This is a genomic window from Pseudomonas fluorescens, from assembly GCF_902497625.1.
Lineage (GTDB): Bacteria > Pseudomonadota > Gammaproteobacteria > Pseudomonadales > Pseudomonadaceae > Aquipseudomonas > Aquipseudomonas fluorescens_BQ.
The window spans coordinates 1-56,506 of record NZ_CABVGX010000026.1; the positions used below are offsets into that span (position 1 = coordinate 1).

The 56,506-nt window shown below is 59.5% G+C and carries 52 protein-coding genes and 1 pseudogene (1 of these 53 cut by a window edge); 25 read left to right on the top strand and 28 right to left on the bottom strand.

From position 1 onward, the window contains the following. Positions 1–248 (bottom strand): hypothetical protein (locus F8N12_RS16625; RefSeq protein ID WP_150581418.1); only part of this gene is annotated, 248 nt, incomplete at its 3' end. A 243-nt stretch (positions 249–491) separates the two neighbouring features. Between F8N12_RS16625 and F8N12_RS16630 the strand changes: the two genes are divergently transcribed. Genes F8N12_RS16630 through F8N12_RS16640 form a run of 3 tightly spaced genes read left to right on the top strand, consistent with a single transcriptional unit; the run spans position 492 to position 2,538 of the window. After that, a complete protein-coding gene (locus F8N12_RS16630) occupies positions 492–1,208 on the top strand; it encodes a hypothetical protein (protein ID WP_224787715.1) in 717 nt (238 codons plus the stop codon). After that, positions 1,208–1,639: a phage holin family protein gene (locus F8N12_RS16635; RefSeq protein ID WP_150581419.1), complete on the top strand. Its 432-nt coding sequence runs from the start codon at positions 1,208–1,210 to the stop codon at positions 1,637–1,639. Before F8N12_RS16630 ends, F8N12_RS16635 begins: the two co-directional genes overlap by 1 nt. Then, complete coding sequence (locus F8N12_RS16640) at positions 1,636–2,538, top strand: DUF3618 domain-containing protein (RefSeq protein ID WP_150581420.1); 903 nt, start codon at positions 1,636–1,638, stop codon at positions 2,536–2,538. Before F8N12_RS16635 ends, F8N12_RS16640 begins: the two co-directional genes overlap by 4 nt. 60 nt (positions 2,539–2,598) lie before the next feature. On the opposite strand, the gene F8N12_RS16645 is transcribed toward F8N12_RS16640, so the two are convergent. After that, positions 2,599–2,829, bottom strand: coding sequence for a hypothetical protein (locus F8N12_RS16645; protein WP_150581421.1), 231 nt, complete (start codon positions 2,827–2,829; stop codon positions 2,599–2,601). Positions 2,830–3,023: 194 nt separating this feature from the next. Between F8N12_RS16645 and F8N12_RS16650 the strand changes: the two genes are divergently transcribed. Genes F8N12_RS16650 through F8N12_RS16660 form a run of 3 tightly spaced genes read left to right on the top strand, consistent with a single transcriptional unit; the run spans position 3,024 to position 4,719 of the window. Continuing rightward, positions 3,024–3,272: a hypothetical protein gene (locus F8N12_RS16650; protein WP_150581422.1), complete on the top strand. Its 249-nt coding sequence runs from the start codon at positions 3,024–3,026 to the stop codon at positions 3,270–3,272. Between the two features lie 9 nt (positions 3,273–3,281). Next, positions 3,282–4,448 (top strand): carboxylate-amine ligase, encoded by a 1,167-nt coding sequence (locus F8N12_RS16655; protein ID WP_150581423.1) that lies wholly within the window; start codon positions 3,282–3,284, stop codon positions 4,446–4,448. 43 nt (positions 4,449–4,491) lie between these two features. Then, complete coding sequence (locus F8N12_RS16660; protein ID WP_150581496.1) at positions 4,492–4,719, top strand: PLD nuclease N-terminal domain-containing protein; 228 nt, start codon at positions 4,492–4,494, stop codon at positions 4,717–4,719. Positions 4,720–4,918: 199 nt separating this feature from the next. Here F8N12_RS16660 and aceE read toward each other — a convergent pair whose 3' ends face one another. Beyond that, positions 4,919–7,588, bottom strand: coding sequence for a pyruvate dehydrogenase (acetyl-transferring), homodimeric type (gene aceE, locus F8N12_RS16665; RefSeq protein ID WP_150581424.1), 2,670 nt, complete (start codon positions 7,586–7,588; stop codon positions 4,919–4,921). Between the two features lie 172 nt (positions 7,589–7,760). On the opposite strand from aceE, the gene F8N12_RS16670 reads away from it, so the two are divergent. Beyond that, positions 7,761–8,213, top strand: a complete 453-nt coding sequence (locus F8N12_RS16670) for a MarR family winged helix-turn-helix transcriptional regulator (RefSeq protein ID WP_150581425.1) — start codon at positions 7,761–7,763, stop codon at positions 8,211–8,213. A 13-nt stretch (positions 8,214–8,226) separates the two neighbouring features. Here the strand turns inward: F8N12_RS16670 and F8N12_RS16675 are convergent, their stop codons facing one another. The 6 genes from F8N12_RS16675 to F8N12_RS16710 all read right to left on the bottom strand — a co-directional run bounded on the left by F8N12_RS16675 (position 8,227) and on the right by F8N12_RS16710 (position 14,939). Further along, complete coding sequence (locus F8N12_RS16675) at positions 8,227–9,330, bottom strand: transketolase-like TK C-terminal-containing protein (protein WP_150581426.1); 1,104 nt, start codon at positions 9,328–9,330, stop codon at positions 8,227–8,229. Between the two features lie 149 nt (positions 9,331–9,479). Further along, positions 9,480–10,235 carry a DUF4239 domain-containing protein gene (locus tag F8N12_RS16680; protein WP_150581427.1) on the bottom strand — a complete coding sequence of 252 codons (756 nt, stop codon included), beginning with the start codon at positions 10,233–10,235 and terminating at the stop codon, positions 9,480–9,482. A gap of 56 nt (positions 10,236–10,291) precedes the next feature. Continuing rightward, positions 10,292–11,107, bottom strand: a complete 816-nt coding sequence (locus F8N12_RS16685) for a DUF1206 domain-containing protein (RefSeq protein WP_150581428.1) — start codon at positions 11,105–11,107, stop codon at positions 10,292–10,294. A gap of 612 nt (positions 11,108–11,719) precedes the next feature. Then, positions 11,720–12,991, bottom strand: a complete 1,272-nt coding sequence (locus F8N12_RS16700; protein WP_150581431.1) for an NAD(P)/FAD-dependent oxidoreductase — start codon at positions 12,989–12,991, stop codon at positions 11,720–11,722. A gap of 28 nt (positions 12,992–13,019) precedes the next feature. Continuing rightward, entirely contained in the window at positions 13,020–13,961 is a 942-nt protein-coding gene (locus F8N12_RS16705) for a dihydrodipicolinate synthase family protein (RefSeq protein WP_150581432.1), read from the bottom strand. Positions 13,962–14,012: 51 nt separating this feature from the next. After that, positions 14,013–14,939, bottom strand: coding sequence for a 4-hydroxyproline epimerase (locus F8N12_RS16710; RefSeq protein WP_150581433.1), 927 nt, complete (start codon positions 14,937–14,939; stop codon positions 14,013–14,015). A gap of 305 nt (positions 14,940–15,244) precedes the next feature. Between F8N12_RS16710 and F8N12_RS16715 the strand changes: the two genes are divergently transcribed. Continuing rightward, positions 15,245–16,018 carry an AraC family transcriptional regulator gene (locus F8N12_RS16715; RefSeq protein ID WP_150581434.1) on the top strand — a complete coding sequence of 258 codons (774 nt, stop codon included), beginning with the start codon at positions 15,245–15,247 and terminating at the stop codon, positions 16,016–16,018. Positions 16,019–16,294: 276 nt separating this feature from the next. Here the strand turns inward: F8N12_RS16715 and F8N12_RS16725 are convergent, their stop codons facing one another. The 10 genes from F8N12_RS16725 to gloB form a co-directional block, all read right to left on the bottom strand. Then, on the bottom strand, positions 16,295–17,587 hold the full coding sequence (locus tag F8N12_RS16725; protein WP_150581436.1) for a PQQ-dependent sugar dehydrogenase: 1,293 nt from the start codon (positions 17,585–17,587) through the stop codon (positions 16,295–16,297). Next, positions 17,584–18,012, bottom strand: coding sequence for a DUF2231 domain-containing protein (locus F8N12_RS16730; protein WP_150581437.1), 429 nt, complete (start codon positions 18,010–18,012; stop codon positions 17,584–17,586). Before F8N12_RS16730 ends, F8N12_RS16725 begins: the two co-directional genes overlap by 4 nt. Positions 18,013–18,365: 353 nt before the next feature. Next, positions 18,366–19,160 (bottom strand): enoyl-ACP reductase FabI, encoded by a 795-nt coding sequence (fabI, locus tag F8N12_RS16735; protein WP_150581438.1) that lies wholly within the window; start codon positions 19,158–19,160, stop codon positions 18,366–18,368. 21 nt (positions 19,161–19,181) lie between these two features. Continuing rightward, complete coding sequence (locus F8N12_RS16740; protein ID WP_150581439.1) at positions 19,182–20,792, bottom strand: ABC transporter ATP-binding protein; 1,611 nt, start codon at positions 20,790–20,792, stop codon at positions 19,182–19,184. Between the two features lies 1 nt (position 20,793). Beyond that, entirely contained in the window at positions 20,794–21,813 is a 1,020-nt protein-coding gene (locus F8N12_RS16745; RefSeq protein ID WP_150581440.1) for an ABC transporter permease, read from the bottom strand. A gap of 1 nt (position 21,814) precedes the next feature. After that, complete coding sequence (locus tag F8N12_RS16750) at positions 21,815–22,888, bottom strand: microcin C ABC transporter permease YejB (RefSeq protein WP_150581441.1); 1,074 nt, start codon at positions 22,886–22,888, stop codon at positions 21,815–21,817. A 4-nt stretch (positions 22,889–22,892) separates the two neighbouring features. After that, complete coding sequence (locus tag F8N12_RS16755) at positions 22,893–24,734, bottom strand: extracellular solute-binding protein (RefSeq protein ID WP_150581442.1); 1,842 nt, start codon at positions 24,732–24,734, stop codon at positions 22,893–22,895. Then, positions 24,731–26,539, bottom strand: coding sequence for an extracellular solute-binding protein (locus F8N12_RS16760; protein ID WP_412072153.1), 1,809 nt, complete (start codon positions 26,537–26,539; stop codon positions 24,731–24,733). The genes F8N12_RS16755 and F8N12_RS16760 overlap by 4 nt, the downstream gene beginning before the upstream one ends. 212 nt (positions 26,540–26,751) lie before the next feature. Then, a complete protein-coding gene (locus F8N12_RS16765) occupies positions 26,752–28,206 on the bottom strand; it encodes a transglycosylase SLT domain-containing protein (RefSeq protein WP_150581444.1) in 1,455 nt (484 codons plus the stop codon). A gap of 99 nt (positions 28,207–28,305) precedes the next feature. Further along, the gene (gloB, locus tag F8N12_RS16770; protein ID WP_150581445.1) at positions 28,306–29,073 is read right to left on the bottom strand and encodes a hydroxyacylglutathione hydrolase; all 768 of its coding nucleotides are present in this window, start codon (positions 29,071–29,073) and stop codon (positions 28,306–28,308) included. 65 nt (positions 29,074–29,138) lie between these two features. On the opposite strand from gloB, the gene F8N12_RS16775 reads away from it, so the two are divergent. From F8N12_RS16775 to F8N12_RS16795, 5 genes are all read left to right on the top strand, one after another. Continuing rightward, on the top strand, positions 29,139–29,897 hold the full coding sequence (locus tag F8N12_RS16775) for a class I SAM-dependent methyltransferase (RefSeq protein ID WP_150581446.1): 759 nt from the start codon (positions 29,139–29,141) through the stop codon (positions 29,895–29,897). A gap of 96 nt (positions 29,898–29,993) precedes the next feature. After that, positions 29,994–30,446 carry a ribonuclease HI gene (gene rnhA, locus F8N12_RS16780; RefSeq protein ID WP_008028618.1) on the top strand — a complete coding sequence of 151 codons (453 nt, stop codon included), beginning with the start codon at positions 29,994–29,996 and terminating at the stop codon, positions 30,444–30,446. A 190-nt stretch (positions 30,447–30,636) separates the two neighbouring features. Next, complete coding sequence (dnaQ, locus tag F8N12_RS16785) at positions 30,637–31,395, top strand: DNA polymerase III subunit epsilon (protein WP_150581447.1); 759 nt, start codon at positions 30,637–30,639, stop codon at positions 31,393–31,395. A gap of 239 nt (positions 31,396–31,634) precedes the next feature. Then, positions 31,635–33,890: an Orn/Lys/Arg decarboxylase N-terminal domain-containing protein gene (locus F8N12_RS16790; RefSeq protein ID WP_150581448.1), complete on the top strand. Its 2,256-nt coding sequence runs from the start codon at positions 31,635–31,637 to the stop codon at positions 33,888–33,890. Positions 33,891–33,904: 14 nt separating this feature from the next. Then, positions 33,905–34,519, top strand: a complete 615-nt coding sequence (locus tag F8N12_RS16795) for a GNAT family N-acetyltransferase (protein WP_150581449.1) — start codon at positions 33,905–33,907, stop codon at positions 34,517–34,519. Here the strand turns inward: F8N12_RS16795 and F8N12_RS16800 are convergent. Next, positions 34,485–35,378 (bottom strand): LysR family transcriptional regulator, encoded by an 894-nt coding sequence (locus F8N12_RS16800; RefSeq protein WP_150581450.1) that lies wholly within the window; start codon positions 35,376–35,378, stop codon positions 34,485–34,487. The two genes, F8N12_RS16795 and F8N12_RS16800, sit on opposite strands and share 35 nt — an antisense overlap. A gap of 88 nt (positions 35,379–35,466) precedes the next feature. Then, entirely contained in the window at positions 35,467–35,727 is a 261-nt protein-coding gene (locus F8N12_RS16805; RefSeq protein ID WP_150581451.1) for a hypothetical protein, read from the bottom strand. Positions 35,728–35,903: 176 nt separating this feature from the next. Here F8N12_RS16805 and F8N12_RS16810 point away from each other — a divergent pair, with 176 nt between their 5' ends. Continuing rightward, positions 35,904–36,464 (top strand): NADPH-dependent FMN reductase, encoded by a 561-nt coding sequence (locus F8N12_RS16810; RefSeq protein ID WP_150581452.1) that lies wholly within the window; start codon positions 35,904–35,906, stop codon positions 36,462–36,464. 328 nt (positions 36,465–36,792) lie between these two features. Beyond that, complete coding sequence (locus F8N12_RS16815) at positions 36,793–38,076, top strand: arsenic transporter (protein ID WP_150581453.1); 1,284 nt, start codon at positions 36,793–36,795, stop codon at positions 38,074–38,076. Positions 38,077–38,191: 115 nt separating this feature from the next. On the opposite strand, the gene F8N12_RS16820 is transcribed toward F8N12_RS16815, so the two are convergent. Then, positions 38,192–39,142 carry a DUF1853 family protein gene (locus F8N12_RS16820; protein WP_150581454.1) on the bottom strand — a complete coding sequence of 317 codons (951 nt, stop codon included), beginning with the start codon at positions 39,140–39,142 and terminating at the stop codon, positions 38,192–38,194. Positions 39,143–39,260: 118 nt separating this feature from the next. Between F8N12_RS16820 and F8N12_RS16825 the strand changes: the two genes are divergently transcribed. The 7 genes from F8N12_RS16825 to uvsE all read left to right on the top strand — a co-directional run bounded on the left by F8N12_RS16825 (position 39,261) and on the right by uvsE (position 47,735). Next, positions 39,261–40,151: an NAD(+) kinase gene (locus F8N12_RS16825; protein WP_047528343.1), complete on the top strand. Its 891-nt coding sequence runs from the start codon at positions 39,261–39,263 to the stop codon at positions 40,149–40,151. Beyond that, positions 40,151–41,122, top strand: coding sequence for a metallophosphoesterase (locus tag F8N12_RS16830; RefSeq protein WP_150581455.1), 972 nt, complete (start codon positions 40,151–40,153; stop codon positions 41,120–41,122). The genes F8N12_RS16825 and F8N12_RS16830 overlap by 1 nt, the downstream gene beginning before the upstream one ends. Then, positions 41,119–41,988, top strand: coding sequence for a rhomboid family intramembrane serine protease (locus tag F8N12_RS16835; RefSeq protein ID WP_150581456.1), 870 nt, complete (start codon positions 41,119–41,121; stop codon positions 41,986–41,988). The genes F8N12_RS16830 and F8N12_RS16835 overlap by 4 nt, the downstream gene beginning before the upstream one ends. A gap of 37 nt (positions 41,989–42,025) precedes the next feature. Next, entirely contained in the window at positions 42,026–42,286 is a 261-nt protein-coding gene (locus F8N12_RS16840) for a YeaC family protein (protein ID WP_150581457.1), read from the top strand. Further along, complete coding sequence (locus F8N12_RS16845; RefSeq protein ID WP_150581458.1) at positions 42,283–43,113, top strand: DUF2797 domain-containing protein; 831 nt, start codon at positions 42,283–42,285, stop codon at positions 43,111–43,113. The genes F8N12_RS16840 and F8N12_RS16845 overlap by 4 nt, the downstream gene beginning before the upstream one ends. 10 nt (positions 43,114–43,123) lie before the next feature. Beyond that, on the top strand, positions 43,124–45,781 hold the full coding sequence (gene pepN, locus F8N12_RS16850; RefSeq protein ID WP_150581459.1) for an aminopeptidase N: 2,658 nt from the start codon (positions 43,124–43,126) through the stop codon (positions 45,779–45,781). A gap of 928 nt (positions 45,782–46,709) precedes the next feature. Then, entirely contained in the window at positions 46,710–47,735 is a 1,026-nt protein-coding gene (gene uvsE / locus F8N12_RS16855; RefSeq protein ID WP_150581460.1) for a UV DNA damage repair endonuclease UvsE, read from the top strand. Positions 47,736–47,795: 60 nt separating this feature from the next. Here uvsE and F8N12_RS16860 read toward each other — a convergent pair. From F8N12_RS16860 to F8N12_RS16885, 6 genes and pseudogenes are all read right to left on the bottom strand, one after another. Next, positions 47,796–48,862: pseudogene (locus F8N12_RS16860) on the bottom strand (alpha/beta fold hydrolase). 396 nt (positions 48,863–49,258) lie between these two features. Further along, positions 49,259–50,272, bottom strand: a complete 1,014-nt coding sequence (locus F8N12_RS16865; protein WP_150581462.1) for a proline racemase family protein — start codon at positions 50,270–50,272, stop codon at positions 49,259–49,261. 58 nt (positions 50,273–50,330) lie between these two features. Beyond that, the gene (locus F8N12_RS16870; protein WP_150581463.1) at positions 50,331–51,119 is read right to left on the bottom strand and encodes an ABC transporter permease; all 789 of its coding nucleotides are present in this window, start codon (positions 51,117–51,119) and stop codon (positions 50,331–50,333) included. After that, the gene (locus F8N12_RS16875) at positions 51,116–51,958 is read right to left on the bottom strand and encodes an ABC transporter permease (RefSeq protein WP_150581464.1); all 843 of its coding nucleotides are present in this window, start codon (positions 51,956–51,958) and stop codon (positions 51,116–51,118) included. The genes F8N12_RS16870 and F8N12_RS16875 overlap by 4 nt, the downstream gene beginning before the upstream one ends. Then, positions 51,955–53,013 (bottom strand): ABC transporter ATP-binding protein, encoded by a 1,059-nt coding sequence (locus tag F8N12_RS16880; RefSeq protein WP_150581465.1) that lies wholly within the window; start codon positions 53,011–53,013, stop codon positions 51,955–51,957. The genes F8N12_RS16875 and F8N12_RS16880 overlap by 4 nt, the downstream gene beginning before the upstream one ends. 15 nt (positions 53,014–53,028) lie before the next feature. Next, positions 53,029–54,081 (bottom strand): ABC transporter substrate-binding protein, encoded by a 1,053-nt coding sequence (locus F8N12_RS16885; protein WP_150581466.1) that lies wholly within the window; start codon positions 54,079–54,081, stop codon positions 53,029–53,031. 107 nt (positions 54,082–54,188) lie between these two features. On the opposite strand from F8N12_RS16885, the gene F8N12_RS16890 reads away from it, so the two are divergent. From F8N12_RS16890 to F8N12_RS16900, 3 genes are all read left to right on the top strand, one after another. After that, entirely contained in the window at positions 54,189–55,244 is a 1,056-nt protein-coding gene (locus F8N12_RS16890) for a GlxA family transcriptional regulator (protein WP_150581467.1), read from the top strand. Between the two features lie 195 nt (positions 55,245–55,439). Then, on the top strand, positions 55,440–56,054 hold the full coding sequence (locus F8N12_RS16895) for a biliverdin-producing heme oxygenase (RefSeq protein WP_150581468.1): 615 nt from the start codon (positions 55,440–55,442) through the stop codon (positions 56,052–56,054). Beyond that, positions 56,051–56,506 carry the start of an ATP-binding protein gene (locus F8N12_RS16900; RefSeq protein ID WP_150581469.1) on the top strand. It continues 1,794 nt past the right edge of the window, so only the first 456 of its 2,250 coding nucleotides appear in the window; the start codon lies at positions 56,051–56,053; the stop codon falls past the right edge of the window. The genes F8N12_RS16895 and F8N12_RS16900 overlap by 4 nt, the downstream gene beginning before the upstream one ends.

The following is a 56,506-nucleotide window of genomic DNA, read 5'->3' on the forward strand; positions in this document are numbered from 1 at the left end:
CCGCTACTCCCACCGTTGCCGCTACTGCTGCTGCCTCCCTGCTTGTCAACACCACCTGCCTTCGCACCACCCGGAGTCGGGCCACCGTCGGTGGTGGCTTCATCGGCGCGGGTAGCCGCATCTGGCTGCACAGTGGTGCCCGACGGTGACATCTCGGTGCCAGTCGTCGTATCGGCTGCCATTACTTGAATCGAGCAGGCCGATAGCAGGCCAGCCAGCGTGAGCACCGCAATTCTGTTCTTGGTCATGTTGAATGTTCCTTGCGAGTGGTTGACACAGCATTTGAAGGAGCACCGTGTGGAAGGTGCACAGCAGCGGACGAACGGCGGTTACTGAATGTAAATTCGCCACCGGCGCGGAACAAATCGTATCGCTCATCAATTCATTGGAACTCCCGAACGCAGTCTTTCGTCATCTGAATGGATGGGCTTCATGCAGACGATGCTGCAGCCTCGACACGCTTGTTTTTCATTTTGAAGGTGAGGGACGACATGAATACTTCAGACAACAGGACTGATAATCAGCCTGGGAATCAGCAGTCCGGGGGACCGGAGAAGGGCTTTGATCAACTCAAGGACAATGTGACGGAAGCGCTCGGTGGAGCGCGGCAGCAGGCGGATGCGCAATTTGGCCAATACCGCGACACGGCGGCAGACCAGATTGAAGCGCTGGCCCAGGGCGCCAAGTCTGTCGTTTCCGAAATGGAAAGCAAGGACACCCTCGGCATGTCCGACTACCTAGCCGATGTCGCCGATTCGATGACCGGGCTGGCCAGCAACCTGCGCGGTAAAAGCGCCGAGGAACTGTTACATGACGGCGCCGATCTGGCCCGTAAAAATCCTACGTTGTTTATTGCCGGCAGCATTGCGTTGGGGTTTGCGCTGTCGCGGTTTCTCAAGGCGGGCACTGCGCCGGCCGCGTCGTTCAACAATGATCGTGATCCGGCAGACAGCCACTCCATGCCGCCTTCGGGTGGCTTTGGCGCTCAGCGACCTTATGAAAGCTCCGTGCCTTCGCGCAGCGGTTCCGAATCCGGGCTGGCAACTGGAATCACTCCGACCTCGCCAAATGAATATGACCATCCCTCGGACTTCGCCTCGTCTGCAACCGCTGGTTCCACGACATCGACCTCGAGCCCGAACTCCACACCGGGCTCCGCGAGCTTCAATTCGACGCCAGGTTCCTCGAACTACAAAGGAGAGCTGTGATGAACAGAGAAGATACTGATTTGCCGGGCAGCCGTCCTGCTGCGGCACCTGAGAATGATGCCTCGGTCGTCGGCCTGTTACGCCAGCTCTCCCGCGAAGTGCCGGCGCTGTTCACCAAAGAACTGGCGCTGGCCAAAGCCGAGCTGCAAGCCAGCCTCACCACCCTCAAGGCCGGGATTGCCGGTGTAGCTGGCGGCGCGATCGTGTTGCTCGCCGGTTTCATCATTTTGTTGATGGCGGTGGTTTACGGCCTGAGCATGGTCATGGCGCCCTGGCTGGCGGCACTGATCGTTGGCGTGGTGGTGATGATCATCGGCTTCACCATGCTGCAGTCGGGCAAGAAGCAATTCGAACCGTCCCATTTCAAGCCTGATCGTACATTGGACGCGTTGAACAAAGACCAGGAAGCGCTGCGGAGGAAAGTCTCATGAACCGTGAATTCGACATCGAGTCAGAAAAGAGCCCAGAGGACATCGAGCGCGAAATCGATGCTCAGCGCGAAAGCATTGGCAATATTGTCGATGCCCTGGAAAGCAAATTCACCCCAGGGCAAATGTTCGATCAGGCCATGGGCATGATGCAAAACAACGGCACCACGTTCCTGACCAATCTGGGTACGAGCGTACGCAACAATCCTGTGCCGGCAGTGATCACTTCGGTGGGGCTGCTCTGGCTGATGATGAGCCAGAACCGTCCACCTGCAACCCGCCATGTGTACCGCACCGGACCGGATCAGGACAGGATGGGTCAGTGGGCCGATGGCCTGTCGGAGGGCGTCGACACGGCTCGCGACCGCATGCACCAGACCGCCGATTCGCTCAAGGGTGGTTATCAGTCGGTCAAAGGCAAGGCGTCGCACCTGGCGGATAGTCTTTCCACTGCCACCGACAGCCTCAGCCACACCGCGCACGATGTCAGTGATCGGATCAGCCACACCGCTCATGACGTCAGTGACCGTGTAGCGCGCAGCACCCAGCAAATGGGCAACCAGTTCAGTCAATTGCTCAGAGATCAGCCGCTGGTGGTTGCCGCTGCGGGGATTGCTTTGGGTGCACTGTTGGGCGCTGCATTGCCGTCAACTCGCACTGAGCAGCGGTACATGGGCAAGACCAGTGCGGATATTGCTGACAAGGTCAAGCAGCAGGCGCGAGAAGGGATGGAAGCGGTGCGCGATACGGTCACCAAAACGACCGAGCATCCCGAGCCGAGCGCGAGCGCCGACCTCAACGCCAACACTGACAATGCCAGTACAGGCGCTCAGTCTGCTACGCAAACGCCTAAGCCTGGCGGCACGTCAGCGGATTTGTCGGGAGGGTTGGGTACCCGTTGAGGAAATAACGCGGGAGGCCTGGGTGGCCTCCCGACGTTTGGTCATTGAACAACAAACGGGTCAGTTGCCGTCCGCCACTTTTCGCTCAATCTCTGCGGTCTTGCGTTGCAGTTCCTCCACTTCCTGCTCTTTGACGCGAGTCGAGGAAGGCGTGATCGTTTTGTCGACGCCTTCGGTATCGCTGTCACGGTCCTGTAAGTCGCGTTCAACCACATTCACCGGTTTTCCCGCCGCGTCGGTAGGTGGCGCATTAGATGGTTGGCGAGTGTTTACACGGTCGTCATCTTTCATTTTCACATTCCTCCGTTGGCTTATAGCAATGGAGCATCACGGCAGCATGAAAGTTTGACTGGATCGAGGCAGCTCGACGATTGGCACCGTCGGAAGTCTGAAATCGCCCAGCTAAAAACGCCTCTGGTCGGCATTGCTGAACCTATGCCGACACTCATCGATCCATCCAGAAATACTTCAGGATTCCCACCACCATGAACTCCTTCAGAAACCTGCTGACGCCGGCCCATGAGCGACGACTGCGTGCTCTGGATCACTGGCACCAAACGCTGGACAACGCCGCCCTGCGCAAGGAATCTCCAGATGCCTATCATGAGGAACTGCTGCGCCAGTCAGACGAGATGGACCGCCAGTGCATCGTCAGTTGGGAAGAGTGGCGAGACTTGCGTCGCGAAGCAGATCAAGCGTATCTGCGCGCGGTTGCGGGTGATGATTATCACTGAGGACTGCCGATGAACACTGACCTGAGATTCGGCATCGAAGAGGAATACTTCATTACCGAACTGGGCAGCCGGAAAATGACTGCGAGGCCGTCGCCCTTGGCAATCCAGGCTTGCGAAGCGGCGCTGGGACCGTTCTTTGCCCTGGAGATGTTCCAAGGCCAGATCGAAGTGGCCTCGCCGATTTTCAGCACTGTCGTCGAGGCCGCTCATTACCTCGATGAAGCCCGCGCCAGCCTGCGCCACGCCCTCGAGCCGCATGGACTGGGTTTGTTGAGCGTGGGCAGTCATCCATTAGCTGACTGGCGCGCTCAATGTGCTACGGAGCAGCCGCATTTTGCCCAATTGTTCGAAGATTATCGCCTCGTCGCGCAGCGTAGTGTCCTGTCCGGATTGCATGTGCATGTTGAAGTGCCGAGCCAGCTGGATCGGGTTCAGGTGATGAACGAAGTCTTGCCTTGGACACCTTTGTTGCTCGCGCTGAGTTGCTCTTCACCATTCTGGGACTCAGCTGAAAGCGGCTACATGAGTTATCGGCAGACGGCCTGTGACGAATGGCCAAGGATGGGTATTCCTGAGTATTTCTCTGACCAGCAAGCCTATGATTCTTACGTGGGGTTGCTGATGCAGACTGGCGCGATCAAGCAGGCCGGTGATTGCTGGTGGGGCGTTCGACCCGCGGCCAGATACCCGACGCTTGAGTTGCGCATGACGGATGCCTGCCCTCGCGTGGATGACGCGCTGTGCATCGCTTCGTTTTTCCGCTTGCTGGTCGCCTACGCCATCGAACACGTGCAACCCGGCGCGGAGTACTCGCAAAATTCCCGCTGGATACTCATGGAAAATCGCTGGCGGGCCAAACGCTACGGCGTGGAGGCTACCTTTATCATAGAGGGTTACGACCGCGCCTTCACTACCGAGCAGTGGATGTTCCGGGCACAACAGATACTGGGTAGAACAGCACACGAAATGGGCGTGGGAGACGTCTTCCGACAGCTGCGCCGAATGCTTGCAGAAGGCAGCAGCGCGCATCGTCAGTTAGAAGTTTTCCAGCGCACCCTGAATGCTGGCGACGATAACCAGGCGGCGTTGACGGCGGTGGTCGATCATTTACTGAAAGAAACCGCGAAGCCATCACGCTTCGTCGAGCGCACGCTGGAAACATTGAACGCTGGCTGAAGGATTCGGCCTGATGGTTATCAACTTTCTGGAGAGCACGGCCATGTCGGAAGCAGTCAGCTATTTCATGATCGCAGTTGCGGTGATCATTTTGCTCGTGGACCTGTGGGCAATCGTCAGCGTGTTCAGAAGCGATAAGACGGTCGGCGTCAAGGCGGCCTGGGCCATCGGCCTGATCGTTTTTCCGGTGATCGGGCTGATTGCCTGGGGCATTGCCGGCCCGCGCGGGGTCAAGGAAGGACCGACGTCGCCCGAGCACAGCAAGGGTTGAAGGTGGCATCGTCAAACAACAATCAAGGCGCGAGTTAACCAAATCCATGCCGCACCAAAAACCCTGTGGAGACGTGGCTGTCCGCAAAGACGGCCGATCGGCCAGCAAAGATGCCAACTGTTCGGAATCCTCCGCAGGCAAGCCCGGCTCCCACAGTTTTTGGGCCCCACCGCAGATCTGCGTCTGCCACGGCTGAAGGTCAGACTTTCGCCGGGTTCTGCTTCTCCGGATCGATGCCGTAAAGCACCATCGCCTCGGTGACTTTTTCCCTCGCTATCACCCCGTCATCAGCCAGTGCTTTTAATGCCGCCAGTGCGATGAAGTGACGATCGACTTCGAAAAACTTTCGCAGTGACTCGCGGGTATCCGATTGTCCAAAGCCATCCGTACCCAAGGCCACGAAACGTCGCTTGGACACGAACGGGCGGATCTGGTCAGCGAAGATCTTCATGTAGTCCGTCGCGACCACCACCGGGCCTTGCTTGTCCTGGAGGCTAATTTCCACGTGACCGATGCGCGGTTCCTGATCCGGATGCAGCAGGTTCCAGCGTTCCGCGTCCTGGCCGTCACGGCGCAGTTCGGTCAGGCTGGTGACGCTCCACACCTCACTGCTGACGCCGAAGTCATGCTGCAGCAGCTCAGCGGCAGCAATCACTTCCTGCAGGATCGACCCGCAACCCATCAGCTGAACATGCTTGCCTTCGACAGGCTGTGCCGGAGCCGAGAGCCGGTACATGCCTTTGAGAATGTCCTGTTCCACACCTTCCGGCATCGGCGGGTGGGCGTAGTTTTCGTTGAGCAGGGTGATGTAGTAGTAGACGTCTTCGTTTTCGACATACATGCGCCGCATGCCGTCCTGGATGATCACCGCCAGTTCATAGGCGAAGGTCGGGTCGTAAGACACGCAGCACGGCACGGTGGAGGACAGCACGTGGCTGTGTCCGTCGTCATGTTGCAGGCCTTCGCCCATCAGGGTGGTTCTGCCGGACGTGGCGCCCAACAGGAAACCCCGGGCGCGGGCATCGCCGGCCGCCCAGGCCAGATCGCCAACGCGCTGAAAGCCGAACATCGAGTAGAAGATGTAGAAGGGCACCGTCATCACGCCGTGCGTGCTGTACGACGTACTGGCGGCGATCCACGAGGAAATGCCGCCGGATTCGTTCAGCCCTTCCTGCATGATCTGGCCGTCCCGCGCCTCTTTGTAGTAACTCAGCTGGCCGGCGTCCTGCGGGGTGTACAACTGGCCAACGTGGGAATGAATGCCAATCTGACGGAACAGGCTTTCCATACCGAAAGTGCGTGATTCGTCCGGCACAATCGGCACGATCAGCTTGCCGATGTTCGGGTCCTTGAGCAGCGTGCCGAGGATCCGCACAAACGCCATGGTGGTGGAAATCCCGCGCTCGCCGGTGCCTTTGAGCTGGGTGTCCAGAGCTGATAATGGCGGGATCTGCAAGGGCTCGACGGCACTGAAACGTTCAGGAATGTAACCGCCCAGTTGCGCGCGCCGGGCTTGCAGATAAATGGCTTCGGCACTCTCTGCGGCCGGTTTCAGGTAGGGTATGTCGCCCAGTTGATCGTCGCTGAGGTCCAGCCCGAAACGATCCCGGAATGCCTTGACGGCGTCGTCGCCCATCTTCTTCAGCTGATGGTTGATGTTCTGGCCTTCGCCGGCTTCGCCCATGCCGAAACCCTTGACGGTCTTTGCCAGGATGACGGTGGGGCCGCCGCTATGGCGCATGGCGGCGGCGTAGGCGTTGTAGACTTTTTCCGGGTCGTGGCCGCCGCGCGACAACTTCCAGATATCGTCATCGCTGAGGTCGCTGACCAGTTTGAGCAACTCGGGGTACTTTCCGAAAAAGTGCTCACGAACGTAAGCGCCGTTTTGCGATTTGTAATTTTGATAATCGCCGTCCACGCACTCCATCATGCGCTGGCGCAGCAAGCCGCTTTTGTCCTTTTCCAGCAGGGCATCCCAGCCACTGCCCCAGATGACTTTGATGACATTCCAGCCGGCCGCCCGGTACAGGCTTTCAAATTCCTGGATGACTTTGCTGTTGCCGCGCACCGGTCCGTCAAGGCGCTGGAGGTTGCAATTGACGACAAAAATGATGTTATCGAGCTTCTCCCGACCGGCCAGGGAGATCGCGGCCAGGGATTCCGGCTGATCCATTTCGCCGTCACCGAGAAACGCCCAGACTTTGCGACCCTGATGTTCTTTCAAGCCACGGTCTTCGAGGTAACGCATGAACCGCGCCTGATACGCTGCGGTGATCGGCCCGAGCCCCATGGATACCGTCGGAAATTGCCAGAAGTCCGGCATGAGTCTTGGGTGTGGGTAGGAAGAAACACCGTCGCGGTCGGTCTCGCGACGGAAATTATCCAGCTGGTCTTCACTGAGGCGACCTTCCAGATAAGCACGGCCATAGATTCCCGGCGAAGAGTGGCCCTGGATGTACACCATGTCGCCGGCAAATTGCTCGGTACGACCGCGAAAAAAATGCTCGAAGCCGACGTCGTACAAAACGGCCGCCGAAGCATAGGATGCAATGTGCCCCCCGACGTTCGAATGCTTGCCGGCGCGCAGCACCATGGCCAATGCGTTCCAGCGAATGTAGGCGTTGATCCGGCGCTCGATGGCCAGGTCACCGGGGTAGGGCTGCTGACGGTCGACCGGGATGGAGTTGACGTAAGGCGTGGTAACGCGCCCATAGAAATCACCGTGACGGTTGGCATCGAAATCAAGCATCTGATCGATCAGGTAATGAGCGCGAGAACGCCCTTCGACGCTTGCCACCGATTCGATCGAGTCGAGCCATTCGCGAGTTTCTTGTGGATCCTTGTCGAGAAACAGGGGTTGTTGAGCCATCGTCGTCTCCTGGACAGTGCAGCAGCACCGAATCGTTTGGTGCCTGATGAAGGGGCGTGGGTTGAGGCCAGCCTTGAGGCATTTTTGTAGTTGCAGATGCAACTACAAGTGAGAACTTAGCCTGCACCACGTTACAATTGCAACTAATTCGAATACATCGGAAGGGTGAAGCATGTCGTCAAGTGATCCGGATACCTGGTTCAGATTCGTCCGGGCGCACCGTTGCCTGATCCGCGAAATCGAGCGTCGACTGGCGGCGGCCAAGCTCCCGGCTTACGCCTGGTACGACGCGTTATGGGGCCTGGAAAGCGGCCCGGACGGCGGCCGGCGCATGAGCGAGCTGGCTGATGTCATGGCGATCGAGCGCTACAACCTGACTCGCCTGGTGGACCGTCTGGAGGCCGAAGGCCTGGTCACCCGCAGCCGTGCCAGCGACGACGGTCGTGGTGCGTACGCCGTCATCACCGAGAGCGGCAAGGTACTGCGCAAAAAAATGTGGCAAGTCTACGAAGGGGCGGTCGACGAACTGTTTCTGGCGCAGTTCGATGGCGAGCAACAGCAGGCTTTCAGCGTTGCGCTCGAGCGTGCGGCAACGGCCGCGCGCAACAGTGGGCGCGCGGGTTGAGCAACATGCGCGGTCATTGCAACGAATAAAGGCTCATGGCCTCACTGACGCACGTTTGTGCGATCCGCCCGTCGTCAGCCAGAGCCCGCAACGCCAGCACGACGATCCAGTGTTTATCAAGCCTTGTGTCCAGGGCCGTCTCAGTCGAGTCGGCACCCAGCGTCACGAAGCGTGAGGTGATATGGGCACCGATCTGATCGGCGACATGCCGGCCATATCCAGTCACTGCCACCACCGGACAATCATTGAGGCTCATGCAGTCGAGCAAATGCGCTGATCGCCGTGGCATGGCCGGGTGCATGCGGTTCCAGCGTTGCGCCTTGTCTGCATCCCGCGCCAGCCGGGTGTAACTGGGGCAACTCCAGAGCTCGCTGTCGACGTTCCAGTCCTCACGCAACAATTGCGCCGCGGCCACCACTGACTGCAACGCCCGGCCAGCGCCCAACAAGCGAACCCGTGGACCGGCAGCGTCAGCATCGATTTCGTTAAGCCTGTACATCCCTTTGAGCGCGTGGCTTGCGCTGACCTGGCTGATGGGCGCAACGAACTCATAAGGCTCGTCATGCAGCGCCATGTAGTAAAAACCGTCGTTGTCTTCCACGTACAAGCTGTGCAAGGCGGCGAGCGTAATGGCGTGCGCTTCGGCACCACTGGCAGGGTCAAAAGGCAGGCATTGCGGGTTGGCGGCCAGCCAGATCGAAACCCAGGGGTGGGCGCCTTTGGGCCAACGCGAAGGCAGCGTTTCTATGTCATTGCACAGAATCCCGCGATGGGCTGATTCGCTTGAAAGGGCGCACAGTTCGGCCGACGTCGCCGAACTGGCCAGGTACAACAGCGGTTTTTCGCTGGCGCACGCGGCAGGAACCAAGCGCAGTGGCCACGCATTGATTCGGGTGCAAGCGCCATCGACTTGCGACTGCTTGTTGGCGCGCACGACCCAAATATGTCTGGCCGTTCCGGGATCTCGTTCCAGTCCATTGGCGATGTTGATCATGGTGTAAAGCGGAGAGCAAAGACCCACAGTATGCTGCTGCGTCATGGTGCGGATTTTATCAATGCAAGCCTGAGCGGCGACGCGGGTACCCGGTGTTCTGCTGAAACTGGAAAAGCCGATCATGTGCCTGAAATCTCCGTGCGATCCGTCGTGCTTGCACCCTACCGCACGCCTCAATATGATTGCAAATGCAATTAGGTCGCGCTCGGCCGGAGGGTTTATGAATACACTTCACGGCTCAAGGAGCAGGCGTTTGCCTCTCACGCGAAGCATCACAACTGCATCTCCGCCAACGCCCGGCGTAGTGGCGCATCGGAAATCTGGACCGGGCCATGGAATGGAATATCCATGTCCAGCACCAGGTACACGGATGCCGCAATCAGCAGCGATGACACCGTGAACATCGATATCACCATCGGATTACGCGGAGCCCGATAGCCGAAACTGGCGTAGATCAGGGTCATCCAGGCCACCAGCATGCCAATCAGCGGGCCGGGAATGGCTCCTTCTGATTGCTCGACGATCTTCCAGCGTTGTTCGATGAGTGCGTGATATTGCTGGCGGATGTCTACCAACAACGTTTCATGATAACGATCAGCTGGTTTGATGGCAGCGAGCGCGGCACCGATGTCATCGAGGTATTGCGCTGCCAGGCTTTTCTGATGGAGCAAGGCCTGGTCGCCACGGTAGGGATTTTCCACGGCCTGGCCGACATAAACCACCAAATGGTCCCGTGTGTTCTGCGCGGCAGGGCCATAGGTGCGTAGGGAACGATCGAGAATAATAAGGCTGGTGGCGTAGGCGTGCATGTTCGAGTCGATGGCTTCGAAAGTGTTTTTTGCCGAATTGATCATCAGGCCAAACACCAGCGAGGTCATCACTACAAAGATGTTCGCGACCAGCCGTACCACCATGTTGGTGTCTTCGTCCCGGTGGCGGGGGGAAAGCTTGGGGTACAAGTGCATCATGACCAGTGACGCTGTCAGCAGACAGAGGAATGTACCCGCTGCAATCCACATGGAATCCATACGTTCTCTGCCAGGTCAGCGCATTGAAGGAAGGCCTGCAGGAATGCTCATCCACCTCAGGCTCGGGTTACGCCGGGCACATCCATATTGATTTTGCGCCACGCCGCTTCCGCAAAACTGTAGACGGAAAACGCGATCAGTCCCAACGCCATGAGCATCAAAATGACTGCGCCTGCGGGCAGGTTCTGCAATGCATCGAGCGCATCTTTCATGCCCGGCGGGTCCATGGCCTTGTAGGCCGAGCCGCTAATCAGCAACAACACCGCAATTTCGATAAAGACCACGCCGCGCGCAATCAGACCGAATTGGGAGACCGGGCGCACGTATCGCATCATGTCTTCTTCCGCTTCAAAGTATTTTTCGAAGGTCGCTTTCCAGCCTTTGATGATGTGAGCGATGCCGACGCCCAATGGCACCAAGGCGATGAGGTAAACCAATACGTTCGAATATTCCCACGACAGCAGGTGGGCCAGCAGGTCCCTGGTCTGACCGCCTGCGGAATCGTTCGAACTCTTGTTCCCGCTGATCAGCAGACCCAGAGCAAAAAACGCCAGGGCGCCATTCACCAAACCGCCGGCCAGCAAACCTGCACGAATCACTAACCCTTTGAACTCGTTGCCGTGGTGATCGACGTCGCGGGTAGCTTGCAACACACGCCAGGCAGCGAACGCCAGCAGGCCCGCCACCACCAGTCCGATCAGCACGTAACCGAACGGCTGGCTCAACAAGGCTTCCAGACTTTTATGACTGTCCTTGGGTCTGGTTGAGTCTTGGGCCGCCAGCAAAGCGAAGATCCCTATGATCAGGTAAATAACGCCTCGCGCGGCATAACCGCCGCGTGCGAGGACAACCAAGCCTTGATGAGCGGACATAGGTATTGATTCCAGGAAAAGTATTACAAGGGAAGACATGCAAACCGCTAAGGCGTTCGAAAATATCAGCAGGCGGTCCTGGATGCCGGAAGTGTTATTTGTCGCGAACTGTGCGCTCGCACGATCCTCATGCCTCTTGTTTATTTGAGTTGGGCATGGCTTTGCTGCCGCTCGGCTGCCTGCCGTTGTGCAAGCTGCCGCCGGGAGATCGCTTCACACAAATACGACCTCTATGTCCTGAACGCGCCACCGTTGCGAACTTCATCCGATCCCCCCTGTCGACCAGTCAGCTGCTTTTTTCTCGCACGACGGTCCGCAAATACTTACAAGAAAGGTGATCGCGATGAATTGTCTTATTTGTGTCAGCGCTGCTGAGCGTATTCAGTGTCATGGGCCTTGGGAGGAAAGGGACTGTCCCGACTGCGGGCGCTACCGCGTGTCCGATGAACTGATTCTCGCACTGATCGACCAAGGGCAAATTTTCGATGTTGCGAAAACCCGAGGGTGGCTTGACAGCCAACGGGCGCAAGTGGCGATTCCCGCAATCGTAAAAAGCGAGGCACTGCTGGTTTCTTGAGTGCTTTGCGCAGCCACACTCGCCTGGGTGTTGGCTCAGAAGCGATCCAGTCGGTAGGGGTGCAGCCCGGGAAAACCGGCATTGGCAGAGCCCGCTGACACCAGTTCGCCGATCAGTTCGGCCGTCACCGCCGCCTGGGTCAACCCCAGATGCTGATGCCCGAACGCCAACAGCACCTTGCCGTCACACACTTGGTCGATGACCGGCAGGGAGTCCGGCAACGATGGACGAAAGCCCATCCAGGGTGTCGCTCCATCGGCGTTCAGGTCACGCCGAAACAGACCTTTGCTCAGGTGATGCAACTGCCAGGCGCGCTGCATGTTCGCTGGGCTGTGCAGGCCAGCGAATTCGACCGTGCCTGCCAGTCTCAGCCCGGTGGACATCGGGGTCATGATGAAGCGGCGTTCCAGCGAGGTAACGGCAAAAGGCAGTCGATCATGTTCATGGGGCAGCATCAGGTGGTAACCGCGCTCGGTGTCCAGCGGGATTTTTTTGCCAGTCAGTGCGGCGGTCAATCTGGCTGAATGCGCACCGCAGGCGATCACTGCCTGGCGAGCCTGCAATGTGCCGTGGTCGGTGACAAGTGCAACGCCATGCTCATGCAAGTGGCCACCCTGAACATGCTGCTGCACAAACGCCACGCCACTGGCTTGCGCGGCCTTCACCAGTTCGCAAACCACGCGATAGGGATCGAGGAAATGCCCGGTGCGCGGGAAGAACAACCCGCCCTGAATTTGCTGGCTGAGTTGCGGCGCGGCGTTGTGCACCGCGCCGGCAGACCAGAAATCCACCGGCACCTGTTGCTGATGCAAGCGTTTTTGCAACGCTTCAATCGCCGCTCTCGCATCGGCGTGTTCGAACACCAGCAAAGAGCCGTCTTCTTTCAGCAGATGGGCACGATCGATGGCCGTCAGCAACCGCTGCCACGCACCCAGGCTGCTTTCGTTGAGCGCACGCAGGCCGGCGACCGTTTGCTGGAACGGCACCGGGCGCAGGTTCAGCAACAGACGGATAAACCAGGGCAGGGCGCGCGGCAGGTATTTCCAGTCCAGGCGCAGCGGCCCCATCGGATCCATCAACATCGACGGCAGGCGTTTGAGAATCGACAGGTCGGCAATCGGGAACACCTGCTCGGTCGCCAGGTGCCCGGCGTTGCCGAACGATGCACCATGGCCGGGTGCCTGTCGGTCGATGACCACGACTCGCAAGCCTTGACGCGCGAGGCGCAAGGCGCAGGCAACACCAATGATGCCGGCGCCGACGATGGCTATGTCGTGCGGCGGGTTAGCCGTCTTTAGCTCGCGCATGTTGCGGTGATCCTTGCGGGGGCGATTTTCAGGCGAGATCGGCAGACCAGCTCTCATACCATTGCCGGAACAACGCATACTGCTGCTCGGCATAGCGGCGCTGCGAATCACTGAGGACGTCGGTCTCATTGAAATGCAGGGCGTAACCCTGATCGCCGTTAAGCACCATCAGGTGCTTGTAAAACAGCACCAGGTCGCAGCCCTCATCGAACGAGGACAGCACGGCCAGCGCCGATTCCAGTTCGCGGGCCAGGCGTCGCGCCTTGGCGTCACCGTTGGCGGCCTGCCTGCTCAGGGCTACCAGCTGCAGCACTTCCCGCGGCAGCGCATTGCCGATGCCAGTGATGGCGCCGGTGGCGTTGCAGTTGACGAAACCGTGGACCACTTGCGTATCGACGCCAACCATCAAGCTGACGTTGTCATCTTTGGCCGTGATGTTTTCGGCGGCGTAGCGCAGGTCGGCGGCGCCGCCAAATTCCTTGAAACCGATCAGGTTGGGGTGCTCGCGACGCAATTCGAAAAACAGCTCGGCGCGGGTGGCGAAGCCGTAATAGGGGCTGTTGTAGATAACGGCCGGCAACTCTGGCGCCGCCTGCAGGATGGCCGCGAAGTGAGCTTTCTGCGCAGTGGCGGAGGCACCCCGCGACAGCAGGCGAGGAATCACCATCAAGCCATTCGCACCGACAGCCGCCGCATGCGCTGCGTGGGCAACCGCCTCGCGACTGTTGACGGCGCCGGTGCCCACGATCGTCGGCACACCGGCGTCGACCAGCCGCGCCACGCCTTCCTGACGCTGGGCTTGCGTGAGCAACGGCCAGTCGCCCATCGAGCCGCAATACACCACAGCGCGCATGCCGGTATCCACCAGTTCGCGACCTTTGGCCACCAGCGCCGCGAAATCCGGTTCTCGCTCGGCGGTGCAGGGGGTCATCAACGCCGGGATGCAGCCAGTGAAAATGTTTGCGCTCATCGATCTAGCTCCTGGGAAATCTTTCAAGAATGGATAAGGGGAAGGGGCGACTCAAATGCCCCAGGCGAATGGATCCTGCTCGTCGATCAGCAAGGTGCTGTCGGCCGTCATGTAGGCGCGGCCGGTAATGAACGGGCGGACACGTTCGCCTTCCCATTCGAAACGAGCTACGAATTGGCTGCCGGTGATGCTCGCCTGAACCCAGGTCTCGCCCTCGGCCAGTTTGCCGTCCGCCGCCAGGCAGGCCAGCTTGGCGCTGGTGCCGGTGCCGCAAGGGGAGCGGTCATAGGCTTTGCCGGGGCACATGACGAAGTTGCGGCTGTCAGCCTCGACATCGTCGGCGAACAATTCCACATGGTCGATCAGCGCGCCGTCTTCGCCGCGAATCTCCTGAGCTTCGAGGGCTTTGAGCATTGACCAGGTGTAAGCGGTGAGCGCCTCGACGTTGTCCAGGTGCAGCAGCTGACCATGCTCGGCCACCAGGAAAAACCAGTTACCACCCCAGGCGATGTCACCGTAGACGCGGCCATAACCGGGCACTTCCACAAGCACCTGTTGGCGATAACGGTAAGCGGGCACGTTGCCCAGCGTGACCGCGCCGTCTTCTTGCAGGGTGGCGCTGACCGCACCGACGGGGGTGTCGATGATGTGCACACCCGGCGCGATATGGCCCAGGTAGTGCAGGGAAGCGACCAGGCCGATGGTGCCGTGCCCGCACATGCCGAGGTAGCCGGCATTGTTGAAGAAGATGACCCCGCAGGTCGCGTCGGCCGACACGGCCGGGCAATACAGTGCGCCGACCAGTACATCGTTGCCGCGCGGTTCGAGCAGGCAGGCTCGGCGCCACTGATCATGCTCATCGCGCAGGGCGTCGCGCTTTTCAGCCATGCAAGTGCCGGGCAGGTCGGGGAAACCTGACATCACCAGGCGCGTGGGTTCGCCACCGGTGTGGGAATCGATGATGTGGAGTTTTTTCATGGCAAAGTCCATTCAGTGACGGCTTGGCGTCAACACTGGACTTATGGACGGCGCGGCGATTGATGTTTTATGTCGGGTTGGATGACGAAATCGGCATAGTTACAGCGCTGGGTGCGCTTCGTAACCCAACGGGGGCGAGCCCCCTGACCATAGGAGGAGCGCTCGACAGCGGCGCAACTGTGCGGCAATCTGCTGGCAGTTGCAGGCGCAGAGCTTGGGTGGGAGCGGAGCCTGGCGGGAACAAAGCTTGGGTGGGATAGCGCCTGGTCAGTCGCCAATAACTGTGAGCAGAGGCGGAAAAACCTATGACAACCAACGCATTCACAAGCCTCTGCCAAGGTACTGACTCACCTCGCGCGCAAAACCTCCAAGACCTGCTCTCCAGCATCGCACCCTTGTTACCGATGCTGGACGTCATCCCCAACGCCACCATTTTCATCAAGGACCGCCACGCCCGTTACGTCATGGCCAATCGCACACTGGTACAGCGCTGCGGCTTGAAAGACCTGAAACCGCTGTTGGGGAAAACCAGTGCCGAGGTGTTTCCGGCACAATTGGGCCCGGGCTACACCGAGCAGGATCGCCGCGTGCTGGAGCAGGGTTGGGTGTTGCAAGATCAGCTCGAACTGCACCTGTACGGCAGCCGTGAACCCGGCTGGTGCCTGACCCACAAGCAGCCATTGTTCAATCGGGAAGGTACGATCATCGGGCTGACGGGCATTTCGGTCGACTTGCAGTCAGCCGCTGACACGCACCCGGCTTACCAGCGCCTGGCCGCCGTCGATCAGCACATCCGCACGCATTTCCATCGGCGCATCACGCTGGGAGAATTGACCCGCATTGCCGGGATCTCGGTCGCGCAACTGGAGCGGTACTGCAAGCGAGTGTTCCACCTGACCCCACGGCAGATGATCCAAAAGACTCGCCTGGAACATGCGCACCGACTGCTGGTCACTGCATCGCCAATCACAGAGATTGCGCTGCAATGCGGCTATACCGACCACAGCGCTTTCACGCGTCAGTTCAAGGCTTTGACCGGGTTTACGCCGCGCCAGTATCGGCAGGCGACTGGCGCTTGAGCGGGGGCATGCAGCTCCGCTTGATGGCGACGAGCGATTCTCAGCATGCCCCACAGCATTGAAGTAGCGATTGCCATCCAGGCGGCGATCATGCTGAAGATTGTCATTGCAAGGCTCATAAATTTCTCCACTGCTTTGTCGTCTTCTTGCTCTCCTAGTTACTGACCCGGTGATGGCACAAGGATTCAAATTAATGGCTCAGCTAATGGCCAGTTACGACAAGGCCCTGAAAAATCAGGGCCTTGTCGTTTGTCGAGGTACAGCTTTGCGCTTCTCTTACTGGTTGCGAGTCACCCGCCACACGGTATTGGCGAGGTCATCCGCGATGATCAGAGCACCGCGCGGGTCGACCGTGACACCGACAGGGCGGCCGCGTGTCTTGCCGTCCGTGCCACGGAAACCAGTGGCGAAGTCGACGGGTTCACCAGCGGGACGACCATTGCTGAAAGGCACGAAAATGACCTTGTAGCCGACCGGATCAGGACGGTTCCAGCTACCGTGCTCACCGACGAAAACGCCGTCGGCGAATTTCTCACCCATTTCGGGTATCGAGAAGTCGACGCCGAGTGCAGCCACGTGCGAGCCGAGGCTGTAATCAGGTTTGACCGCCGCCGCGACCTTTTCAGGTTTTTGCGGTTGTGCACGCGGGTCGACGTTCTGACCCCAATAGCTGTAAGGCCAGCCGTAAAAGCTGCCTTCGCGCACAGAAGTGAGATAATCCGGCACCAGATCAGGGCCCAGTTCATCGCGCTCGTTGACCACCGCCCAGAGTTGCCCGGAGTCTGGCTGGATGGTCAGTGCAGTGGGGTTGCGCAAACCGGTTGCATAGGGTTTGTGCGCGCCGGTTTCGGCATCGATCTGCCAGACCATTGCACGGTCGATCTCGACCTCCATGCCGCGCTCGGTGATATTGCTGTTCGAGCCAATACCGACATACAGGAAGCGTCCGTCCGGGCTGACGGCCAGCGCCTTGGTCCAGTGGTGATTGATTTCGGCTGGCAGGTCGGTGATTTTGACGGGCGGGCCGCCGGCCTGAGTCTGGCCTTCGACATAGTCAAAGCGCACCAAGGCGTCCTGGTTGGCCACGTACACTTTGCCATTGGCGAAAGCCAGGCCATACGGCGCGTTGAGATTTTCCGCGAAGACAGTTTTGGTCTCGTACGTGCCATCGCCGTCCGCATCGCGCAGCAGGGTCAGGCGATTGCCTCCCTTTACCTGAGTGTTGCCCTTGGCCTTGATGTAGCTGGCAATCACATCTTTGGGCTTGAGTTTCGCGGCGCTGCCGCCACGGCCTTCAGCTACGAGAATATCGCCGTTGGGCAGCACCAGCGTCTGGCGCGGAATTTTCAGGTCGGTGGCGATGGCGGTGACGCTATAGCCTTCCGGCACCGTAGGTTTTTGCTCACCCCATGCCACCGGTTCAGCAATCTTCATGCTCGGCAGTAACGTGTGTTGCACCTCCGGCATTTTCGGGTCTGGCCCGCGTGCCTGGGTCTCGTCACCGTCGGCACCACATGCGCTCAGCAATAGCGCCATACTCAAGGCAGTCAATGCGCCTGGATATCTCATCGTTCATCCTCCGAACGCAGATTGGTCAGCCCTGTCCATGCGGCGACGAACGCCAGAAGCGTGACGATCACCGACAGCACAAGACCCGAAGGCATGGCCGCCCAGGCGTCCTTGGCGTGTTCGAAAGCGTTGATCAGGCCCAGGACCCACGTCACCAGCAGCAACAGAAAATACATGATCGGTCGCCCGGACTTGCGCTCTGCGCTGAACAGATTGGCCAGTGCGAATAACAGCGCCAATCCACAGAACAGCAAGCCGCCGGCGATCAGCCAGGAGGCAAAATTGCTCCACTGAATCTGGTAGCTCTTGTAATAGGCGATGTCGCTCAGCAGACCGCCGAGAAACAGCGGAACCGTGCCGGCGAGGAGGATGGCGTGTAGCGGGCCAGGTGTACTTCGGTAGGTCGGTTGGACGGTAACGGTCATGTCGACTCCTAATGGTTCTGCGACCCTGGGCTGAACCTCAGCGCTGATCGGGTCCATCAGTGGCGCGCAGGTTGCGCCTAAGAATGATCGTCGCGCGATCGCGATAGTTCCCGTGAATGCTGACCGGGATTGCCAAGGCTACGGGCTCGCCCGCCAACGCCGGCGAGAATTCGGCGTCGCTCCCACAGACAAGCCGCCATCGACGCCTTGCCAGGAGCTAGCGGGGAGGGGCGATCTGTCGTGGGCACGAAAGCGACGTTGTAACTGCAATGCGCAATCGAACGGTCTGACCAAAGTTTTATCCAGACGAAAAAAAACCGCCGGAACCGGCGGTTTTCCGGGTTACATCAAACTCACTCTTCGAGGCTGCCCATGGCGGTAGTGTTGAAGCCACCGTCCACGTACATGATTTCGCCGCTGATGCCGGATGCCAGGTCCGAGCACAGGAACGCGCCGGCGTTGCCGACCTCGTCGATGGTGACGTTGCGACGCAGCGGGGTTTGCGCTTCGTTGGCGGCCAGCATCTTGCGGAAATTCTTGATGCCGGAAGCGGCGAGGGTGCGGATCGGACCAGCCGATACGCAGTTGACGCGGGTGCCGTCCGGGCCCAGGGAGCCAGCGAGATAACGTACGCCAGCTTCCAGCGAAGCCTTGGCCATCCCCATCACGTTGTAGTTCGGCATGGTGCGCTCGGCACCCAGGTACGACAGGGTCAGCAGGCTGCCATTGCGGCCTTTCATCATTTCGCGACCGGCCTTGGCCAGGGCCACGAAGCTGTAGGCGCTTATGTCGTGAGCGATGCGGAAACCTTCGCGGGTGGTGGCTTCGGTGAAGTCGCCGTCCAACTGGTCGCCCGGGGCGAAGCCGACGGAGTGCACGATGCAGTCGAGGCCGTCCCACTTCTTGCTCAGGGCTTCGAAAACCTTGGCGATTTCTTCATCGCTGGCCACGTCGCACGGGAAGCACAGGTCCGGGTTGGAACCCCAGCCTTGGGCGAATTCTTCAACACGACCTTTCAGTTTGTCGTTCTGATAAGTGAAGGCAAGCTCAGCGCCCTCGCGATGCATGGCGGCAGCGATGCCGGATGCGATGGACAGCTTGCTGGCGACACCGACGATCAGTACGCGCTTACCGGCGAGAAAACCCATGTGTTGCTCCTCTCTTTCAGGTTATTGCGCAGTGGCTGGTGCCAGAAAAGCGGCTTCCAGCAACTGCTGTGTATACGGATGTTGGGGGGCGGCAAAAATGCTTTGCGCGTCTCCCTGTTCGACCACTTGGCCATGCTTGACCACCATCAGCTGGTGGCTCAGCGCTTTGACGACAGCCAGGTCATGGCTGATAAACAGATACGTCAGGTTGTACTTGCTCTGCAGTGAGCGCAGCAGCTCCACTACCTGCCGCTGCACTGTCCGGTCGAGCGCCGAAGTCGGCTCGTCCAGCAGAATCAGCGCCGGTTTGAGCACCAGGGCCCGGGCAATGGCGATACGCTGCCGCTGCCCACCGGAAAATTCGTGGGGGTAGCGGTTCCGGGTGTCCGGGTCCAGGCCTACCTCCTTGAGTGCCGCAATTATCGCTTGTTCCTGTTCCGCCTCGGTACCCATCTTGTGGATCCGCAAGCCTTCGCCAACGATCTGGCTGACACACATGCGCGGGCTCAGGCTGCCAAAAGGGTCCTGAAACACCACCTGCATTTCCCGGCGCAACGGACGAACCTGCTGCTGCGTCAGGCAGTCTAGCTGCTTGCCCTCGAAACGGATGACACCTTTGCTGCCGATCAACCGCAAAATCGCCAGACCGAGGGTCGACTTGCCGGACCCGCTTTCGCCGACGATCCCCAAGGTCTGACCTTGCGGCAGGCTGAAATTGATGCCGTCGACCGCCTTGATGTGATCGACGGTCTTTTTCAGCAAGCCTTTCTTGATCGGGAACCAGACTTTCAGGTCCTCGACCTGCAGTAGCGGCGGGCCTATTTCATTGCTCGCCGGCTTGCCGCTGGGCTCCGCAGCCAGCAGTTCCCGAGTGTACGGATGCTGCGGCGCGCGGAACAACTCTTCGCACGATGCCTGTTCGACGATGCAACCGCGCTGCATGACACATACGCGATGCGCAATTCTTCGCACCAGGTTCAAATCGTGGCTGATCAGTAACAGCGCCATGCCGAGGCGGGCCTGTAGTTCCTTGAGCAATTCGAGGATTTTCAGCTGAACGGTCACGTCCAGCGCAGTGGTTGGCTCGTCGGCAATCAGCAACTCTGGCTCGTTGGCAAGGGCCATGGCGATCATCACCCGCTGGCGCTGGCCGCCGGACAATTCATGGGGCAGGGCCTTGAGACGTTTGTGCGGCTCGGGAATGCCGACCATTTCCAGCAGTTCCAGCGTGCGCCTGGTCGCGACTTTGCCGACCAGGCCTTTATGGATCCCCAGCACTTCGTTGATCTGCTTTTCGATCGAGTGCAGCGGATTGAGCGAAGTCATCGGCTCCTGGAAAATCATCGCGATCCGGTTACCGCGAATGTGCCGGATGGTTTTCTCTTTGAGGCTCAGCAGGTCTTTGCCCGAGTACTGAATGGTCCCGGACGGATGCCGCGCGAGCGGGTAGGGCAGCAGCCGCAGGATGGAATGCGCCGTCACCGATTTGCCGGAACCGCTTTCACCCACCAACGCCAGGGTTTCGCCACGCTTGATGTCGAAACTGACGCCTTCGACCACGCGCTGACAACGCTCGCCGACGACAAATTCGACGGACAGGTCGCGCACTTCGATCAGATTGTCCTGATTCATTTCACTTCCTCGGGTCGAAGGCATCGCGAGCAGACTCGCCGATGAACACCAGCAAACTCAACATCAACGCCAGCACCGCAAACGCGCTCATGCCCAGCCACGGCGCTTGCAGGTTGGACTTGCCCTGCGCCACCAATTCGCCCAGTGACGGCGCGCCGGGTGGCAAGCCAAAGCCAAGGAAGTCCAGGGCGGTCAGGGTGCCGATGGCGCCGGTCAGAATGAACGGCATGAACGTCATGGTCGAGACCATCGCGTTGGGCAGGATATGACGGAACATGATCGCACCATTCTGCATCCCCAGCGCTCGTGCCGCGCGCACGTATTCGAGGTTGCGCCCGCGCAGGAACTCGGCGCGCACTACGTCGACCAGGCTCATCCACGAGAACAGCAGCATGATCCCCAGCAGCCACCAGAAATTAGGCTGCACGAAACTGGCCAGAATGATCAGCAGGTACAGCACCGGCAAGCCCGACCAGATCTCCAGAAAACGCTGGCCCGCCAGATCGACCCAGCCGCCGTAAAAGCCCTGCAACGCACCGGCAATCACGCCGATGATCGAGCTCAGAATGGTCAGGGTCAGGGCAAACAGCACGGAGATCCGGAAGCCGTAGATCACCCGGGCGAGGACGTCACGACCCTGATCGTCGGTGCCGAGCAGGTTGTCGGCGGACGGCGGAGCGGGGGCAGGGACTTTCAGGTCGTAATTGATGCTCTGGTAGCTGTAGGGGATGGGCGCCCAAAGCACCCAGGCGTCCTTGGCCTTGAGCAATTCGCGGATGTAGGGGCTCTTGTAGTTGGCCTCCAGCGGGAATTCACCGCCGAACGCCGTCTCCGGGTAGCGCTTGAGTGCCGGGAAATACCAGCCGTCGTCGTAGTGCACCACCAGCGGTTTGTCGTTGGCGATCAGTTCGGCACCGAGGCTCAGGCCGAACAGCACGAGAAACAGCCACAGCGACCACCAGCCGCGCTTGTTGGCCTTGAACAGCTCGAAACGTCGGCGATTGAGTGGGGACAGGTTCATCTCAATGCTCCCGGCTTTCGAAGTCGATGCGCGGATCGACAAAGGTGTAGGTAAGGTCACCGATCAATTTCACGATCAAGCCGAGCAAGGTGAAGATAAACAGGGTGCCGAACACCACCGGGTAATCGCGGTTGATGGCCGCTTCAAAGCTCATCAGGCCGAGGCCATCAAGGGAGAAGATCACTTCGACCAGCAGCGAGCCGGTGAAGAAGATGCCGATGAACGCTGAGGGGAAACCGGCAATCACCAGCAACATGGCGTTACGGAACACGTGGCCGTAGAGCACGCGGTGATTGGTCAGGCCCTTGGCCTTGGCCGTGACCACGTACTGTTTGTTGATTTCATCCAGGAAGCTGTTTTTGGTGAGCAGGGTCATGGTCGCGAAGTTGCCGATCACCAGCGCCGTCACTGGCAGGGCCAGGTGCCAGAAATAGTCGAGAATCTTGCCACCCAGGGTCAGTTCATCAAAATTGTTGGAAGTCAGGCCGCGCAACGGGAACCAGTCGAAATAGCTGCCGCCGGCAAATACCACGATCAGCAGGATGGCAAACAGGAACGCCGGGATCGCATAGCCGACGATGATCAGCGAACTTGTCCAGACGTCGAAATGGCTGCCGTGTCGCGTGGCCTTGGCGATCCCCAGCGGGATCGACACCAGGTACATGATCAGCGTGCTCCACAAGCCGAGCGAGATCGACACCGGCATCTTTTCCTTGATCAGGTCGATGACCTTGGCATCGCGGAAAAAACTGTCGCCGAAATCCAGCGCCGCGTAGTTCTTGATCATGATCCACAAACGTTCCGGCGCCGATTTGTCGAAACCGTACATGTGCTCGATTTCCTTGACCAACGCCGGGTCCAGCCCTTGCGCACCGCGATAAGCCGAGCCGGCCACCGACACTTCGGCACCGCCCCCGGCAATCCGGCTGGTGGCGCCTTCGAAACCTTCAAGCTTGGCGATCATCTGTTCGACCGGGCCACCGGGCGCGGCCTGGATGATCACAAAGTTGATCAGCAAAATGCCGAACAAGGTCGGGATGATCAGCAGCAGTCGCCGAAAAATATACGCCAGCATCTGATTACTCCGTGCCCGCAGGGTCGGCTTGCAGTTTGGTTTCGATTTCTACCGCCGGTTTTGCATCCGGCTTGATCCACCAGGTGTTGATGCCGACGTCGTACTTGGGCGGGACCTTCGGATGGCCGATGTGATTCCAGTACGCCACGCGCCAGGTCTTGATATGCCAGTTGGGGATCACGTAATAGCCCCATTGCAGCACGCGGTCCAGCGCTCGCGCGTGGGCCACCAGGCTCTTGCGCGAATCGGCGTTGATCAGTTGCTCGACCAGTTGATCGACCACCGGATCTTTCAGGCCCATCGAGTTGCGGCTGCCAGGCTTGTCCGCTGCCGCAGACATCCAGAACTCGCGCTGTTCGTTGCCGGGCGAACTCGATTGCGGGAAGCCGCCAACGATCATGTCGAAGTCCCGCGAGCGCACCCGGTTGATGTACTGCGAGACGTCGACCCGGCGGATCACCAGTTCGATCCCCAGATCACTCAAGTTGCGCTTGAACGGCAGCAGCACCCGCTCGAATTCGGTCTGCGCGAGCAGAAACTCGATGCTCACCGGTTTGCCCGTGGCATCGACCATTTTGTCGTCGACAATCCGCCAGCCGGCCTCTTGCAGCAGTTGGTAAGCCTTACGCTGCTGGGCGCGAATCATGCCGCTGCCGTCGGTGACCGGGTTTTCGAAGGCTTGGCTGAACACCTGATCAGGGATTTTGCCGCGAAACGGATCGAGGATCGCCAGTTGATCGGCATCCGGCAGGCCAGTCGCCGCCATCTCACTGTTCTCGAAGTAACTGCGGGTGCGCGCATAGGCGCCATTGAACAGTTGTTTGTTGGTCCATTCGAAATCCAGCAGCAGGCTCATGGCCTGACGTACACGCACATCCTGAAACATCGGGCGACGCAGGTTGAACACAAACCCCTGCATGCCGGTCGGGTTGCCGTTGGGGATCTGCTCCTTGATCAGCCGACCTTCGGTGACAGCCGGTACGTTGTAGGCGTTGGCCCAGCTTTTCGCGGTCATTTCCAGCCAGTAATCGAACTGCCCGGCCTTGAGTGCTTCCAGCGCGACGGTGTTGTCGCGGTAGTAGTCGGTCAACATCACGTCGAAATTATAGAAGCCGCGATTGACCGGCAGGTCCTTGCCCCAGTAATCCTTGACCCGCTCGTAACGAATCGAGCGTCCGGCCTTCACTTCGCTGACTTTGTACGGCCCGCTGCCCAACGGCATTTCCAGATTGCCCTTGTTGAAGTCGCGGGTGGCCCACCAATGCTTGGGCAGCACCGGTAACTGACCGAGGATCAGCGGCAACTCGCGGTTGTTGCTGTGCTTGAACTTGAACAGCACGGTGTTCGGATTTTCCGCGATGACTTCGGCGACATCGGCGTAGTAGCCGCGATACAACGGCGCGCCTTCCTTGGTCAGCATGTCGAAACTGAATTGCACGTCTTCTGCGTGGATCGGGTGGCCGTCGTGAAAGCGTGCTTCCGGGCGCAGGTAGAAGCGTACCCAGCTATTGTCCGGTGCTTTCTCGATCTTGCCGGCGACCAGTCCATATTCGGTAAATGGTTCGTCCAGGCTCTGTTTGGCGAGGGTGTCGTAGATCAGGCTGATGTCATCGGCCGGCACGCCTTTGCTGATGAACGGGTTGAGGCTGTCGAAGCCACCGGAACCGGCCTGACGGAATGTGCCGCCCTTGGGCGCGTCCGGATTGACGAAATCGAAGTGCTTGAAATCGGCCGGATATTTCGGTGGCTCGTCGTACAGGGTCAATGCATGTTGTGGGGCGGCGCAGGCCAGCCCGGCAAACAACAAGCCACCGGCCTGCAAGAACAGGGCGCGTACAGGTTTCATCGATCTTTCTCCGAAGATTTCAGCCACCACGCGCTCAGGCCCAGGGTATAGGGCGGCGTGGTGATGAAGGCGAACCGGTTGCGGTAAGCCAGACGGTGATAATTGAGGTACCAGTTGGGAATGATGTAGTGCTGCCACAGCAGGACCCGATCCAGCGCTTTGCCGGCGGCGACTTGCTGGTCGCGTGTTTGCGCGGCGAGGAGTTGCTCGAGCAAATGGTCAACCACCGGGTTGGCGATACCGGCGTAATTTTTACTGCCCTTGATGCCGACCTGGCTGGAATGAAAGTACTGCCACTGTTCCAGACCGGGGCTCAGGGTCTGGTTGAGCGTCAACAGGACCATGTCGAAATCGAACTGATCCAGACGTTGTTTGTATTGGGCGCGATCCACCGTGCGCAGCCGTGCGTCGATGCCGATGCTGGCGAGGTTCTCGACGTAGGGCTGGAGGATGCGTTCCAGATTCGGATTGACCAGCAGGATTTCCAGCCTTAGCGGTTGGCCATTGGCGTTCTCGACCCGTTGGCCATTGAGCTTCCAGCCGGCCTCGGCGAGCAGGTTCAGGCTTTTGCGCATGGTCTCCCGGGGGATGCCACGGCCATCGGTCTGCGGCAGGCTGAACGGTTCGGTCAGCAGCCTGGCCGGCAGTTGCTCGCGAAATGGTGTGAGCATCAGCCATTCATGCCCCACTGGCAGGCCGGTGGCGGAGAATTCGCTGTTGGGGTAATAACTCAGCGCCCTTTTATAGGCGCCGCTGAACAGCGTACGGTTGGTCCATTCGAAGTCGAACATCAGCCCGAGGGCCTCACGCACCCTCTGATCGGCGAAAGCCGCGCGGCGGCTGTTCATGAACAGGCCCTGGGTCTGCGTCGGGATCTGGTGCGCGATCTGCGCTTTGATCACTTCGCCACGACGCACTGCCGGAAAGTTGTAGCCGTTTTGCCAGTTCTTCGCCTGGTGCTCGATGTAGATATCAAATTCGCCGGCCTTGAAGGCTTCGAACGCGACGTCGCTGTCCCGATAGAACTCCACTTCCATGCGGTCGACATTGTATTTGCCGCGATTGACCGGCAAATCCTTGCCCCAGTAATCCTTGACCCTTTCAAACACCAGTTGCCGTCCGGGTGTCACCGAGGTGATCCGATACGGGCCACTGCCCAACGGCGCCTCAAAGGTCGTGGCCTTGAAGTCGCGATTTTTCCAGTAATGCTGTGGCAATACCGGCAGCTCGCCCAAGCGCAGGATCAGCAATGGATTACCGGCGCGCTTGAAAACAAATCGGATGCGGTGCGCATTCAGCACATCGACCCGCAACACTTCCTGCAGATTGGTGCGGTACTGCGGATGACCTTCCTTGAGCAACAGGCGGTAGGAAAACGCCACGTCGTAGGCGGTGATCGCAATCCCATCGTGGAACCGCGCCTCAGGGCGCAGGTTGAACACCACCCAGCTGCGGTCTTCGGCGTACTCCACCGAACGCGCGATCAGTCCGTAACTGGACGTCGGCTCGTCGCCGGAGGGCGCGTACTGACCGGTGCCGACCATCAGCGGCTCGTTCAGCTCATTGATGCCGTACTGCAGGAAGTTGGCCGTGCCGACCGGGCTGGAGCCCTTGAACGTGTAGGGGTTGAGCGTATCGAAGGTGCCAAACGCCATCACCCGCAATGTTCCGCCCTTGGGCGCTTGCGGGTTGACCCAGTCGAAGTGGGTAAATCGGGCCGGGTACTTGAGCGTGCCGAACTGCGCATAACCATGGCTTTCGCTGATCGTCGCGCTTGCGGAAGAGCTCAAGGCCAGGCTGATCAGGCAGAGAAGGAGAGGACGCTTCAAGTCAGAGATTCGATCCAGGAGGCTTGGGCTTTGTGGGCCGTACAGTAACAGCTTGTCTGGACAGGAAAAAGATGGCTCTCCAATGCGAGGTTGATTACGGAGGCGTACTCCCTTCGCCAGCTGCTACGGGGTTTTTTGCCCATCTACTGAACAAAGAAAAAAAGCCCCTGTATTCAGGGGCTCTCAGATTAGCGAGGCGAAGACACTGTCAGCATCTGACCCGGCTTCAGCGCCTGGCCAACCCGAGGGTTCCAGCGCTTGAGGTGTTGCATTTCCACATTGAAACGCTTGGCCACCATGTACAACGAGTCGCCCTGCTTGACCTTGTACTGAGTCTGCTGTTTTTTGCTGGTGGACTTGCCAGCGGACCTGCTGTTCGCCGCCACGACGGTATTGACCCGTCCGGAGCCACGCTTGGCCGTATCCTGCATGACCAGTGTCTGGCCAACCTTGAGGTTTTTGCCGGACAACTTGTTCCAGCGCTGCAAGTCTTTGACGTCGACCTTGTTGGCCTTGGCGATAGTGCCCAGATTGTCGCCCCGTTTAACCCGGTAGGCGCGTTTGAGGCTGGCAATCTCGTTACGATCGACACCCTCGAAAACCGGTTTGAGCGGCTTCTGACTGATCAACTCGTCTGGTCGCATGGTCGACAGGCTGGCGGTCAGCAACTGTGCTTTCGATGTTGGCACCAGCAAATGCTGAGGACCGTCGATGGTAGTGCGCTGTTTGAAGGCGGGATTGAGCTGGAACAGCTCGTCTTCATCAATGTTAGCCACCGCCGCAACCTTGGACAGGTCCATGCGCTGGCTGATCTCGACCACCTGGAAGTAAGGTTCGTTGGCGATCGGGCTGAGGTTTACGCCGTAGGCTTCCGGCGCCAGCACCACCTGCGACAGCGCGAGCAACTTGGGCACATAAGCCTGGGTTTCCGCGGGCAGTGGCAGGTTCCAGTAATCGGTCGGCAACCCGAGCTTTTCGTTGCGCTCGATGGCGCGGCTGACCGTGCCTTCACCTGCGTTGTAGGCGGCGAGCGCCAACAACCAGTCACCGTTGAACATGTCGTGCAGGCGGGTGAGATAATCCATCGCCGCCGTGGTCGACGCGGTGATGTCGCGGCGGCCATCATAAAAACGTGTCTGACGCAGATTGAAATAGCGCCCTGTGGACGGAATGAATTGCCACAAACCCACGGCGTGAGCGCGCGAATAAGCCATCGGATTGTAGGAGCTTTCAATCACTGGCAGCAGGGCCAGTTCCAGCGGCATGTTGCGCTCTTCCAGGCGCTCGACGATGTAATGGATGTACAGGCTGCCGCGTTCGCCGGCCGATTCCAGGTAGGACGGGTTGCTCGCGAACCACAGGCGCTGTTGCTCAACGCGCGGGTTGACGCCGACGTTGTCCTGCAGCTGGAAGCCCTGGCGCATGCGTTCCCAGACGTCCTGGGGAATTTGCGGAACAGGCTTTTCAGTGAGCCAGACGGGCTTCGGTTTGGCGCGTGCCGCGATATTCGGAGTGTGCGTCACTTCGGTCTGCGGCACATGGCTGGAACAGCCCGCCAGGGTGGCGGACACAGCCACCGCGATGGCTTGAGCCAAGCGGGTCAATGCGTCTGAGTGAATGGACTTACGAATAGATGACGACATTGGCTGGAAGTAAGTTCCGGGCAAAAATGTCGGGCGATTCTAGAAAGCGCACCCACTGCGGTCAACCATTCAGATTTTCCGCACTGACCGGCAAGCCCCTTAGAACGTATCTTTCCATGCCCTCAAAGCAGCAAAAACTGCGCTTGGCGACCCGTTGCCGGCGCCGGTCCGTTCGTCCAGTTTTTCTTTAACGGATGTTTCACCGGTCCGCAAAAACGGGTTGGTGAGTTTTTCCAGAGCCAGATTTGACGGTAGCGTGATGGTTCCTGACGCACGTTTTTTGATCACGTCGGCAAGCCGTTCAGCCACATCCCGATTGCCAGGCTCCACCGCAGCGGCGAAGCGCAGATTGCTCAGGGTGTACTCATGCGCGCAATAAACCTGGGTGTCTGCGGGCAGTGAAGCCAGGCGCGTCAGTGAGGCATGCATCTGCTCTGGCGTGCCCTCGAACAGGCGCCCGCAACCGGCGGCGAACAGGGTGTCGCCACAGAACAACATGCCTTTGTGATAAAAAGCGATGTGGCCGCTGGTGTGCCCCGGAACGTCAATGACATCGAAGTCGAGCCCCAGCACATTGATACGGTCGTTATCGGCCAGGGCGACTTCCCGCGCCGGGATGGTCTCACGGGCCGGGCCGTAAACCTTCGCGTCTGTCGCATTTTTCAGTGCCAGCACGCCGCCGACATGGTCGTGGTGGTGATGAGTGATCAAAATATCGCTCAACACCCAGTCCGGGTGGGCTGCAAGCCAGTCCTGCACCGGCGCGGCATCGCCCGGATCGACTGCGGCGCAACGGCGGGTATCAGTATCCTGTAACAACCAGATGTAGTTGTCGGAGAAGGCGCAGAGAGCTGTGATCTGTATCATCGTCGGATTCGCCAAGCGGAAAACAATGGCGCATCTTAGAACTTCCTGACGCGTTGGAGAATGCAATGACTGATAAAGCGTTCGCTCAGGCCGATCCTGACTGGCTGGCCTTGATCAGTGCGGCCCGTGATTGGCTGTCGGGGCCGATCGGGCAATTTTTGCTGGACGAAGAACGGCGCATGCTCGAAGACGAGCTCGGGCGCTTCTTCGGTGGCTATCTGGTGCACTACGGGCCTTCGGCGCAGACCCCGCCGCCGGCGCCGCAGGTGCAGCGCAATGTGCGGCTCGGCGCACCGTTGCCGGGTGTCGAAATCGTTTGCGAAGAGCAGGCCTGGCCATTGAGTGAGCACGCGGCTGATGTCGTAGTATTGCAACATGGCCTGGATTTCTGTCTGTCGCCCCACGGTTTGCTACGTGAAGCGGCGAGCAGCGTGCGCCCGGGAGGGCATCTGCTGATCATCGGCATCAATCCCTGGAGCACGTGGGGGCTGCGCCATGTGTTCGCCAATGATGGTTTGCGCAAGGCTCGTTGCATCTCACCTTCACGGGTCGGCGACTGGCTGAATCTGCTGGGGTTCGCGCTGGAGAAACGTCGCTTCGGGTGCTATCGTCCGCCGCTTGCGTCAACAGCCTGGCAAACTCGTCTGGCCGGTTGGGAGCGCAAGGCCGGTGACTGGCAGCTGTCGGGCGGCGGCTTTTATCTGTTGGTAGCGCGCAAGATCGTGGTGGGACTGCGTCCCCTCCGTCAGGAGCGCCGCGAGCCGATGGGCAAGCTGATTCCCTTGCCGATGGCCAAGGTCAATCGCCGCAATATCGAACCGTAACACCTCTTTTATTTCCGGCCGGGTTCGCCCCGGCCTCGGGCCTCGGGCATCGTTGATCGCAGATCAGTGAGCCACGGCATTTCTGGATAGATTGGCATGAGCGATAGCGTAGAACTTTTCACCGACGGCGCCTGCAAAGGCAATCCCGGCCCTGGCGGCTGGGGCGCGTTGCTGGTGTGCAAGGGTGTCGAAAAGGAGCTCTGGGGCGGCGAAGCCAACACCACCAATAATCGTATGGAGCTGATGGGCGCTATCCGTGGCCTGGAAGAACTCAAGCGTTCGTGCGACGTGTTACTGGTCACAGACTCGCAGTACGTCATGAAAGGCATCAACGAGTGGATGGACAACTGGAAAAAACGCGGCTGGAAGACTGCCGCGAAAGAGCCGGTGAAGAATGCCGATCTGTGGAAGCTTCTCGACGAGCAGGTCAACCGCCACAACGTCACCTGGAAGTGGGTCCGTGGACACATCGGCCATCATGGCAACGAACGCGCCGATCAGTTGGCGAACCGTGGCGTCGATGAAGTGCGCGGGTACAAACAAGCCTGATTTTCCTGCTGACGCACCGCGCTGCGGCCAATCGCCAGCAGGCTAGCTCCCACAGGGGTAGCGGGTGCTCGCAAAACCTGTGGGAGCCAGCCTGCTGGCGATAGGTGCAGCACGGTGTCCCTGAAAGCCCCCTGCGAGCGTGATAACATCCGCGCTTTTGCACGATTGAACCGTTGAGAGCTGAGCACTGATGGCCACCAGATCCGTTGTACTCGATACCGAAACCACTGGCATGCCGGTGACTGACGGCCACCGGATTATCGAAATCGGTTGTGTCGAGTTGATCGGCCGACGCCTGACCGGAAGGCACTTCCACGTTTACCTGCAGCCAGATCGCGAAAGTGATGAGGGTGCCATCGGTGTGCACGGCATCACCAACGAATTCCTGGTGGGCAAGCCGCGTTTCACGGAAGTGGCCGATGAATTTTTCGAGTTCATCAAAGGTGCGCAGCTGATCATCCATAACGCGGCGTTCGACGTTGGCTTCATCAACAACGAATTTGCCTTGATGGGTCAGCACGATCGCGCGGACATTACGCAGCACTGCTCGATTCTCGACACCTTGATGATGGCCCGGGAGCGCCATCCCGGGCAGCGCAACAGTCTCGACACCTTGTGCAAACGCTATGGCGTCGACAACTCCGGCCGTGAGCTGCACGGCGCCTTGCTCGACTCCGAGATCCTGGCCGACGTTTACCTGACCATGACAGGCGGGCAGACCAGCCTGTCGCTGGCGGGCAATGCGTCCGATGGCAACGGTTCAGGAGAGGGGGCGGACAACTCGGCCACAGAAATCCGCCGCCTGCCAGCCGACCGTCAGCCCACCCGAATCATCGCCGCCAATGACGATGATCTGGCGCAGCACGTGGCGCGTCTGGAAGCCATCGCGAAAGCAGCGGGGGCTCCGTCGCTGTGGCAGCAGCTCGCCGAGGCCAAAGCTCAGGCCTGAATCCGTGTAGCAGCTGCCGCAGGCTGCGTCCGGCGCAGCCGGTTGTTCAATTGATTTTTCACCGGCCACCTTGTTGACCCCGACGCAGCCTGCGGCAGCTGCTACAGGTGGGCGAACTTGCAGCCTCGGGGGGGGGCAGTGAACTATCTTGGGGCATTACCCCCTCGCCACATCCGCTTCAACCCTCTACCCTGAGCTCATTGGTGGATCTCGATCCGCCGCCTCAGGACACTGAGCTTATGTACAAGGACTTGAAGTTCCCGGTGCTGATCGTCCATCGCGACATCAAGGCTGACACCGTCGCCGGTGATCGCGTACGCGGCATCGCCAGGGAGCTGGAGCAGGAAGGCTTCAGTATCCTCTCGGCGGTCGATTACACTGAGGGCCGTCTGGTGGCTTCTACGCATCACGGTCTCTCCTGCATGTTGATCGCCGCTGAAGACCCAAGCGCCAACTCCCATCTGCTGCAGAACATGGCTGACCTGATTGGTCTGGCGCGGGTGCGTGCTCCGGACTTGCCGATTTTTGCCCTTGGCGAGCAGGTTACCCTCGAAAACGCCCCCGCCGACGCCATGGATGAACTCAACCAACTACGCGGCATTCTTTATCTGTTTGAAGACACAGTGCCCTTTCTCGCGCGGCAGGTAGCACGCGCTGCACGCAAATACCTCGATGGTTTACTGCCACCGTTCTTCAAGGCGCTTGTCCAGCACACCGCTGACTCCAACTATTCCTGGCACACACCCGGACATGGCGGCGGTGTGGCGTATCACAAGAGTCCGGTGGGGCAGGCGTTTCACCAGTTCTTCGGTGAAAACACCCTGCGTTCGGATCTATCGGTCTCGGTCCCAGAGCTGGGTTCATTGCTCGACCACACCGGCCCGCTGGCCGAGGCGGAAGCGCGTGCGGCGGCTAATTTTGGCGCCGATCACACTTTTTTCGTGATCAATGGCACCTCGACTGCCAACAAGATTGTCTGGCACGCAATGGTCGCCCGCGATGACCTGGTGCTGGTGGATCGCAACTGCCATAAATCGGTATTGCACTCGATCATCATGACCGGCGCGATCCCTCTGTACCTCTGCCCTGAACGCAACGAGCTGGGAATCATCGGGCCGATTCCGCTCAGCGAGTTCAGCCGTGAATCGATCCAGGCCAAGATCGACGCCAGTCCATTGACCAAGGGCCGCGAGCCCAAGGTCAAGCTCGCCGTGGTCACCAATTCGACCTATGACGGCCTCTGCTACAACGCCGAGCTGATCAAGCAAAGTCTTGGCAACAGTGTCGAGATTTTGCATTTCGACGAGGCCTGGTACGCCTACGCGGCGTTTCACGAATTCTTTGCCGGGCGTTACGGTATGGGGACCTCGCGCAGTGAAGAAAGCCCAATGGTGTTTACTACCCATTCCACGCACAAATTGCTCGCGGCGTTCAGCCAGGCGTCGATGATTCACGTGCAGGACGGTGGCATACGGCAGCTCGACCGCGACCGTTTCAACGAAGCGTTCATGATGCACATTTCCACATCGCCGCAGTACAGCATCATCGCCTCGCTGGACGTGGCATCGGCCATGATGGAAGGCCCGGCCGGGCACTCGCTGTTGCAGGAAATGTTCGACGAGGCCCTGAGTTTTCGGCGCGCGCTGGCTAATCTGCGTCAGCACATCGCCGGCGATGACTGGTGGTTCAGTATCTGGCAGCCACCTTCGGTTGAAGGCATCGAACGGGTATCGACGGTTGACTGGTTGCTGCAACCGGACGCGGACTGGCACGGTTTCGCCGGCGTTACCGACGACTACGTTCTGCTTGATCCGATCAGGGTTACCCTGGTGATGCCAGGTCTGACGGCAGGTGGTGCGCTCAGTGAGCGCGGTATTCCCGCAGCGATCGTCAGCAAATTTCTCTGGGAACGCGGACTGGTGGTCGAAAAGACCGGCCTGTACTCGTTTCTGGTGCTGTTTTCGATGGGCATCACCAAAGGCAAATGGAGTACCTTGTTGACCGAATTGCTGGAGTTCAAACGCAGCTATGACGCCAATGTCAGTCTTGCCAGTTGTCTGCCCTGCGTCGTCCAGCAGGACGCCACGCGATACCGCGGCATGGGTTTGCGTGACCTGTGTGACCAGCTGCATGCGTGCTATCGCAGCAATGCAACCGCCAAACATTTGAAGCGCATGTACACCGTGCTTCCGGAAATCGCCATGAAGCCTGCTGACGCTTATGATCACTTGGTGCGCGGCGAAGTCGAAGCGGTGTCCATCGATGCTTTGGAGGGCCGGATTTGCGCCGTCATGCTGGTACCGTATCCACCGGGAATCCCGCTCATCATGCCCGGTGAGCGTTTCACCCAATCGACACGTTCGATCAATGATTATCTGGCGTTTGCCCGAACATTCGACAGTAGCTTCCCCGGCTTTGTCGCCGATGTGCACGGCTTGCAACACGAAGACGAGGGCAATGGGCGGCTTTACACCGTCGATTGCATCAAGGAGTGAGGACGTTTCCCAGCATGCAACCGTTGATTAATCCGAAGTACCCAGGGCTGTCCGTGCGTGTTGCCGATGACGGCTTCGCCGCCTATATCTGGGGTAGCGATTTCAGTTTCGAAGTCGCCGCTTACGGCGCGGCCGAAGTGGGTAAGCCCGTCGATCAGTGGCCGGTGACGCCGATCATTCCGTACCGCAAGTGCTACGGCATTGATCCCGAAGAGTTCGGCAGTTTTCGCGATGCCGCCGACAGCGCTATTTTCATGGCTTATCTGGAAGATGAACCGGTGGGCCATCTGGTGATCAGTACCAACTGGAACGGCTTCGCCCACATCGACGAACTCGCGGTGCACGCACCGGCGCGTCGGCACGGCGTTGCGAAGGCATTGCTGGATGTCGCGCAGTTCTGGAGTCGCAAGAAAAAGTTGCCTGGCATCATGCTCGAGACCCAGAACAACAACCTGGGTGCATGCCGGCTCTACGAACGTTGCGGTTATGTGATTGGCGGTGTCGATCATCTGCGCTATCGCGGCATTGACCCCAATACAGCGGAAATGGCGCTTTTCTGGTACCGACTGTTTGATAACCCGCTGGAAAGTACGCTCAGCTCGATAACATCGCCGCGGCTTGTTCCGTGACGATTTCCAGCAGCGCCTGAGCGGCGGGTGAGGGCTCGGAATTCTTGAGCGTCAGCGCATACAGGCTGATCGGTACCGCGGGTATCAATGGACAGGTATCGAGACCGGCCGACCTCGCGCCGAGCGCGGTGAACGGGTCAACCATCGCCAGGCCTTCGCCAGCCTCGACCATGCTGAGCATCATCTGATGCGTCTGCACGCGGATATGGATCACCGGGGCAGGGCGCAGCATCTGCAGTTTATTGTCGAATGCCGGATTTAGCGGATCCTGGCCCTCGAGGCCGACCATCGCTTGGCCGGCGAGGTCCTGCAGGGCAATGTATTTTTGTTTGGGTTGCAGCCAGCCATGCGGCGCCAGCAACTGCAGTTTGCCTTGGATGATCGGCTGACAATCGATATCCACATGCTGTGGATCGTGCAGGCTGAGGCCCACGTCGCTTTCGCGCAGCAGCAGACTGCGCACGATAGCGCAGGTCGCTTCACTCAGCAGCGTGCAAGGTGCATCGGGAAAACGTCGGCGCAACGCCGCAATGCTTTGCGGCAACAACTGTTGCGCAAGCGGTGGCGAGCAAAGGATTCGAAGGGGCGGCGCGTGATAATGCTTGAGGCTGACGGCCATTCGCTGTATTGGCTCAAGCTTGGCGTACAAATGGGCAATTTCGCCCTGTAGCTCGCGTGCCTCGCGCGTGGGCTGCAACCGGCCGCGCACGCTGGAAAACAGCATGAAACCCAACTCACTCTCGGCGTCGTGCAGCAGATGCTCGACGTCGGCCACTGGCAACTGCAGCCATTCGGCGGCGGTGCCCAGGTGACCGGTCTGCAGCAGCGCCTGGATCACTTCGATGTGGCGTAAACGCATGCGTGAAGTCCATGTCCGGCAGGTGAGGGAGTCAGTGGCTGAATCCTAACTCAAGTCCGCCCATATGACTTCTGCTCATAACGCGAGGTTATGAGGCGACATTGGTTTCCGCTCGGGTGCCGACGTAGGTGTCAGGCTCGCGGGTGATCTGGATGTTTGACTGCACCAGCAAAAACACATTGTCGTCGAGCTTGTTGACACGATCGCCAATGGCCAGTTTGTAGGTGGTCACAGGCGTCGAGCCAGTGAAGCCGTCCGCCGACGGAGTGGATTCCTGGAACTCATGCACGGAATAAACGCGGCCTTCCGCGTCTCTTGCATGGAACTGACCGACGAGTACTGCTGCCATCTGTTTAGAACCTCTGGAGATAATCACTCAATTTGCGGATCTGTAGACCGTGCATGGGCGAGGTAAGTTTTCTTACCGGAAAAAAATAGTCAGAGGACGCATTTTTCACTCGCCCCCCGCTTGGATCGTCATCTATAACTACAGGCTCTTTCCATCGGACAGTCGAGAACATTTACATGAGCAACGTTTACACGATCGCCGTTGTCGTTGGCAGCTTGAGAAAGGAATCGATCAATCGCAAGGTTGCTTTGGCCCTTGCTGACCTGGCACCTGCCCACCTCAAACTCCACATCGTCGAAATCGCGGACCTGCCTCTTTATAACGAAGACATCGATGGCGCTTCACCGCCGGCAGCCTACAGCACTTTCCGACAACAAGTGGGTTCATCCGACGCGTTGCTCTTCGTCACCCCGGAATATAACCGTTCGGTGCCCGCACCGTTGAAGAACGCGATTGACGTTGGGTCGCGCCCCTACGGCCAGAGCTGCTTCAGTGGCAAGCCTGGGGCGGTGATCAGCGTTTCGCCAGGCGCTGTGGGTGGATTCGGCGCGAACCATCATTTGCGCCAATCCATGGTGTTTCTCGACGTGCCGATGATGCAACAGCCGGAAGCTTATCTGGGTGGGGCGGGTACGGCGTTTGATGAAGCCGGGCAACTGTCCGAAACGGTCAGGCCGTTCCTGCAAAAATTCATCGACAGCTATGCCAAGTGGGTCGAGCAACACAAAAAGGTCTAATACCCCACCAGTCACGCTATCTAGCCATGTAGCAGCTGCCGAGCCTGCGAGGCTGCGTTCGGCTACTGCGCTGGCTTGATGAAGCCGTTCAAAAGACTGTTCCGTCTGATTGCGGTGGCACCGGACGCAGCCTCGCAGGCTCGGCAGCTGCTACAGGGGGGGTGTGCGCAGCCTTGCAGGCGCGGCAGCTGCTACTGCGTCCCGGGTGTCCACAACATAGTGCTTTACTGAATATACGAAATTCCATATGTTCTCACCTTGTTTTGCCTGAACGGCCGTCCGGATCGTTCACGGGCGTCGATTTCTCATTCCTCCAAGGCTGCATTGCATGCTAATCGCGTCGTTGATTTTCCTGCTGACCATCACCTTGGTGATCTGGCAACCCAAGGGCCTCGGGGTTGGCTGGAGCGCGTCATTGGGCGCGGTGCTGGCGCTGGTTTTCGGCGCTGTGCACCTCGGTGATATTGCACTGGTATGGCAGATTATCTGGAACGCCACCGGTACTTTTATCGCGCTGATTATCATCAGCCTGTTGCTCGACGAAGCGGGTTTTTTTGCCTGGGCGGCGTTGCATGTAGCGCGTTGGGGGCGCGGTAGCGGGCGCAAGCTATTCGCTTTCATGGTCCTGCTCGGCGCGCTGGTGTCGGCGCTGTTTGCCAATGACGGCGCAGCATTGATCCTCACGCCGATCGTTATTTCGATGTTGCTGGCGTTGCGGTTCTCTGCGGCAGCGACCCTGGCGTTCGTCATGGGCGCGGGTTTCATTGCCGACACGGCGAGCCTGCCGTTGGTGGTGTCGAACCTGGTGAACATCGTCTCGGCCGATTTCTTCAACATCGGTTTCAATCGTTACGCGGCGGTGATGGTCCCGGTAAACGTCGTCAGCGTCGCGGCCACTCTGGGCATGTTGATGTGGTTCTTTCGCCGGGATATTCCCAAGGCGTACGACCCTGAGCAGCTGGAAAGTCCGGCCAGTGCCATCCAGGACAAGGCGACGTTTTTCGCCGGTTGGGCGGTGCTGGCGATTCTGCTGATCGGCTGCTTTGCGCTTGAACCATTGGGCATTCCAATCAGCGCCATTTCGGCGGTGTGCGCGGCGCTGCTGCTGGCAATCGCCGCGCGCGGGCACAAGATATCCACCCGCAAGGTGATCAAGGAAGCGCCGTGGCAGATCGTGATTTTCTCGCTAGGCATGTACCTGGTGGTTTACGGCCTGCGCAATGCCGGACTTACAGATTATCTGGCGGGTTGGCTGAATTCTTTCGCCGGTTATGGGATTTGGGGCGCTGCAATGGGCACCGGGGTGTTGACGGCGTTGCTGTCATCGATGATGAACAACATGCCGACGGTGTTGGTCGGCTTGCTGTCTATCGAAGCGAGCCAGGCGACCGGGGTGATCAAAGAAGCGATGATTTACGCCAACGTGATTGGCAGCGACCTGGGGCCGAAGATTACCCCGATCGGCAGTCTGGCGACGTTGTTATGGCTACACGTGTTGCAGCGCAAGGGTATCCGGATTGGCTGGGGATATTATTTCCAGGTCGGGATCGTGCTGACCGTGCCGGTATTGCTGGTGACGTTGGCGGCGCTGGCGGTGCGGTTGTCTGTTTGAAATTCTGTTGGCCCCATCGCGAGCAGGCTCGCTCCCACATTGGATGTGCGGCGTTCACTGAGTTCTTGTGGGAGCGGGCTTGCTCGCGAAGAGGCCGGCCCTGGCGCCACAAAACTCAGCCATTCCCCGGCACATTCGGCCAGAGATCGGCCACGAGAAAAAGCCGCTCCGCTTCCTCCCAGTCGCCATCACCATTCTCGACCAGACGCACCAGCAACTGTGCGGGGGCCAGTGGTTCCAGAGCCGTTAGCCAGGCGTTCAACTGTTCGGCGCTCCAGGTCTGATCCGCCGGATAATGCGCCGGTGCCAGCCAGGCGTGGCGGGGCAGGGGTTGCCAGCGGCCTGGCGGACGTTGCGCGACAAAGTCCGGCCAATCCTTCTGATGCAACCAACTGCCGCGCAGATGCTGCGGATGGGCACCCGTCGGGGCTTGCGCCTGTCCCGGCCACGGGTACAACAAATAACCACCCAGCCACAGATGCGCACTGAACTGCTGAATATCCAGCGCCGCCAGCACTTCGCGGCTTTCCGGGCGCGCAGAGATCGGCAGTTGATGCTGGCTCAAGTGCGCCAGTTTGCGATCCAGCCGATCATGACAGCCCGGGCCCAGCCACTGCGCGGTGTCCTGCCCATAGCCACCTTGCGGGCCGAGGTAAAGCTTGATCGCCAATTCCAGATGATGCACGCCGTCGCGGTCACGCAGCAGCATGTCCAGCTCGCCCAGCGTGTGGCCTGCGCGCCGGATCGGCAGGTTGGCGGCGATCAGCTCGATGCCCGGCGCGTGCCTCACCGCGTACTGCCACAGCCGTTCGTAATACAGACCCAGGCGTCGGGTTCGTGCCTGGGCCAGCCAGTGCAGCAAGTCGTAACTGTCGTGATCCAGTTGCCGCAGCCATCGCTCAAGCTGTTCGGGCGCCTGCACCCAGTCGCTGCCGGCCAGCGGATGACGCTGTGGCCACGGCGTGACCGCGAGCATCGGCGGCGCGAGGATGACCCACGCCAGGTCGCGGACTTCCGGGTGGCGCAACTGGTGGGGTAACTGCAGCAAATCGGGAAATAGGATCATCTTGCGAGCATAGCCTCAAACCTGAGTGGACCTCTGGGGCTGAAAGGATTTTGTCTATCCTGAGCTTTCGCCCATAATCGTGGTTCTCGCCGTCGCAGACCCTGACTCTAGGAGCCCCATGGAGCAATTTCGTAATATCGGCATCATCGGTCGCCTTGGCAGTTCGCAGGTGCTGGATACCGTCCGCCGACTGAAACGCTTCCTGCTTGATCGTCACCTGCACGTGATCCTCGAAGACACCATCGCCGAAGTCCTGCCCGGTCATGGCCTGCAAACCTCGTCGCGCAAGATGCTCGGTGAAGTCTGTGACATGGTGATTGTGGTCGGCGGCGACGGCAGCCTGCTCGGCGCCGCGAGAGCCTTGGCCCGACACAACATCCCGGTGCTCGGCATCAACCGTGGCAGTCTCGGTTTTCTTACGGACATTCGCCCGGACGAGTTGGAAATCAAGGTTGCCGAAGTGCTCGACGGCCATTATCTGGTGGAAAACCGCTTCCTGCTGCAGGCCGAAGTGCGCCGTCACGCCGAGGCCATCGGTCAGGGTGACGCACTGAACGATGTGGTGCTGCACCCGGGCAAATCGACGCGGATGATTGAGTTCGAACTCTACATCGACGGTCAGTTCGTCTGCAGCCAGAAGGCCGACGGCCTGATTGTCGCGACGCCCACTGGCTCGACCGCCTACGCCTTGTCGGCGGGTGGCCCGATCATGCACCCCAAGCTCGACGCTATTGTGATTGTGCCGATGTACCCCCATACCTTGTCGGGTAGACCGATTGTGGTCGATGGCAATAGTGAGCTGAAAATCGTCGTGTCCAAAGATATGCAGATCTACCCGCAAGTCTCCTGTGACGGGCAAAACCACTTTACCTGCGCGCCGGGCGACACCATCACCGTGAGCAAGAAAGCGCAGAAGCTGCGGCTGATTCACCCGCTCGACCACAACTACTATGAAGTCTGCCGGACCAAGCTCGGCTGGGGCAGCAAGTTGGGTGGTGGAGGCGACTGATGCTCGATCCCGCGCGTAGCTACGACCTGATCGGTGACGTGCACGGTTGCGCTCTGACCCTTGAGCATTTGCTCGACCGGCTCGGTTATCACAAACAAGGTGGCGTCTGGCGCCATGCCTCGCGCATGGCGGTGTTCGTCGGCGACATCATCGACCGCGGCCCGCGGATTCGTGAGGCGCTGCACATCGTCCATGACATGGTCGAGGCCGGTCAGGCGCTGTGCATCATGGGCAACCATGAATTCAACGCGCTTGGCTGGGTCACCCCCGCGCCGCCGGGCAGTGGCAAGCAATTCGTGCGCGAACACACACCCCGTCATGCGCGTCTGCTGGGGGAAACCCTGAAGCAGTTCGAAGACCATCCGGGCGACTGGCACGACTTTCAGCAGTGGTTCTATGACATGCCATTGTTCGTCGATGCCGGCCGTTTCCGCGTGGTGCATGCCTGTTGGGATGCGGGGCTGATCGAGCCGTTGCGGGCGTTGTTCCCGGACGGCTGTGTCGACGAAGCTTTCCTGCAAGCGTCGGCAATTCCCGGCAGCTTCGCCTGCACGGTATTCGATCGGCTGTTGCGCGGTACCGACATGCGTTTGCCCGACGGGCTGACCATGACCAGTGGCGACGGCCTGACCCGGTCGTTTTTCCGTACCAAATTCTGGGAAGACGACCCGCAAACCTACGGTGACATCGTGTTTCAGCCCGACGCATTGCCCGAACCGGTGGCCCTGACGCCGCTGTCTTCCAATGAAAAAAACACCTTGCTGCGCTACGGCGCCGATGAGCCGTTGCTGTTCGTCGGCCATTACTGGCGCAGTGGTAAACCGGCACCGATACGTCCGAATCTGGCCTGCCTGGATTACAGCGCAGTGCTCTACGGAAAACTGTGCGCCTATCGGCTGGACCAGGAAACCCGACTCGATCCGGGCAAATTTGTCTGGGTCGACGTCGAACGCCCGGAGGTGCTGCAATGAGTGCCGTGGCCGTACTGCGCCTGCCGCTGAATGTGGATCTCAGCGGTTTCGTCAAACTGCTGCAACGCATGCAGGTACCGCATCGCGTCAGCGAAGAGAAGGGCGAGCAAGTGTTGTGGGTGCCGGCCCATATCAGTGAAGACGTGCGCTCACTGTATGACCGTTTTCCGGCGGGCGACCCTGATCAGCAAATGGACATTCCGGCTGCGCAGGCTGCTAAGCGCCCGGGCTTTATCGAGCAACTGCGCCATGCCAAGGCGACCGCGCTGGTGCTGATCCTCAGCCTGATCGTCGGCGCGGTCACGCTGCTCGGCGAAAACCTCGAAACCATGCGCTGGCTGACCTTTCTCGATTTCCGCATCGTCGGCGAGTACATCCACTTCGTGCCGTTGGCTGACAGCCTGGCCGCAGGGCAGTGGTGGCGACTGGTGACACCGATGTTGATCCACTTCGGCATTCTGCACCTGGCCATGAACGGCATGTGGTATTGGGAGCTGGGGCGGCGCATCGAGTCGCGGCAGGGCAGCATCAACCTGATCGGCCTGACACTGCTGTTTGCCGTGGCGTCGAACTATGCGCAGTTCGTTTTCAGCGGTCCGACCCTGTTTGGCGGTTTGTCCGGCGTGCTGTATGGCTTGCTGGGGCATTGCTGGATTTTCCAGGTGCTGGCGCCGAACCCGGCTTATCGCCTGCCGCGCGGCGTGCTGGTGATGATGCTGGTGTGGTTGCTGGTGTGCCTGTCCGGGCTGGTCTCGATGATCGGCTTCGGTGAGATTGCCAATGCGGCCCACGTCAGCGGGTTGCTCGTCGGATGCCTGACCGGTTTGTTGGGTGGTTTGTATAACCGCCGTAAACTGGCCGTCTAAAACTGTTACGTGTGTACCAAAAGAGCGCGGAGACCGAATGTCCTCTTTCAACGAAATGATCAATAACATCACCCCCGAAATCTACCAAAGCCTGAAACTGGCGGTGGAGATCGGGAAATGGTCCGACGGCAACAAGCTGACGGCTGAGCAACGAGAACTCTCGCTGCAGGCAATGATCGCCTGGGAAATCCAGAACCTGCCCGAGGACGAGCGCACCGGTTACATGGGCCCGCAGGAATGCAGTTCAAAGTCCATCAGCGTGCCCAACATCCTGTTCAAGTCGGATGCCATCCATTGATCGAGATTGGCCGCGGTGCAATCAGTAAAATGTCGGCGCGCCTTGACGGGCCGCACGTGCAATACGCGTTTCGTCTGGGCGATGCCGAAGTGCCGGTCAATCCGTTGATTGGTAGCACGGTGCGTCTTGAGTTTCTGGGGGCGATCCATTGTTCCCATTGTGGGCGCAAGACCAAAACCAGCTTTAGCCAGGGTTATTGCTACCCGTGCATGACCAAGCTGGCGCAGTGCGATCTGTGCATCATGAGTCCCGAGCGCTGCCACTTCGAGGCTGGAACGTGCCGCGATCCGGAGTGGGGCACAACGTTCTGCATGACCGATCATGTGGTCTATCTGTCGAATTCATCAGGGGTAAAAGTCGGCATCACCCGGGCCACTCAGCTGCCGACTCGCTGGATCGATCAGGGCGCGCGCCAGGCGCTGCCGATCATGCGCGTCTCGACCCGTCAGCAATCGGGTTTCGTCGAAGACCTGTTCCGCAGTCAGGTGGCCGACAAAACCAACTGGCGTGCTTTACTCAAGGGCGAAGCGGTGTCAGTCGATCTGGCACAGGTGCGTGATCAACTGTTCGAGAGCTGCGCGCAAGGTTTGCAGGGTTTGCAGGAACGATTCGGCCTGCAGGCCATTCAGACTATTGCCGACGTAGAACCCATCGAAATCCGTTACCCGGTCGAGCAATACCCGGCCAAGATCGTCAGTTTCAACCTGGACAAGAATCCGATTGCCGAAGGCACGCTGTTGGGAATCAAAGGGCAATACCTGATTTTCGACACCGGCGTGATCAATATTCGTAAGTACACGGCTTATCAGCTCGCCGTGCATCAGTAAGGACTCCAGCATGCGCACCGAACAACCGAAGATGATTTACCTGAAGGACTATCAGGCGCCCGAGTACCTGATCGACGAGACGCACCTGACCTTCGAGTTGTACGAGGACCACAGCCTGGTCCATGCGCAACTGGTGATGCGCCGCAACCCTGAACGTGGCCCTGGCCTGCCGCCGCTGGTGCTGGACGGTCAGCAACTGGAATTGCTGTCGGTCACGCTGGCTGACCGTGAGCTGAGCGAAGCTGACTACCAGATAAGCGAGAACCATCTGACCCTGCGCCCGACCAGTGAAAGCTTTACGGTCGACACCAGCGTCAGGATTCATCCGGAAACCAATACCGCGCTGGAAGGCCTGTACAAGTCAGGCACGATGTTCTGCACCCAGTGCGAGGCTGAAGGCTTCCGCAAGATCACCTATTACCTCGACCGCCCGGACGTGATGAGCACGTTCACCACCACTGTGGTCGCCGAGCAGCACAGTTACCCTGTGCTCCTGTCCAACGGCAATCCGATTGCCAGCGGCCCCGGCGAAGACGGCCGCCACTGGGCGACGTGGGAAGATCCGTTCAAGAAACCGGCTTATCTGTTCGCGCTGGTGGCCGGTGACTTGTGGTGCGTCGAAGACACGTTCACCACCATGACCGAGCGCACAGTGGCACTGCGTATTTATGTCGAACCGGAAAATATCGACAAATGCCAGCACGCCATGAACAGCCTGAAGAGGTCGATGCGCTGGGATGAAGAGGTCTATGGTCGCGAATACGATCTGGACATCTTCATGATTGTTGCAGTGAATGACTTCAACATGGGCGCGATGGAGAACAAGGGCCTCAATATTTTCAACTCCAGCGCCGTGCTCGCTCGCGCCGAAACAGCCACCGATGCCGCGCATCAACGGGTCGAGGCGATTGTCGCTCACGAATACTTTCACAACTGGTCGGGCAACCGCGTAACCTGCCGCGACTGGTTCCAGTTGTCGCTGAAGGAAGGCTTCACCGTGTTCCGCGACGCCGGTTTCTCGGCCGACATGAACTCGGCGACGGTCAAGCGCATTCAAGACGTGGCGTACCTGCGCACGCACCAGTTTGCCGAAGACGCCGGTCCCATGGCCCACGCTGTACGCCCGGACAGCTTCATCGAAATTTCCAACTTCTACACCCTCACCGTGTACGAAAAGGGTTCGGAAGTCGTGGGCATGATCCACACCTTGCTCGGCGCCGAAGGCTTCCGCAAGGGCAGCGACCTGTACTTCGATCGCCACGATGGCCAGGCCGTAACGTGCGACGACTTCATTAAAGCCATGGAGGATGCCAATGGCGTCGACCTGACCCAGTTCAAACGCTGGTACAGCCAGGCCGGCACACCACGCTTGGCGGTCAGTGACTCTTACGATGCCGCCGCAAAAACCTACAGCCTGACGTTCCGCCAGAGCTGCCCGGAAACCCCGGACAAGGTCGAGAAACTGCCGTTCGTGATTCCGGTGGAATTGGGCCTGCTGGATGGTAATGGTGACGACATTGCACTGCGTTTGGTTGGTGAGGCCAGCGCGCAAGGTACGTCGCGGGTGATTCCGGTTACGGAAGCCGAGCAGACGTTCACGTTCGTCGACATCGCCGAACAGCCATTGCCGTCGTTGCTGCGCGGTTTCTCCGCGCCGGTGAAACTGAGTTTCCCGTACACCCGTGATCAACTGATGTTCCTGATGCAACACGACAGCGACGGTTTCAACCGTTGGGACGCCGGTCAGCAGCTATCAGTGCAGGTTTTGCAGGAACTGATTGCGGATCATCAGAACGGCGAAGCGTTGGTACTGGATCAGCGTCTGGTGACCGCGCTGCACAGTGTATTGACTGACGAAACGCTGGATCAGGCGATGGTCGCGGAAATGCTTTCGTTGCCAGGCGAGGCGTATCTGACGGAAATCAGCGAAGTGGCTGACGTCGACGCTATCCACATCGCCCGGGAATTTGCTCGCAAGCAATTGGCGAATAACCTGTTCGAGCCGCTCTGGCTGCGTTATCAGGCCAACCGCGATCTGTCGAAGAAGACGCCTTACGTTGCGCAAGCCGAGCACTTCGCTCGTCGCGCGCTGCAAAACATTGCGCTGTCGTACCTGATGCTCAGCGAGAAAGCCGAAGTGTTGGCCGCGACGCTTGAGCAGTTCGAGACCAGCGACAACATGACCGAGCGCCTGACCGCGCTGGCGGTGCTGGTGAATTCGCCGTTTGAAGAGCAGAAGGCTACGGCATTGGCGACCTTTGCCGAACACTTCAAGGACAACCCGCTGGTCATGGATCAGTGGTTCAGTGTGCAGGCTGGCAGCCCGCTGCCGGGTGGGCTGGAGCGGGTGCGTCAATTGATGCAGCATCCTGCTTTCACTATGAAAAACCCGAACAAGGTCCGGGCACTCGTTGGCGCTTTTGCCGGGCAGAACCTGATCAACTTCCATTCGGCGGATGGGTCCGGGTATCGCTTCCTGGCGGATCTGGTGATTGAGCTGAACGGGTTTAATCCGCAGATTGCTTCGCGGCAATTGGCGCCGCTGACTCGCTGGCGCAAATATGACGACAAGCGTCAGGTGCTTATGAAAGGCGAGCTGGAGCGGATTCTTGCTTCGGGCAACTTGTCGAGCGATGTGTATGAGGTGGTCAGCAAAAGCCTGGCTTGAGGCTGGCTTTGCTTCTGCAGGTTGGCTCTGCAGGAGCGGAGCTTGCTCGCGAAAGCGGTCCGCGGTGCGGCCCGGTGCTTTCGGATGTACTCGACTCCCTGTAGGAGCTGGCTTGCCAGCGATAGCGATGTCTTGGGCGGATAGTTTTTGTGGGTGTACATATCCATTTCTGCGGTGAAGGCGGCTAATGGTTTCGCTTTTACAGCGAGTCACTTGGAAAAGCACCAAGTAACCAAGTGCTCTTGCCCCTGACGTCCGGTGGCTCGCTAGTGCTCGCCATGCCTTCGCTCCGGTCCTGCTCCGTGGGCCCGGCGCGATCGGCCATCCTTGGCCGTGCGCGCCTAACCCGGCATCCTTGCCGGGTTGCCCACTGCGCAGAACCTGCGCTCAGCCTCCCGAGGGGGCGCTAACTGCCACAGCGCGCCGAGGCGGCCTGATAGCCGACCTGGCTACGCAAGTTACGCCAGAACGCAAATCCCTGTAGCAGCTGGCGCAACCTGCGTCCGGCTGCGTAGCAGTCGTAAAATCAGGCGGTGCGGTTTGATAGATAATCGCAAGCGCGATATCGACGACTGCGGCGTCCGATCGCGGCCCGAGCCGGACGTAGGCTGCGCCAGCTGCTACGGGACCTGTGTCGTATGGGACAGAATGATCCTGCCCGGATGGCGAGCTTGAGCGAGCCACCGGACGTCAGGGGCGCTTGCGCTTGGTTACTTGGCGCCTTGCCAAGTGACCCGCCGTAAGGGCCGAACCAATGCCAGCCATCACCCCATCAACGGATATGTACACCCGCAAACCCAATGTCGTCAGACAAATAGCCCTGCTTTAATGAGCACAATTCATCAACAAGAACGCTGCGAAAATCGCTTGGAAAGTCTGCCCCATCCCGGTGTCTACTGCGAATCAAGCCCCACAGCCAGGACGCCCCATGACCCATCCAAGAATCGGTTTCGCCTGCCAGTTCAAGCATCCCGAGCGCGACCTTTCGCTCAGTGCGCTGAAGGTGATCGAAAGCCCGTTCAATCCGCGAACCACCACCTTGCGCTGGATGGATAGCGTCGAAGCGCAGGTGGCCCGGGAGCGCTTGCTGGAAGTGATCGCACATAACCTGGAGGCGCAACTGCGCTTGCTGGCCTACGTCGCCGAGTTGCCGCCGACCTTGCGCATGCTGCGCCTGAGCAGCGATCTGTTGCCGTTTTACAGCCACCCGAAAGTGGCCGCGTTCTACCAGGACCCGGCCATTCAAAACCAGCTCGCCGAGCGCTTCGCCGCCATCGGTACGTTGGCGCGCACGGCCGACATACGTTTGTCGTTTCACCCCGGCCAATACTGCGTGCTGGGCTCGGACAAGCCGAACGTGGTGGAAAACAGCCTCGCCGAGTTCGAATACCACGCCGACATGATCCGGATGATGGGCTACGGTCAGCGTTTTCAGGATCTCAAATGCAATGTGCACATAGCCGGTCGCCTGGGTGGCGAGGGCATCCGTGCAATCTGGCCACGGTTTTCAGAGGTGGCGCGCAATTGCATTACCTTTGAGAACGAAGAGAAAACCTACGGCGTTGACGATTGCCTGCAACTGGCCGATCTGGCTCCGGTGGTGCTCGACATCCATCATTGCTGGATCAACGAAAACGACTACATCGACCCGGATTCCCCGCGTGTGCAACGGGTCATCGACAGTTGGCGTGGCGTGCGGCCGACGATGCATTACTCGCAACCTCCGGAGCGTCTGCAGGAGTTGGGCTTCGACGCTGACCGCAAGCTGGAAATGCCCGAGTTGCTGCAAGTGGTGACCAAGCGAGACCTTTACGGCCACAGCGCGCAGATGTGGAATCGCTGGACCAACACTTACGCACAGCTGTTCATGGATCGGTTCGACATCATGCTTGAAGCCAAGGACAAGAACCTCGCGGCGCTGGCCTTCTATAAGGCGTTCGCGCCCGGAGCGTGAAGTACAAAAAAACGGCCCATCAAGCCGTTTTTTTTTGTCGCGAAAACACTCAGGCAAGCCTTACAAGTGATCCGCATCAATCACTGCTTTGGCGAACGCCTGCGGGTCTTCCTGCGGCAGGTTGTGGCCGATGCCGCCGCTGATCAGGCGGAATTCATACTTGCCGGTAAAACGCTTGGCGTAGTCCTGCGGCGCAGGATGCGGCGCGCCGTTGGCATCGCCTTCAAGAGTGATGGTCGGCACGCTGATCGATGGAGCCTTGGCAAGCTTCTGCTCAAGGGCTTCGTACTGGCTTTCACCCTGGACCAGGCCCAGACGCCAGCGGTAGTTGAACACGGTGATCTCGACATGATCGGGGTTGCTCAGCGCCTTGGCGCTGCGGTCGAAGGTAGCGTCGTCGAACGCCCATTGCGGCGAAGCCAGTTGCCAGATCAGCTTGGCAAAATCATGGGTGTTCTTCGCATAGCCGGCTCGGCCGCGTTCGGTGGCGAAGTAGAACTGATACCACCATTGCAGCTCGGCCTTGGGTGGCAGCGGATTTTGCCCGGCCGCCTGATTGCCGATCAGATAACCACTGACCGCCACCAGTGCCTTGACCCGCTCTGGCCACAGCGCGGCAACGATATCGGCTGAGCGTGCGCCCCAATCATACCCCCCGAGCACCGCCTGTTTGATTTTCAGCGCGTCCATGAAGTCGATGACGTCGCTGGCCAGTGCGGCCGGCTGGCCATTGCGCAGGGTTTTATCCGACAGGAAATGCGTGTCACCGTAGCCGCGAGCATACGGCATCAAGACGCGGTAGCCTTTGGCTGCGAGCAGCGGCGCCACCTCGTCGTAGCTGTGAATGTCGTACGGCCAGCCGTGCAACAGAATCACCGCCGGGCCATTGGCAGGACCGGTTTCGGCGTAGGCCACATCAAGTAGACCGGCCTTGACGTGCTTGAGCGCGCCGAACGGGGAAGGGCTCGAGAAAGACGTGTCCGCGTTGATCGCAGTGGGTTGGGCGGTTGCTGCGGTTTGCGCCTGGGCCACGCCGAGTACACCGAACAGGACCAATGCGAGGATTGACGAGCCGGCCAGGCGGCGGCGGGGCTTAGCGAATTTTTGTTCTGCAGTGCCGTTTTCATGCTGAAGTCTCCGATGCGAGTCAATGATCGAAGGGCTGACAGCTCCCCTTCAAACCTGGCTCCCATTTCAACCCGGCGACGTATCCGGGCTGTGTCGAATCCCCAGCCCGGTGAAAACCCATGTATCAAAATGGCCGCCATATACACACTGATACACAGCAGCATTGCCGCACAAACCTGTAGCAGCTGGTGAAGCCTGCGTCCGGCCTGAGCCGAGTTGGGATAAAGCAGTGGTAAATCAGCCAACCCGGTGAATGACCTGAACGCACAGCCTCACGACTGCTCCGTCCGAACGCGGGCGCAGCCGGACGCAGGCTTCGCCAGCTGCTACAGGGATTCCCCAGTTACAGGGCTTCGCCGGCTGCTACAGGGACCGCAGCGATAGCGGGCGTTCCATCAGTTGATCACAAACCCCGCCCCCACCGGATCGTTGCGCTCGATCACCCAGCGTGACGTGCCGAGGATGCTCGCCGTACCTTTTACAGTCGGGCGCACGGCGCGTGTGCCGTTCAGGTCGACTTCGCCCAGCAGGCAGCCTTCGAACGTGCCGCTGCCCAACAACCCTTCGGACAGAATCGGTTGGTTCAACCCGAGTTTTCCCCGGGCCTCGAACATCGCCATCATCGCACTGGTGCCCGTGCCACCGGGGGAGCGGTCGAGCTGACCGGCGCTGAAGACATGAACGTTTTTGTAGAACGCGCCTTCGATCGTCGCCGGGTGCCAGAAGGTGATGAAGTTGAGGTCGTTAATGTGCGCCTCGGTGGGGTGCTGGATCTTCAGCTGCCGGTTGATCTGGTCACGGGCCAGCAGGCCCAGGCGCGACAGTTCGCTGCCGTTGTCCGGGCTGATGCGCAGGTCACAATCGCTCAGGTCAATGATGCCGAAGTAGTTGCCGCCCCAGACCAGATCGGCCTTGAGGTCGCCGTAGCCGGGCAGTGTGATCGGGATATCCTGAGCGGCGACATAGGCCGGCACGTTTTCAAAACGGGTCCAGAGAACTTTATCGCCCTCGGAAGCAACCTCGGCCACCACCAGGCCGGCCGTTGTTTCGAAGCGGATTCTGGTGATGCCATCGGCACCGCGCGGCACCAGGCCGAGGGCGACCATCGCCATGCTCACGGCAATCGTGCCGTGACCGCACATGTGCGAATACACGCTGCCGTCCATGTAGATCAGGCCGGCGTCGAATTCGCTGCTCGATGGCGGCGTGAGAAACACGCCGAACATGTCCTTGTGGCCACGGGGTTCCTGCATCAGGGCCTTGCGCAGCCAATCGTAGTTCTGCTCGAGAAAGGCGCGCTTGGCGAGAATGCTCGAACCGGCGGGGTAGGGTATGCCGCTGTGGACGATGCACAGTGGTTCGCCTTCGGTATGGGTATAGATGACATCGAACGTGTCTTGCATGCGCATGACTGAACTCCTGACTGACGGGCGGATTTATGGCTATGTAGGGCTGGAAGTGGTCGGTTTATTTGCGTTCTGACAAAAGGTCGAGACCGATGCAGAGGTCGAGAATGATCACCGCGAGCACCACGACGATGATGGTTGCGCCGGACGCGGCAGCGATGGTCGGGTCGACCGTGTATTGCACGTAGTTGAAGAGTTTCACCGGGATGGTGTTGAGGTCCGGCGTGGTATTGAAGATCGACAGCTCGACGTTGATCCACGACGAGATGAACGCGAAGATCGAGCCGGTGACAATCCCCGGACGAATCTGCGGCAACACCACCAGAAAGAACGTCGCCCAGGGCGTGCCGCCGAGATCGCTGGACGCTTCTTCCAGCGCGCGCTGTTCCGGCGTCAACATCGACAGCACCGACCGCAACACGAAAGGCGAAATGATGATGGTGTGGCCGATCAACAAAGCCAGGAAACTGCGGGTCAAACCGAAGTAACCACCAAACTGCAGCAGCGCTGCGCCGAGCACGATGTGCGGAAATACCAGCGGTGAGGTGAGCGCCGCGAGGATCGTGGCCTTGCCGGGAAAGTCATAACGTGCCATCGCCAGCGCGGCCGGTACGCTGAGCAGCACCGCGACAAACGTCGCGACCAGGGCGAGCAGGGTGCTGGTGGCAAACGAGGCCACGTAGCTGGGGTCGCCAAGCATTTTTGCGTACCAGTCCAGCGTCCAGCCCTGCGGCGGAAAAGCCAGAAAAGAAGTGGCGGTCACGGACACGCCGAGGATCACCACCAGTGGCAGCAGCATGTAGCCGAGCACGGCCCATGACACCAGTCTGAGCAGCATTTTAGTGATCATTGATTGCTCCCCCGAATGTTGCCGACTCGCCCGGCCAGGCCGACCATGACCAGGGTGAAGATCAGCAACACCACGCTGAGCGCACCGCCGAAATTGAAATCGAAGACCGAGCTGTATTGCTGGAAGATCAGCATCGACAGCACCGAAATGCGCCCGCCGGACAACAGCGCCGGTGTGACGTAGGCGCTCGCTGCCAGGGTGAACACCATGATCGAGCCAGAGATGATCCCCGGCATGGTCAGCGGCAAGACCACGTGAAAGAACGTTGATCGCGGGCTGGCACCGAGGTCCTCGGAGGCTTGCTCGAAAGCCGGGTCGACTTGCGCCAGGGCATTGCCGGCGGCGAGCACGATGAACGGCAGCAGGATGTAGACCATGCCGATCAGGATGCCGAGCTCGGTGCCGAGGAAACGGATCGGCGTGTCGATCAGGCCGGTTTCCATCAGACTCTGATTGACCAGTCCCTTGCGCCCCAACAGCACCATCCAGCCGAACGAACGGACGATATTGCTGGTGAACATCGGCACTACCAGCAAAATCACACAGGCCCGGCGCCACGCTCGCCACTTGACCACGCGCACCAGATACCAGGCCAGCGGATAACCGAGCAGCAAGGAAATCAGCGTGGTCAGCGCGGCGATGCGGAAGGTCACCAGAATCACGTCCCAGTGATACTGATCACCCAGCACGCGGATGTAGTGTTGGAGGGTGAAGGTTTGATCGGCACCCTGGGTCAGACTGGCGAAGATCACCACAGCGAAGGGCGCCAGAAAGAACGCGGCGAAAAACCCCAGAGCGCCGAACAGCATCAACGCCGGAGCGATAACCTGGCGTTTCATAGCGGTTCACCAATCAAGTGCAGGTGCGCTGGATTGAAGCCCAGGCGCACGCTGCTGCCAGTCACCAGGTCGGCGCGCGGAAAACCCATGGTCCGCGCAACAATGGCTTGCCCATCGATCAGGGTGTGCACCAGGGTATGACTGCCGACGGTAACGATATCGGTGACAATACCGTTGATTTCACAGGCACGATTGCTCGATGCATCCAGCACTTCCAGATGCTCGGGACGCAGTACGGCGACACCGCGCGGCAGCAGGTCTTTTGCCGAATTGACAATGGGTGTGTGGCCGATGCCCAGGCGAATCTCGCCATTATCGCTGGCTTGATAAGCGATCAGGTTGGCCTCGCCGATAAAATCAGCGACAAAACGGGAGGCCGGTGCGCTGTAAATCTCGCTGCAGGCCCCGACCTGTTCGATGCGGCCAGCATTCATCACCACGATGCGGTCGGCGATGGTCATCGCTTCTTCCTGATCGTGGGTGACAAAAATGAAAGCAATCCCGAGTTTGGCCTGCAGATGCTTGAGCTCCAGCTGCATGCGCTTGCGCAGTTTCATGTCCAGCGCCGACAGCGGCTCATCGAGCAGCAGCAGTTTCGGTCGATTGACGATGGCGCGGGCCAGGGCTACACGTTGTTGCTGGCCACCGGACAATCCGCGAGGAAATCGCTCTTCCAGGGTTTCCAGGCCGACCATGGCCAAGGCTTCCCGCGCCTGTTGTTTCGCTTCAGTGCGGTTGACACCCTGGCGGCGCGGGCCGTAGGCAACGTTTTCCAGTACGGTCATGTGCGGAAACAGCGCGTAGTTCTGAAACACCGTGTTGAGCGGTCGACGGTACGGCGGCAGGCGACTGACGTCCTGACCTTCAATCGCGATGCTGCCTGAGTCAGGCTGCATGAAGCCGGCAATCGAGCGCAGCAGGGTGGTCTTGCCACAGCCACTGGGGCCGAGCAGCACGATGAATTCGCCCTGCTCGATGTCCAGGTGGATGTTGTCCAGCGCCTGGAACGGCCCAAAGCTTTTACAGACGCTATCGATGCTCAACAAAACTGACATTGCAGACCTCTTGAGCTAGTTTTTGGCGGTGACTTTGCGATTCCAGTCGTTGGTTACGCTGGCACGCTGGGCGTTGATCTGGCTCCAGTCGAACAGCCGCAGGTTGTCGATCGAACCGCCCACGCCCCAAGGCAACTTGCGCGCCACGTCGTCCGCCACTTCGACGCCTTTTACCGCTGGCCCCAGGTACAGCTTGCCGGCCAGGCAGGACGCCGCTTCCCTGGTCAGTGCGGTATTGATGAACTGCTCGCCGGCCTTGCTGTTCTTTGCACCCTTGATCAGGTGCAGGCGCGCATCGGTGGCCCACGCGCCTTCCTTGGGAATGGTGAAAGCGATCGGTGCGCCCTTGTCGATCAGGTCCCAGGCGCCGACGTTGAAATGCGCGCCGATAATCGCTTCGCCGCTCTGGAAAGCATTGGTGGCAGCACCCGAACTGTCGAAAAACAGGGCGGTGTCGAGTGCGCCCAATTTGCTGTAGAGGGGGTCGAGGTTTTTGCGATCGATGCCCCAGACGTCCGCCATGAAAAACACGAACGGCACCCCGGAGGAGTTAGCCGGCGAGGGCAGGGCGATGGCGCCCGCATATTCCGGATTCCACAGGTCTTTCCAGCTGGTGGGCGCTTCCTTGATTTCCTTGGTGTTGTAGGTCAGGCCCAGGGAATAGAAACCGCTGCTGACGGCGAAGGTATGACCGCCCTCGGCGTAGACCGCTTTTTCCTGGACGTTTTTCAGGTTGGGAATGGCTGCGGCATCGAGGTCAGCGATAACGCCGGCGGCGTAGGCCAGCTCGCTGATGCCACCGTCCATCCACGCCACATCGATGGTCGGGCTGGATTTCTGTTGCTGGAGTTTCGCCAGTGTGGTGGTGGAGGTGCCGACTTCTGCTGCCACAGCGATGCCGGTGGCCTGCGTGAAAGGTTCTGCAACACATTTAAGGAACGCTTCCCCCCAGTTGCCGCCGTACAACGCAACCGTCAGTTTTTGCGGCTCAGCCAGCACGGCGGGTGAGGAGATGCAGCCGGTAACCAAAAGAGCAGCGGTGATTTTCTTGCCTGTCTTCAGTTTCATCGTGTGTCCCCTGGGGCATTGGTGGACGGTTCCCCTTCGTTGCATCTTGCTCGTATCGGCGATTCGAGCGCTTGCACGTCGGGGCCTTAAAGTTGAATAGTTAGGTCATGCGCACAATTCCTCCGATCCAACTGCACCACCCCCTGCCTGACTCGTTCGATGGCGAGCCGGGAGGACGTGCGCAACTGTCTATCGGACTGGTACTGCTCGACCAATTCACACTGGCCGCGTTTTCCGGTTTTGTCGATGTGCTGCGCTTGTCTGCCGACCTGGGCGGTGGCAGCCGGCAGATCCATACCGCGTGGCGGGTGATGAGTGTCGACGGCTTGCCGCGCACCTCCAGCGCTGGAATCAGCCTGGAAGTGTCCGGCGGGCTCGCGCAGGACCTCGATGAATTCGATTACGTGGCCATTTGCGGCGGCAATGACTACCTCAACACTCATCTGCCCAATAATCTGCGCGACTGGCTGCAGCGCGCAGCCAGGAGCCGCACACGCTTGCTCGGGATTTGCACGGGCACCTTTGCCCTGGCGCAGGCGGGCGTGGTCGGTAGCCGGGCGGTTTGCGTGCACTGGAACGTGCTGGACGCGTTTCGCGCCCGTTTCCCCAAGACGCCGGCAGCAGTCGATCATCTGTTCATCGACGAAGGCGACCTGATCACCTGTGCCGGGTCAACGGCGGCCATCGACCTGGGTTTGTATCTGGTGGCCCGCCATTGCGGGCGCGAAAAAGCCCAGCAGGCGGTGCGGCACATGATGTTGCAGGGCATTCGCCAAGGGCGACAGCCGCAGGCGCATTTCTACGCCAATCTGGCAGACATCAAGGACGAACGAGTGCGCCAGGCGGCGCATTACATCGAGCAACGCATGGACAGCTTGCCGACACTCGATGCCATTGCCCGTTATGTAGGGCTCGGAAGACGCCAGTTGACCCGGGCCTTTCAGCAGGCACTGGGACTGTCGCCCATGGAGTTCCAACGCTCGCTGCGGATCGAGTATGGCGGCTGGCTGCTGACCAACAGCCACAGCAGCATTACCCAGATCGCCCTGGATTGCGGCTTCTCCGATGGCGCGCATTTTTCCCGCGAGTTTCGCAGCCGTTTCGGCGTGTGCCCACGCGAGTATCAGCGTCGGCAACTGCCTGGCGTGCAACCTGTCGATTGAAGATTTGCCCCGTTTATCGGCCCCCGAGTGGAATTTTATGCCGCTGTTCGACTCAGAGCAAAAAGGAAACAGCTCGCAGGAATGTACACACCCAGTCAGGTTTTTTTTACCGACCTCCTGTTCCTGTGTACCATTGCCGGCTGACTTTCCCCCCCTTATGGCCGTGATGAGGCCCGACCGCTAGAGCTCACATACATGCAATCAAAAGGCCGCAGCGTCGGTGTTTCGTTAGTCCTTCAACATTTGCGTGCGCAAACCGCGCCCCTGCACATCGCCCTCGAAGAACGCCTGCCATTTTTCTCCCCCGTGCTGGACCGTGATCATTATCAGCGACTGCTCCAGGCTTATTATGGTTTTTATCAGCCTCTGGAAAAACGTCTGCAGGATAGCCATAAGGTGCCCGCCGATTTCGTTCTCACTGAACGACTCAAAACCTCCACCCTGCACGGCGACCTGCTGGCATTGGGGCTGACCGAACGCGAGATCGCAGATCTGCCGCGGTGTCAGTCCTTGCCGGTGACCGACTCAGCCGAAGCCTGTCTGGGCGTCCTTTATGTACTCGAGGGCGCTACGTTGGGCGGTCAGATCCTGCGTCGCGAAATCGCTGCGCGGCTTAATCTGGACGCTACCAATGGCGCATCTTTCCTTGATATTTACGGTGATGCCACGGGCCGACGCTGGCGTGAGTTCATCGACTACATGGCCAATATCCCACTGGAATCTGCCGCGCGGCAGACGGTGGTAAACGCCGCCCAAACGACATTCGCCTGCTTCGAAAGCTGGCTGGAAAGCACCGAGGTATTGCTATGACGCGGTTGGACAAAGATGCCTTTGAAGAACTGCTGGCCAATTGTGACAACGAACCGATTCGTACGCCCGGTGCCATCCAGCCACACGGCATGTTGCTGACGTTGTCCGAGCCCGACCTGCGCATTGTGCAGGTCAGCGCCAACGTCGAAACCTTGCTCGGCCAGGCGCCGCAGGCCGTGCTGGGTGCGACGCTGGATAGGCTCATCGGCGACGTCTATGCGCACGAGGTCGAGCAGGCCGCGCAGCAGGACAATCCACTCGACATCCCCGGCCTGTATTTCACCCTCAATGGCGCAGAGTTCGAAGGTTTCGTCCATCGGCACGAGGGTGTGCTGGTGCTGGAACTGGAAGTTCAGGCCAGGCCGGCGCAATCCTTTGTTGACGGCAAAGGCAATAACCTGGGGCGCATGCTGCAGCGTCTGCAAGCGGCGAAGACTTTGCAGGCGTTGTAC

What these genes read in the sequence shown, in the direction of transcription:
- F8N12_RS16630 (WP_224787715.1), top strand. Translation starts at nt 492, where the DNA reads ATGAATACTTCAGACAACAGGACTGATAATCAGCCTGGGAATCAGCAG.
- F8N12_RS16635 (WP_150581419.1), top strand. Translation starts at nt 1,208, where the DNA reads ATGAACAGAGAAGATACTGATTTGCCGGGCAGCCGTCCTGCTGCGGCA.
- F8N12_RS16640 (WP_150581420.1), top strand. Translation starts at nt 1,636, where the DNA reads ATGAACCGTGAATTCGACATCGAGTCAGAAAAGAGCCCAGAGGACATC.
- F8N12_RS16645 (WP_150581421.1), bottom strand. Translation starts at nt 2,829, where the DNA reads ATGAAAGATGACGACCGTGTAAACACTCGCCAACCATCTAATGCGCCA.
- F8N12_RS16650 (WP_150581422.1), top strand. Translation starts at nt 3,024, where the DNA reads ATGAACTCCTTCAGAAACCTGCTGACGCCGGCCCATGAGCGACGACTG.
- F8N12_RS16655 (WP_150581423.1), top strand. Translation starts at nt 3,282, where the DNA reads ATGAACACTGACCTGAGATTCGGCATCGAAGAGGAATACTTCATTACC.
- F8N12_RS16660 (WP_150581496.1), top strand. Translation starts at nt 4,492, where the DNA reads ATGTCGGAAGCAGTCAGCTATTTCATGATCGCAGTTGCGGTGATCATT.
- aceE (WP_150581424.1), bottom strand. Translation starts at nt 7,588, where the DNA reads ATGGCTCAACAACCCCTGTTTCTCGACAAGGATCCACAAGAAACTCGC.
- F8N12_RS16670 (WP_150581425.1), top strand. Translation starts at nt 7,761, where the DNA reads ATGTCGTCAAGTGATCCGGATACCTGGTTCAGATTCGTCCGGGCGCAC.
- F8N12_RS16675 (WP_150581426.1), bottom strand. Translation starts at nt 9,330, where the DNA reads ATGATCGGCTTTTCCAGTTTCAGCAGAACACCGGGTACCCGCGTCGCC.
- F8N12_RS16680 (WP_150581427.1), bottom strand. Translation starts at nt 10,235, where the DNA reads ATGGATTCCATGTGGATTGCAGCGGGTACATTCCTCTGTCTGCTGACA.
- F8N12_RS16685 (WP_150581428.1), bottom strand. Translation starts at nt 11,107, where the DNA reads ATGTCCGCTCATCAAGGCTTGGTTGTCCTCGCACGCGGCGGTTATGCC.
- F8N12_RS16700 (WP_150581431.1), bottom strand. Translation starts at nt 12,991, where the DNA reads ATGCGCGAGCTAAAGACGGCTAACCCGCCGCACGACATAGCCATCGTC.
- F8N12_RS16705 (WP_150581432.1), bottom strand. Translation starts at nt 13,961, where the DNA reads ATGAGCGCAAACATTTTCACTGGCTGCATCCCGGCGTTGATGACCCCC.
- F8N12_RS16710 (WP_150581433.1), bottom strand. Translation starts at nt 14,939, where the DNA reads ATGAAAAAACTCCACATCATCGATTCCCACACCGGTGGCGAACCCACG.
- F8N12_RS16715 (WP_150581434.1), top strand. Translation starts at nt 15,245, where the DNA reads ATGACAACCAACGCATTCACAAGCCTCTGCCAAGGTACTGACTCACCT.
- F8N12_RS16725 (WP_150581436.1), bottom strand. Translation starts at nt 17,587, where the DNA reads ATGAGATATCCAGGCGCATTGACTGCCTTGAGTATGGCGCTATTGCTG.
- F8N12_RS16730 (WP_150581437.1), bottom strand. Translation starts at nt 18,012, where the DNA reads ATGACCGTTACCGTCCAACCGACCTACCGAAGTACACCTGGCCCGCTA.
- fabI (WP_150581438.1), bottom strand. Translation starts at nt 19,160, where the DNA reads ATGGGTTTTCTCGCCGGTAAGCGCGTACTGATCGTCGGTGTCGCCAGC.
- F8N12_RS16740 (WP_150581439.1), bottom strand. Translation starts at nt 20,792, where the DNA reads ATGAATCAGGACAATCTGATCGAAGTGCGCGACCTGTCCGTCGAATTT.
- F8N12_RS16745 (WP_150581440.1), bottom strand. Translation starts at nt 21,813, where the DNA reads ATGAACCTGTCCCCACTCAATCGCCGACGTTTCGAGCTGTTCAAGGCC.
- F8N12_RS16750 (WP_150581441.1), bottom strand. Translation starts at nt 22,888, where the DNA reads ATGCTGGCGTATATTTTTCGGCGACTGCTGCTGATCATCCCGACCTTG.
- F8N12_RS16755 (WP_150581442.1), bottom strand. Translation starts at nt 24,734, where the DNA reads ATGAAACCTGTACGCGCCCTGTTCTTGCAGGCCGGTGGCTTGTTGTTT.
- F8N12_RS16765 (WP_150581444.1), bottom strand. Translation starts at nt 28,206, where the DNA reads ATGTCGTCATCTATTCGTAAGTCCATTCACTCAGACGCATTGACCCGC.
- gloB (WP_150581445.1), bottom strand. Translation starts at nt 29,073, where the DNA reads ATGATACAGATCACAGCTCTCTGCGCCTTCTCCGACAACTACATCTGG.
- F8N12_RS16775 (WP_150581446.1), top strand. Translation starts at nt 29,139, where the DNA reads ATGACTGATAAAGCGTTCGCTCAGGCCGATCCTGACTGGCTGGCCTTG.
- rnhA (WP_008028618.1), top strand. Translation starts at nt 29,994, where the DNA reads ATGAGCGATAGCGTAGAACTTTTCACCGACGGCGCCTGCAAAGGCAAT.
- dnaQ (WP_150581447.1), top strand. Translation starts at nt 30,637, where the DNA reads ATGGCCACCAGATCCGTTGTACTCGATACCGAAACCACTGGCATGCCG.
- F8N12_RS16790 (WP_150581448.1), top strand. Translation starts at nt 31,635, where the DNA reads ATGTACAAGGACTTGAAGTTCCCGGTGCTGATCGTCCATCGCGACATC.
- F8N12_RS16795 (WP_150581449.1), top strand. Translation starts at nt 33,905, where the DNA reads ATGCAACCGTTGATTAATCCGAAGTACCCAGGGCTGTCCGTGCGTGTT.
- F8N12_RS16800 (WP_150581450.1), bottom strand. Translation starts at nt 35,378, where the DNA reads ATGCGTTTACGCCACATCGAAGTGATCCAGGCGCTGCTGCAGACCGGT.
- F8N12_RS16805 (WP_150581451.1), bottom strand. Translation starts at nt 35,727, where the DNA reads ATGGCAGCAGTACTCGTCGGTCAGTTCCATGCAAGAGACGCGGAAGGC.
- F8N12_RS16810 (WP_150581452.1), top strand. Translation starts at nt 35,904, where the DNA reads ATGAGCAACGTTTACACGATCGCCGTTGTCGTTGGCAGCTTGAGAAAG.
- F8N12_RS16815 (WP_150581453.1), top strand. Translation starts at nt 36,793, where the DNA reads ATGCTAATCGCGTCGTTGATTTTCCTGCTGACCATCACCTTGGTGATC.
- F8N12_RS16820 (WP_150581454.1), bottom strand. Translation starts at nt 39,142, where the DNA reads ATGATCCTATTTCCCGATTTGCTGCAGTTACCCCACCAGTTGCGCCAC.
- F8N12_RS16825 (WP_047528343.1), top strand. Translation starts at nt 39,261, where the DNA reads ATGGAGCAATTTCGTAATATCGGCATCATCGGTCGCCTTGGCAGTTCG.
- F8N12_RS16830 (WP_150581455.1), top strand. Translation starts at nt 40,151, where the DNA reads ATGCTCGATCCCGCGCGTAGCTACGACCTGATCGGTGACGTGCACGGT.
- F8N12_RS16835 (WP_150581456.1), top strand. Translation starts at nt 41,119, where the DNA reads ATGAGTGCCGTGGCCGTACTGCGCCTGCCGCTGAATGTGGATCTCAGC.
- F8N12_RS16840 (WP_150581457.1), top strand. Translation starts at nt 42,026, where the DNA reads ATGTCCTCTTTCAACGAAATGATCAATAACATCACCCCCGAAATCTAC.
- pepN (WP_150581459.1), top strand. Translation starts at nt 43,124, where the DNA reads ATGCGCACCGAACAACCGAAGATGATTTACCTGAAGGACTATCAGGCG.
- uvsE (WP_150581460.1), top strand. Translation starts at nt 46,710, where the DNA reads ATGACCCATCCAAGAATCGGTTTCGCCTGCCAGTTCAAGCATCCCGAG.
- F8N12_RS16865 (WP_150581462.1), bottom strand. Translation starts at nt 50,272, where the DNA reads ATGCGCATGCAAGACACGTTCGATGTCATCTATACCCATACCGAAGGC.
- F8N12_RS16870 (WP_150581463.1), bottom strand. Translation starts at nt 51,119, where the DNA reads ATGATCACTAAAATGCTGCTCAGACTGGTGTCATGGGCCGTGCTCGGC.
- F8N12_RS16875 (WP_150581464.1), bottom strand. Translation starts at nt 51,958, where the DNA reads ATGAAACGCCAGGTTATCGCTCCGGCGTTGATGCTGTTCGGCGCTCTG.
- F8N12_RS16880 (WP_150581465.1), bottom strand. Translation starts at nt 53,013, where the DNA reads ATGTCAGTTTTGTTGAGCATCGATAGCGTCTGTAAAAGCTTTGGGCCG.
- F8N12_RS16885 (WP_150581466.1), bottom strand. Translation starts at nt 54,081, where the DNA reads ATGAAACTGAAGACAGGCAAGAAAATCACCGCTGCTCTTTTGGTTACC.
- F8N12_RS16890 (WP_150581467.1), top strand. Translation starts at nt 54,189, where the DNA reads ATGCGCACAATTCCTCCGATCCAACTGCACCACCCCCTGCCTGACTCG.
- F8N12_RS16895 (WP_150581468.1), top strand. Translation starts at nt 55,440, where the DNA reads ATGCAATCAAAAGGCCGCAGCGTCGGTGTTTCGTTAGTCCTTCAACAT.